49 protein-coding genes and 1 pseudogene (1 of these 50 only partly in view) are annotated in these 57,671 nt (G+C 62.3%); 29 read left to right on the top strand and 21 right to left on the bottom strand.

Going from position 1 to position 57,671, the window contains the following annotated elements; translation table 11 throughout:
* Positions 1–139: 139 nt before the first annotated feature.
* The 8 genes and pseudogenes from ACTJK9_RS04025 to ACTJK9_RS04060 all read left to right on the top strand — a co-directional run.
* Positions 140–886 carry a GntR family transcriptional regulator gene (locus ACTJK9_RS04025; RefSeq protein ID WP_440812303.1) on the top strand — a complete coding sequence of 249 codons (747 nt, stop codon included), beginning with the start codon at positions 140–142 and terminating at the stop codon, positions 884–886.
* Between the two features lie 2 nt (positions 887–888).
* Positions 889–2,619, top strand: coding sequence for a fumarate reductase/succinate dehydrogenase flavoprotein subunit (locus ACTJK9_RS04030; RefSeq protein ID WP_440812306.1), 1,731 nt, complete (start codon positions 889–891; stop codon positions 2,617–2,619).
* A gap of 25 nt (positions 2,620–2,644) precedes the next feature.
* On the top strand, positions 2,645–2,890 hold the full coding sequence (locus tag ACTJK9_RS04035) for a 4Fe-4S dicluster domain-containing protein (protein WP_041062341.1): 246 nt from the start codon (positions 2,645–2,647) through the stop codon (positions 2,888–2,890).
* 234 nt (positions 2,891–3,124) lie between these two features.
* Positions 3,125–4,528 (top strand): ABC transporter substrate-binding protein, encoded by a 1,404-nt coding sequence (locus ACTJK9_RS04040; RefSeq protein ID WP_440812309.1) that lies wholly within the window; start codon positions 3,125–3,127, stop codon positions 4,526–4,528.
* 52 nt (positions 4,529–4,580) lie between these two features.
* Positions 4,581–5,354 (top strand): ABC transporter permease, encoded by a 774-nt coding sequence (locus ACTJK9_RS04045; RefSeq protein ID WP_039768884.1) that lies wholly within the window; start codon positions 4,581–4,583, stop codon positions 5,352–5,354.
* A complete protein-coding gene (locus ACTJK9_RS04050; protein ID WP_440812311.1) occupies positions 5,354–6,202 on the top strand; it encodes an ABC transporter ATP-binding protein in 849 nt (282 codons plus the stop codon). The genes ACTJK9_RS04045 and ACTJK9_RS04050 overlap by 1 nt, the downstream gene beginning before the upstream one ends.
* The gene (locus ACTJK9_RS04055; RefSeq protein ID WP_440812314.1) at positions 6,199–7,161 is read left to right on the top strand and encodes a HEAT repeat domain-containing protein; all 963 of its coding nucleotides are present in this window, start codon (positions 6,199–6,201) and stop codon (positions 7,159–7,161) included. The genes ACTJK9_RS04050 and ACTJK9_RS04055 overlap by 4 nt, the downstream gene beginning before the upstream one ends.
* A pseudogene (locus ACTJK9_RS04060) lies at positions 7,158–7,427 on the top strand (DUF971 domain-containing protein); the annotation flags it as partial. The gene ACTJK9_RS04055 and the pseudogene ACTJK9_RS04060, both read left to right, overlap by 4 nt.
* 7 nt (positions 7,428–7,434) lie before the next feature.
* Here ACTJK9_RS04060 and ACTJK9_RS04065 read toward each other — a convergent pair.
* Positions 7,435–9,093: a phosphoethanolamine transferase gene (locus tag ACTJK9_RS04065; protein WP_440812317.1), complete on the bottom strand. Its 1,659-nt coding sequence runs from the start codon at positions 9,091–9,093 to the stop codon at positions 7,435–7,437.
* 200 nt (positions 9,094–9,293) lie between these two features.
* Here ACTJK9_RS04065 and lexA point away from each other — a divergent pair, with 200 nt between their 5' ends.
* Genes lexA through ACTJK9_RS04085 form a run of 4 tightly spaced genes read left to right on the top strand, consistent with a single transcriptional unit; the run spans position 9,294 to position 15,025 of the window.
* The gene (gene lexA / locus ACTJK9_RS04070; protein ID WP_039768874.1) at positions 9,294–9,911 is read left to right on the top strand and encodes a transcriptional repressor LexA; all 618 of its coding nucleotides are present in this window, start codon (positions 9,294–9,296) and stop codon (positions 9,909–9,911) included.
* The gene (gene imuA / locus ACTJK9_RS04075; protein ID WP_007959433.1) at positions 9,911–10,528 is read left to right on the top strand and encodes a translesion DNA synthesis-associated protein ImuA; all 618 of its coding nucleotides are present in this window, start codon (positions 9,911–9,913) and stop codon (positions 10,526–10,528) included. Before lexA ends, imuA begins: the two co-directional genes overlap by 1 nt.
* Before the next feature lie 7 nt (positions 10,529–10,535).
* Positions 10,536–11,951: a Y-family DNA polymerase gene (locus ACTJK9_RS04080; protein ID WP_440812321.1), complete on the top strand. Its 1,416-nt coding sequence runs from the start codon at positions 10,536–10,538 to the stop codon at positions 11,949–11,951.
* Positions 11,927–15,025 carry an error-prone DNA polymerase gene (locus ACTJK9_RS04085; protein WP_440812324.1) on the top strand — a complete coding sequence of 1,033 codons (3,099 nt, stop codon included), beginning with the start codon at positions 11,927–11,929 and terminating at the stop codon, positions 15,023–15,025. The genes ACTJK9_RS04080 and ACTJK9_RS04085 overlap by 25 nt, the downstream gene beginning before the upstream one ends.
* Here the strand turns inward: ACTJK9_RS04085 and ACTJK9_RS04090 are convergent, their stop codons facing one another.
* The 7 genes from ACTJK9_RS04090 to ACTJK9_RS04120 form a co-directional block, all read right to left on the bottom strand.
* Positions 15,026–15,685, bottom strand: coding sequence for a flavin reductase family protein (locus ACTJK9_RS04090; RefSeq protein ID WP_085610484.1), 660 nt, complete (start codon positions 15,683–15,685; stop codon positions 15,026–15,028).
* 11 nt (positions 15,686–15,696) lie between these two features.
* Positions 15,697–17,184: an amidohydrolase family protein gene (locus ACTJK9_RS04095; protein ID WP_440812327.1), complete on the bottom strand. Its 1,488-nt coding sequence runs from the start codon at positions 17,182–17,184 to the stop codon at positions 15,697–15,699.
* Positions 17,181–18,377: an amidohydrolase family protein gene (locus ACTJK9_RS04100; RefSeq protein ID WP_440812330.1), complete on the bottom strand. Its 1,197-nt coding sequence runs from the start codon at positions 18,375–18,377 to the stop codon at positions 17,181–17,183. The genes ACTJK9_RS04095 and ACTJK9_RS04100 overlap by 4 nt, the downstream gene beginning before the upstream one ends.
* 219 nt (positions 18,378–18,596) lie before the next feature.
* Positions 18,597–19,649 carry an extracellular solute-binding protein gene (locus ACTJK9_RS04105; RefSeq protein WP_064597104.1) on the bottom strand — a complete coding sequence of 351 codons (1,053 nt, stop codon included), beginning with the start codon at positions 19,647–19,649 and terminating at the stop codon, positions 18,597–18,599.
* A gap of 15 nt (positions 19,650–19,664) precedes the next feature.
* Positions 19,665–20,453: an ABC transporter permease gene (locus ACTJK9_RS04110; RefSeq protein WP_064597101.1), complete on the bottom strand. Its 789-nt coding sequence runs from the start codon at positions 20,451–20,453 to the stop codon at positions 19,665–19,667.
* Positions 20,450–21,367: an ABC transporter permease gene (locus ACTJK9_RS04115; protein ID WP_085710121.1), complete on the bottom strand. Its 918-nt coding sequence runs from the start codon at positions 21,365–21,367 to the stop codon at positions 20,450–20,452. Before ACTJK9_RS04115 ends, ACTJK9_RS04110 begins: the two co-directional genes overlap by 4 nt.
* A 1-nt stretch (position 21,368) precedes the next feature.
* Complete coding sequence (locus ACTJK9_RS04120; protein WP_440812334.1) at positions 21,369–22,454, bottom strand: ABC transporter ATP-binding protein; 1,086 nt, start codon at positions 22,452–22,454, stop codon at positions 21,369–21,371.
* A 140-nt stretch (positions 22,455–22,594) separates the two neighbouring features.
* Here ACTJK9_RS04120 and ACTJK9_RS04125 point away from each other — a divergent pair, with 140 nt between their 5' ends.
* From ACTJK9_RS04125 to ACTJK9_RS04135, 3 genes are all read left to right on the top strand, one after another.
* Positions 22,595–23,284, top strand: a complete 690-nt coding sequence (locus ACTJK9_RS04125; protein ID WP_440812337.1) for a GntR family transcriptional regulator — start codon at positions 22,595–22,597, stop codon at positions 23,282–23,284.
* Positions 23,285–23,416: 132 nt separating this feature from the next.
* Positions 23,417–25,528 (top strand): hybrid sensor histidine kinase/response regulator, encoded by a 2,112-nt coding sequence (locus tag ACTJK9_RS04130; protein WP_221397478.1) that lies wholly within the window; start codon positions 23,417–23,419, stop codon positions 25,526–25,528.
* Between the two features lie 28 nt (positions 25,529–25,556).
* Positions 25,557–28,190: an excinuclease ABC subunit A gene (locus ACTJK9_RS04135; protein ID WP_440812340.1), complete on the top strand. Its 2,634-nt coding sequence runs from the start codon at positions 25,557–25,559 to the stop codon at positions 28,188–28,190.
* 51 nt (positions 28,191–28,241) lie between these two features.
* Here the strand turns inward: ACTJK9_RS04135 and ACTJK9_RS04140 are convergent, their stop codons facing one another.
* From ACTJK9_RS04140 to ACTJK9_RS04170, 7 genes are all read right to left on the bottom strand, one after another.
* Positions 28,242–30,185 carry a response regulator gene (locus ACTJK9_RS04140; RefSeq protein WP_440812343.1) on the bottom strand — a complete coding sequence of 648 codons (1,944 nt, stop codon included), beginning with the start codon at positions 30,183–30,185 and terminating at the stop codon, positions 28,242–28,244.
* Positions 30,175–31,050 (bottom strand): sensor histidine kinase, encoded by an 876-nt coding sequence (locus ACTJK9_RS04145; RefSeq protein ID WP_440812346.1) that lies wholly within the window; start codon positions 31,048–31,050, stop codon positions 30,175–30,177. Before ACTJK9_RS04145 ends, ACTJK9_RS04140 begins: the two co-directional genes overlap by 11 nt.
* Entirely contained in the window at positions 31,043–32,053 is a 1,011-nt protein-coding gene (locus ACTJK9_RS04150) for an ATP-binding protein (protein WP_440812412.1), read from the bottom strand. The genes ACTJK9_RS04145 and ACTJK9_RS04150 overlap by 8 nt, the downstream gene beginning before the upstream one ends.
* Positions 32,050–32,454 (bottom strand): anti-sigma regulatory factor, encoded by a 405-nt coding sequence (locus ACTJK9_RS04155; protein WP_039768856.1) that lies wholly within the window; start codon positions 32,452–32,454, stop codon positions 32,050–32,052. Before ACTJK9_RS04155 ends, ACTJK9_RS04150 begins: the two co-directional genes overlap by 4 nt.
* Positions 32,451–32,813, bottom strand: a complete 363-nt coding sequence (locus ACTJK9_RS04160) for an STAS domain-containing protein (RefSeq protein ID WP_011334518.1) — start codon at positions 32,811–32,813, stop codon at positions 32,451–32,453. The genes ACTJK9_RS04155 and ACTJK9_RS04160 overlap by 4 nt, the downstream gene beginning before the upstream one ends.
* 3 nt (positions 32,814–32,816) lie before the next feature.
* Positions 32,817–33,668, bottom strand: coding sequence for an STAS domain-containing protein (locus tag ACTJK9_RS04165; RefSeq protein ID WP_085610477.1), 852 nt, complete (start codon positions 33,666–33,668; stop codon positions 32,817–32,819).
* 239 nt (positions 33,669–33,907) lie between these two features.
* The gene (locus ACTJK9_RS04170; protein WP_039768854.1) at positions 33,908–34,429 is read right to left on the bottom strand and encodes a DUF4142 domain-containing protein; all 522 of its coding nucleotides are present in this window, start codon (positions 34,427–34,429) and stop codon (positions 33,908–33,910) included.
* 205 nt (positions 34,430–34,634) lie between these two features.
* Here ACTJK9_RS04170 and ACTJK9_RS04175 point away from each other — a divergent pair, with 205 nt between their 5' ends.
* Positions 34,635–34,877: a YdcH family protein gene (locus tag ACTJK9_RS04175; RefSeq protein WP_085610476.1), complete on the top strand. Its 243-nt coding sequence runs from the start codon at positions 34,635–34,637 to the stop codon at positions 34,875–34,877.
* Positions 34,878–34,986: 109 nt separating this feature from the next.
* On the top strand, positions 34,987–35,157 hold the full coding sequence (locus ACTJK9_RS04180) for a hypothetical protein (protein WP_007959467.1): 171 nt from the start codon (positions 34,987–34,989) through the stop codon (positions 35,155–35,157).
* A 15-nt stretch (positions 35,158–35,172) separates the two neighbouring features.
* On the opposite strand, the gene ACTJK9_RS04185 is transcribed toward ACTJK9_RS04180, so the two are convergent.
* The 4 genes from ACTJK9_RS04185 to ACTJK9_RS04200 form a co-directional block, all read right to left on the bottom strand.
* Entirely contained in the window at positions 35,173–36,189 is a 1,017-nt protein-coding gene (locus tag ACTJK9_RS04185; RefSeq protein WP_409348354.1) for an SMP-30/gluconolactonase/LRE family protein, read from the bottom strand.
* A 56-nt stretch (positions 36,190–36,245) separates the two neighbouring features.
* Positions 36,246–37,391 (bottom strand): SRPBCC family protein, encoded by a 1,146-nt coding sequence (locus tag ACTJK9_RS04190; RefSeq protein ID WP_085610474.1) that lies wholly within the window; start codon positions 37,389–37,391, stop codon positions 36,246–36,248.
* Positions 37,392–37,500: 109 nt separating this feature from the next.
* On the bottom strand, positions 37,501–38,364 hold the full coding sequence (locus tag ACTJK9_RS04195) for a LysR family transcriptional regulator (RefSeq protein WP_085610473.1): 864 nt from the start codon (positions 38,362–38,364) through the stop codon (positions 37,501–37,503).
* A 60-nt stretch (positions 38,365–38,424) separates the two neighbouring features.
* On the bottom strand, positions 38,425–40,143 hold the full coding sequence (locus ACTJK9_RS04200) for a hydrogenase maturation protein (protein ID WP_440812353.1): 1,719 nt from the start codon (positions 40,141–40,143) through the stop codon (positions 38,425–38,427).
* 298 nt (positions 40,144–40,441) lie between these two features.
* Here ACTJK9_RS04200 and ACTJK9_RS04205 point away from each other — a divergent pair, with 298 nt between their 5' ends.
* The 10 genes from ACTJK9_RS04205 (at position 40,442) to ACTJK9_RS04250 (ending at position 54,663) form a co-directional block, all read left to right on the top strand.
* Complete coding sequence (locus ACTJK9_RS04205; protein ID WP_064597063.1) at positions 40,442–40,948, top strand: sigma-70 family RNA polymerase sigma factor; 507 nt, start codon at positions 40,442–40,444, stop codon at positions 40,946–40,948.
* Positions 40,945–41,892: a FecR domain-containing protein gene (locus ACTJK9_RS04210; protein ID WP_440812356.1), complete on the top strand. Its 948-nt coding sequence runs from the start codon at positions 40,945–40,947 to the stop codon at positions 41,890–41,892. Before ACTJK9_RS04205 ends, ACTJK9_RS04210 begins: the two co-directional genes overlap by 4 nt.
* Positions 41,893–41,983: 91 nt before the next feature.
* A complete protein-coding gene (locus ACTJK9_RS04215; protein WP_440812359.1) occupies positions 41,984–44,908 on the top strand; it encodes a TonB-dependent receptor domain-containing protein in 2,925 nt (974 codons plus the stop codon).
* Positions 44,909–45,177: 269 nt separating this feature from the next.
* A complete protein-coding gene (locus ACTJK9_RS04220) occupies positions 45,178–45,654 on the top strand; it encodes an antitoxin Xre/MbcA/ParS toxin-binding domain-containing protein (protein ID WP_172829488.1) in 477 nt (158 codons plus the stop codon).
* A complete protein-coding gene (locus ACTJK9_RS04225) occupies positions 45,651–46,154 on the top strand; it encodes an RES family NAD+ phosphorylase (protein WP_440812363.1) in 504 nt (167 codons plus the stop codon). The genes ACTJK9_RS04220 and ACTJK9_RS04225 overlap by 4 nt, the downstream gene beginning before the upstream one ends.
* 117 nt (positions 46,155–46,271) lie before the next feature.
* Positions 46,272–48,926 (top strand): TonB-dependent receptor, encoded by a 2,655-nt coding sequence (locus ACTJK9_RS04230; protein ID WP_440812366.1) that lies wholly within the window; start codon positions 46,272–46,274, stop codon positions 48,924–48,926.
* Positions 48,927–49,154: 228 nt separating this feature from the next.
* Positions 49,155–51,005, top strand: a complete 1,851-nt coding sequence (locus ACTJK9_RS04235; protein WP_440812369.1) for an extracellular solute-binding protein — start codon at positions 49,155–49,157, stop codon at positions 51,003–51,005.
* Positions 50,992–52,056: a microcin C ABC transporter permease YejB gene (locus tag ACTJK9_RS04240; RefSeq protein ID WP_440812371.1), complete on the top strand. Its 1,065-nt coding sequence runs from the start codon at positions 50,992–50,994 to the stop codon at positions 52,054–52,056. Before ACTJK9_RS04235 ends, ACTJK9_RS04240 begins: the two co-directional genes overlap by 14 nt.
* A complete protein-coding gene (locus ACTJK9_RS04245) occupies positions 52,056–53,078 on the top strand; it encodes an ABC transporter permease (RefSeq protein ID WP_440812373.1) in 1,023 nt (340 codons plus the stop codon). The genes ACTJK9_RS04240 and ACTJK9_RS04245 overlap by 1 nt, the downstream gene beginning before the upstream one ends.
* 1 nt (position 53,079) lies before the next feature.
* Positions 53,080–54,663: an ABC transporter ATP-binding protein gene (locus ACTJK9_RS04250; RefSeq protein ID WP_440812375.1), complete on the top strand. Its 1,584-nt coding sequence runs from the start codon at positions 53,080–53,082 to the stop codon at positions 54,661–54,663.
* Positions 54,664–54,715: 52 nt separating this feature from the next.
* On the opposite strand, the gene ACTJK9_RS04255 is transcribed toward ACTJK9_RS04250, so the two are convergent.
* Together ACTJK9_RS04255 and ACTJK9_RS04260 are read right to left on the bottom strand one after the other, a co-directional pair.
* A complete protein-coding gene (locus ACTJK9_RS04255; RefSeq protein ID WP_007959502.1) occupies positions 54,716–55,033 on the bottom strand; it encodes an SCP2 sterol-binding domain-containing protein in 318 nt (105 codons plus the stop codon).
* A 48-nt stretch (positions 55,034–55,081) separates the two neighbouring features.
* Positions 55,082–55,792, bottom strand: coding sequence for a histidine phosphatase family protein (locus tag ACTJK9_RS04260; RefSeq protein ID WP_085610463.1), 711 nt, complete (start codon positions 55,790–55,792; stop codon positions 55,082–55,084).
* A 207-nt stretch (positions 55,793–55,999) separates the two neighbouring features.
* On the opposite strand from ACTJK9_RS04260, the gene sohB reads away from it, so the two are divergent.
* Positions 56,000–57,022: a protease SohB gene (gene sohB, locus ACTJK9_RS04265; protein ID WP_085610462.1), complete on the top strand. Its 1,023-nt coding sequence runs from the start codon at positions 56,000–56,002 to the stop codon at positions 57,020–57,022.
* 193 nt (positions 57,023–57,215) lie between these two features.
* On the top strand, positions 57,216–57,671 hold the 5' end (the start) of the coding sequence (locus ACTJK9_RS04270) for a dermonecrotic toxin domain-containing protein (protein WP_440812380.1). The gene runs 4,401 nt beyond the window's last position; only the first 456 of its 4,857 coding nucleotides appear in the window; the start codon lies at positions 57,216–57,218; the stop codon falls past the right edge of the window.

The raw sequence follows: 57,671 nt of genomic DNA on the forward strand, positions 1-57,671 counted from the left end.
CGACGCATTCGCGAGCAAGCCCGCTCCCACATTAAGAAATTGCGCCACCTGTCTAACCTTATGCTCATTCGGTATTTCTCAAGCTTGTCATAACGTCTCTAAGATCACGTCATAACTCGTTATAACAAGTGATCCCGTGATGACCGATAACGTTCTCTCCTTAAGCAGCGTTCCTCTGCACACCCAACTGCGCGACGTGCTGCGAGCCAGGATTCTCGACGGTGAATACCCGCAAGACAGCCAGATGCCGTCCGAAAGCGAGCTCGGCGCACTGTTCAAGGTCAGCCGCATCACCGTGCGCCAGGCCCTGGGCGATCTGCAGAAGGAAGGGCTGATCTTCAAGATCCACGGCAAAGGCACCTTCGTCGCCAAGCCCAAGACCTTTCAAAACGTCAGCACCCTGCAAGGCCTCGCCGAATCCATGACCGGCCGTGGCTACGAGGTGATCAACCGCCTGCGCAGCTTCAAATTCATCGCCGCCGACAAATTGGTCGCCGAGCGTTTGCAGGTCGCCGAAGGCGAAACTGTTGCGCAGATCAAACGCGTACGCCTGATCAATCGCGAGCCGATTTCGCTGGAAATCACCTACCTGCCCAAAGCCGTCGGCGAGCGGCTGGAGAAGGCTGATCTGGTGACCCGCGACATCTTCCTGATCCTCGAAAACGACTGCGGCATCGCCCTCGGCCACGCCGATCTGGCCATCGACGCGGTGCTGGCCGACAGCGACCTGACCCAGGCCCTGAACGTCGAGGCCGGCTCGCCGATCATGCGTATTGAGCGTCTGACTCACGACGCCGACGGCCAGCCGCTGGACTTCGAACACCTTTACTACCGTGGCGATGCGTTCCAGTACCGCCTGCGGATCGACCGGCAAAAAGGGGCGTGACCATGACCCGCAATACCTTAGAGCAGGAATACGACATCGTCGTGATCGGTGGCGGCACTGCCGGCCCGATGGCCGCGATCAAGGCCAAGGAAAAGAACAAGGAGCTGCGCGTGCTGCTGGTCGACAAGGCCAACGTCAAGCGCAGCGGCGCGATCAGCATGGGCATGGACGGCCTGAACAACGCGATCATCCCCGGCCACTCGACGCCCGAGCAGTACACCAAGGAAATCACCATCGCCAACGACGGCATCGTCAATCAGGCGGCGGTGTACGCCTATGCCACTCACAGCTTTGAAACCATCGAGCAGCTCGACCGCTGGGGCGTGAAGTTCGAGAAGGACGAAACCGGCGATTACGCGGTGAAGAAAGTCCACCACATGGGCGCCTACGTGCTGCCGATGCCGGAAGGGCACGACATCAAGAAAGTCCTGTATCGCCAGTTGAAACGCGCAAGGGTCAACATCACCAATCGCCTGGTCTGCACCCGTCTGCTGACTGACGAGGAGGGCGCCGTCAACGGTGTGATGGGGTTTGACTGCCGCACCGCCGACTTCCATGTGATCAAAGCCAAGGCAGTAATCCTCGCTTGTGGCGCGGCCGGCCGGTTAGGTCTGCCGTCCTCGGGTTACCTGATGGGCACCTACGAAAACCCGACCAACGCTGGCGACGGTTACGCGATGGCGTACCACGCCGGGGCCGAACTGGCGAACCTCGAGTGCTTCCAGATCAATCCGCTGATCAAGGATTACAACGGCCCGGCCTGCGCCTACGTCACGGGGCCGCTCGGCGGCTACACCGCCAACAACAAGGGCGAACGCTTCATCGAGTGCGACTACTGGAGCGGGCAGATGATGTGGGAGTTTCACCAGGAACTGGAGAGCGGCAACGGTCCGGTGTTCCTCAAACTCGATCACTTGGCCGAGGAAACCATCCAGAACATCGAGGAAATCCTCCACAGCAACGAGCGCCCGAGTCGCGGCCAGTTCCACTCCAATCGCGGCACCGATTACCGCACGCAGATGGTCGAGATGCACATCTCGGAAATCGGTTTTTGCAGCGGCCATTCGGCGTCCGGCGTGTGGGTCAACGAGCGCGCCGAAACCTCGGTGAAGGGTTTGTACTCGGCCGGCGACATGGCTGCCGTGCCGCACAACTACATGCTCGGCGCGTTCACCTACGGCTGGTTCGCAGGTAATAACGCGGCGGAATTTGTCGCCGGGCGCGAGTTCTCTGCGCTGGATACCGAGCAGATCGAGAAGGAAAAGGCCCGGGTCTACGCACCGCTGGATCGCGAACACGGTCTGCCGCCGGCGCAGGTCGAGTACAAGCTGCGGCGCTTCGTCAACGACTACCTGCAACCGCCGAAAGTGACGAAGAAGATGGAAATCGGCCTGCAACGCTTCAGCGACATCGAGCGCGATCTCAACCAGATGAAGGCCAACAACGCCCACGAACTGATGCGCGCCATGGAAACCAGCGTGATCCGCGACTGCGCCGAAATGGCCGCCCGCGCCTCACTGTTCCGCGCCGAAAGCCGCTGGGGCCTGTATCACTACCGCGTCGATCATCCGCAACGGGACGACCGCGAATGGTTCTGCCACTGCCATCTGAAGAAGGGCGAAGACGGGCGCATGACCAGTTTCAAGAAAGCCGTCGAGCCTTACATCATCCCCCTCGATGCCGAGGAAATGCAGGCCTACGACCGTTTGCGGGTCGGCGCTTTCGCCGCTTGATGCATCACTAGAGAGAGTCCGAACCATGGCCTATCAAGCCCAGGAAATCTTCTTCCGCTCCAATGCCCCCGTCACCGTGGACGAGGACAAATGCATCGCCGACAAGGGCTGCACCGTGTGCGTTGACGTCTGTCCGATGGACCTGCTGGCGATCAACCCGGCCACGCAAAAGGCCTACATGGCCTTCGATGAGTGCTGGTACTGCATGCCGTGCGAAAAGGACTGCCCGACCGGTGCCGTCAAAGTCGAAATCCCTTATCTCCTGCGGTGACCCCAAATCCACTGTGGGAGGGGGCTTGCTCCCGAAGAGGCCGGCATTGCTGGCATCACTATTGACTGAAACACCGCTTTCGCGAGCAAGCCCGCTCCCACAGGGGATTTGTAGCGAGCCGATAGCCATCCGGAAAACCCCGGACGCTGGATTCACCAAACACCCCTCGTTTCCCACCGCGCCCTGATCGCGGCGGAGACGAACATCCTATAAATGATTCGAGGGGATTCAACCATGTTGCGTGCAGCAATCGCCGGTCTGGTACTGGCTTCGTTCACCCTGTCGGCCTCGGCCGAAACCATCCGCATTGCCATCGGCACCCAGGACACCACCATCAACTGCGCCGCCGGCGGCCTGTTGATTCGTGAGCTGGGCCTGCTCGACAAATACCTGCCTCACGAGGGCGCCTATAAAGACGCCAAATATGACGTGCAGTGGAAAAACTTCACCAGCGGTGCGCCGCTGACCAACGAGATGGTCGCCGGCAAACTCGACTTCGGCGCCATGGCCGATTTCCCCGGTGCGTTCAACGGCGTGGCGTTCGAAACCGCCGGCAAACACAGCCTGTTCATCAGCGTGCTGTCGGGCAGCATCAAGGGCAGCGGCAACGGCATCGTGGTGCCGAGCGCGTCGGGCGTGCAGTCGCTGAGCGAGCTCAAGGGCAAGACCATTTCCGTACCGTTCGCGTCCACCGCCCACGGCATGCTGCTGCGCGCGGTGGCGGAGCAGGGCTGGGATCCGCTCAAGGACGTGAACATCATCGCCCAGCCGCCAGAAGTCGCAGGCTCGGCGTTGCAGGCCGGCAAGATCGACGCCCACGCCGACTTCGTACCGTTCGCCGAGCTGTTCCCGAGCCGTGGCTTCGCCCGCAAGATCTACGACGGCGCCCAGGCCAATGCACCGACCTTCCACGGTGCGCTGGTGGATCAGGCCTACGCGAAAAAATACCCGGAAATCGTCGTTGCTTACCTGCGCGCCAGCATCGAGGCCAATCAACTGTTGGCCGCCGAACCGGAGAAATACAGCGAGCTGATCGCCAAGGTCACCGGCGTTGATGCTGAGGTCAATTACCTGTTCCACGGCCCGCTCGGCGTGCAGACCCGCGACCTGAGCTGGAAACCGGAATATCGCCAGGCTGTGGGCACGGCCATCGACACGCTGAAGCTGCTGAAGAAGGCCGATCGTGGGCTCGATCTGAATACCTTTATTGACGATCAGTACATCCGTGCGGCGTTCAAGGCTTCGAATCTGGATTACACCGCGCAACTGGCCAACTACGCGCAGACGCCGTTGAAGTCTGTCGATGCGGTGACTGGAAAAGCTATCAGCGATTTCAGCCATGTCGCGGAAATCTGGGTGCGCGGTGAGGACAAGGTCCGGCGCTATGCCTCGGCTGAAGAGGCGTTCACCGCGCTGGCCGGCCTGAAGTCGGAAGGCAAGAACATCCGGGCGGTGTATGCCCAGGCGAGTGACAGCGGAATCAAGTTGCTGGCGGAGCAGGCGTGGTTTGCCAGCGATGCGAAGGGGCGCCTCAGCGCGTTTCTGCTCAAAGGCCAAGCCCAGCAATACGCGTCGGCGCAGGGCGGGAAGGTTCTCGACTTCACCGACGCCACGACCCAGGCCGTGGCCACCCGTTGACTCAAACGTAGATCGTTCCCACGCGGAGCGTGGGAACGATCAGAGGTGATATATGTTTTCACGCTGGATCCCCCGAGCCGCCTCATTGCTGCTCTGCCTGCTCTTCTGGCAACTCGCTGCCAGCCACCACTGGAACCTCGGCCTCGTCACCTTCGCCAACGTTCCAACCCCGTTGGCTGTGATCGAAGCCGCCCTTGGCCTGGGCGACTCCGGCAAGCTCATCCAGCACCTGAGCGCCAGCCTCGGCCGGGTCTTTGCCGGTTACCTCGCGGCGCTGGTGATCGGCATCGCCCTGGGCCTGGCCATCGGCCGCTCAAAGTGGGCCGAAGACCTGCTGCTGCCACCGTTGGAAGTGCTGCGCCCAATCCCCGCCGTCGCCTGGATTCCACTGGCCATCCTGATGTTCCCATCCTCCGAACTGTCGATGGTCTTCATCACCTTCACCGGCGCGCTATTCCCGATCCTGCTCAACACCGTGCACGGCGTCGAAGGCGTCGACCCGCGCCTGATCGCCTCGGCCAAAAGCCTCGGGGCCGGGCGTCGGGCGATTCTGCTGGAAGTGATCCTGCCGGGTGCCGCGCCCAGCATCATCACCGGCCTCGCCATCGGCATGGGCACCTCATGGTTCTGTCTGGTGACCGCCGAAATGATCTCCGGCCAGTTCGGCATCGGTTACTACACCTGGGAGTCCTACACCATCCAGAACTATGCGGACATCGTGGTCGGCATGTTGCTGATCGGCGTGTTGGGCATGGGCAGCAGCCTGCTGATCAAACGCCTGGGCGGGCTGTTCACGCCCTGGCATCGACCACGAGGAAAAGCCTGATGAGCGTGATGCAAACCCCGGAAGGGCGGATCGATATCCGTCAGCTATCCATCGTCCTCGGCGAAGGCCGGCAAGCGTTTGAAGCGGTGCAGGGGCTGGACTGCCAGATCGAACCGGGCCAGTTCGTGTGTATTCTCGGCCCGTCCGGTTGCGGCAAATCGACCTTGCTCGGCGCGCTGGCCGGGCATCTGCAGCCCCATGGCGGACAGTTGAAAGTCGACGGCACCGACGTGTCCGGCCCGTCACCACAACGCGGCATGGTGTTCCAGCATCACACGTTGTTTCCGTGGCGCACGGTGCGCGACAACGTCGCCTTCGGCCTGAAGATGCGCGGAATCGGCAAGGCCGAACGCCATCGCGCCGCCGACGACATCCTCAAACTGGTCGGCCTCGAAGGCTTCGCCGAACGCTGGCCGGATCAACTTTCCGGCGGCATGCAGCAACGGGTGGAGATCGCCCGGGTGCTGGTCAATCGCCCCCGGCTGTTGCTGATGGACGAACCCTTCGGCGCACTGGACGCGCTGACCCGGCTGAACATGCAGGAACTGCTGCTGGACATCTGGACGCGGATTCGCACCACCGTGGTGTTCGTCACCCATGACATCGACGAAGCGCTATTCCTCGCCGATCGCTTGCTGGTGATGAGCGCACGACCGGGGCGAATCATCGAAGACCTGCGCTTGGATTTCCCCCGGCCACGCACCACCGAACTGGTGACCAGCCACGAGTTCTCGCGCCTCAAGCGCCACTGCCTCGACCTGCTGCGCCACGACAACGACCGACCGCTGCCGCGCCTCAACCCGCTCGGCCTGCCTCCCGAAAACGCCTTGCCGAGATTTGCCCTGTGACTTCATTTTTTGCTGTGACCGATAACGACGACATTCTCGCCCTGCAACCACGCCTGACCGCCGATGATGCCGGGGTGCGGCGGATTGCCCTGATCGACCTGGCCGACCTCGAAGAGCCGGACGGTCTGCTCTGGCTGGTCGAGCGCCTGGCCGCAGACCCCGCCGAAGAAGTGCGTGCCGAAGCGGCGCGCCTGTTGGAAGCCTGGGAAGACCAACCGGTGGTTGAAGCGCTGTGCCAGTCGCTGACGGATCCGTCGCCGGCGGTGCAAGCCGCTGCGGCGCAGAGCCTGAGCCTGCTCAAGACCGAAGCGGCGGGCAGGGTGATTCTGCCGTGGACCGCCCATGCCGAAACCGGCGTGCGGATTGCCGCGTTCCGGGCCTTGCGTGAATTGCGCTTCCCCGGCGCTGCGCCGGCCGCGATTCAGGCGCTGAACGATGCCGACGCCAGCGTGCGCCGTGAAGCCGTCGGCGTGCTTGGCTGGCTCAAGCTACTCGACGCGCTGCCAGCCCTGGCCCGCTTGGCCAGCAATGATCCGGACACCGAAGTGCGCCGCGCCGCCACCGGCGCCCTGGGCCTGGCCAGTGATGCCGAGGTGCTGCCCGCGTTGCGTCAGGCCTTGCAGGATCAGGCCTGGCAAGTGCGCGAAGAAGCCGCGACCACCCTCGGCAAGGTCGGCCACACCGACGCCGGGCCGGCGCTGATCGAAGCCTTGGCCGACGACTACTGGCAGGTTCGCCTGCGCGCGACCCGCAGCCTCGGCCGTTTGCGTTACGTGCCAGCCCTCGACGCGCTGATCGACACCCTCGGCCACCGCATCAGCAACCTGCGCAAGGAAGCCGCGCTGGCTCTCGGCGAACTGAACGATCGCGGGGCCGTGGCCGCATTGCAGGCCGCGCAGGACGACGGCGATCCGGAAGTGCGCAAAGCCGTGCGGATTGCCTTGAGTCAGCTGCAATGAATCCGCTGTCGGTCGGCAATTCTCAAACTGAGCACCGGTTGCGGCTGAGCTGGCCGGATGGCCGCGAGCAGTTGCTTGACCATGCCGAACTGCGCCGCCAATGCCCGTGCTCGCAATGCCGGGCGTTTCGCCTGCGGGGCTCGCCGCCCATGGTTGACCCGCGTGTGCGGGTCCTCGAATTGAACGCTCAGGGCTACGGTCTGCAACTGGTGTTCAGCGACGGCCATCAGCGCGGGATTTACCCGTGGGCCTATCTGGCGCAGCTGGAGGGGATCACTGTCCCGCCTTCATCGCCGGCCGACAGCCATGGAAAATATCCAGCCCCGGCTGATACAGCGACGTCCTGACCTCGAACAACCCCAGCACCGAGTGGAACAGGTTGTCATGGCTCAGATCCGGCTGGCTGCTCTTGCCTTGCAGGCAGCCACGGTCGATGCCCAGTTGCGCCAGGGTGTTGTTGCCGAACCACATCACCATCGGCACATGGGTCTGGGCTTCCGGCGCCAGCGCATAGGGCGCGGCGTGCAGGTACAGGCCGTTCTCGCCCAATGATTCGCCATGGTCGGACACGTACAGCATCGATGTATCGAGGTGGTCCTGATTGCGCTTGAGCAGCTCGATCACCTTGGCCAGGAAATGGTCGGTGTAGAGGATCGTGTTGTCGTAGACGTTGACCAGTTCGTCACGGCTGCAACTGCCCAGTTGATTGGTGTGGCAGATCGGTTTGAAGCGCTCCATGTCCTTGGGATAGCGCTCGTAGTATTCCGGGCCGTGACTGCCGTCGGCGTGGAGGACGATGATCGCGTTGCCCTTGAGGCGGTCGATGTAGCCTTGCAGGTCAGCCAGCAGCGCTTCGTCGAGGCAGTTGTTGCCGTCGCAGAACGGCCCCGGCTGGTTCTTCGCGATGTCGCGGTTCGGCACCCGCAGGCAGGTGCCCTTGCAGTCGCTGTTGTTGTCCAGCCACAGCACCTGTACGCCGGCCCGTTGCAGGATATCCAGCAGGCCTTCGTAGGTTTTGCCTTTCTTGTCGCTGTAGTCCTCGCGCGGGAACATCGAGAACATGCACGGCACCGACACCGCCGTCGAGGTGCCGCAGGAATGCACGTTGGTGAAGTTGATGATGTCGAGTTTGCTCAGCTCGGGATTGGTCTCGCGCTCATAACCGTTGAGCGAGAAATGGTCGGCCCGGGCGGTTTCGCCGACCACGAACACCATCAGCGATTTCTTCTCGCGACCGGCCGCCTTGGCGCTCATCACCGCGTCTTCGCCGATGGCCTGCACCACGAAATGCTTTTTGATCCCCAGCCGTTGCTTGGTGTATTTGCTGATCGCGTAGATGTAGTTGGTCGGGTTGATGAAGTGGGTGAGCTTGTCTTCCTCACGAAAGATCGGCGCGTAGGTCGAATAGAACGCGCCCACCGAAGCGCCGATCACCAGCACACAGGCCACGATCACCAGCACCTTGTTCAGCAAGCCTCGAAAGAACGACCGATAAACCACCGGCCAGCGCCAGATCAGCACGGCCGGCAACACACCGAGCACCAGCACGTAAGCCAGAAGTTTGCCGCTGAACAGCGCCGTGGCTTCCCCGGGGTTGGTTTCGAACACGTTCTGGATCATCACCGTGTCGATGGTGATGCCGTATTCGTTCATGAAATACGCCGCGCAAGACGAAAGCACAGCCACCAGCGTCAATGCCGGTTTCAGCGTCCAGCGAAACGACACCAGGGTCAGCAGCAGGGTGAGCGCCGCCCACAGAAACAGCCCGAAGGAGGCGAAAAACGCCAGTTTCTGTGCGCCTTGCAGGGTAATCAGCGTTCCCAGCGCCTTCCAGGTCGCCAGGTTGTACAGCGCCACCAGTGCCAGCGAAAACAGCAGCACCAGGCGGGTCGGAGTGATGACTGGCAAGCGCAGTCCTTTGCCCAAAGCCATTTGAATCTTTCCTCTACCGATAGAAAACTCATACGAATGTGCTCCTGACTGTAGAAGATGATGGGTAAAAATTTTGTAAACATCCGGTAACAGTTTTTCAGCGATGGCTGACGTAACTCAGGTGGCCGTTGAGCGCCGCGCGATGAAGTCGGACCGAGCTGACTGGCGGTGCTTGTCAGGAAATTCCCACAAGAGTACAAATGTACTCCATGACGACTCTGACTCCCCGCCGTACCGCCATCCTGACCTTCATCCGCGAACGCATCGCCGAACACGGTCAGCCCCCAAGCCTCGCTGAAATCAGCGAGGCTTTTGGTTTTGCCTCCCGCAGCGTGGCGCGCAAGCATGTGCTGGCGCTCACCGAAGCCGGGTTCATCGAGGTCAACCCGCATCAGGCCCGGGGCATTCGTTTGCTCGGGCAACCGGCGCGACCGGAACTGCTCGAAGTGCCGGTGCTCGGCCGGGTGGCCGCCGGTGCGCCCATCGGTGCCGATGCCGACCTGCACAATCGGCTGATGCTCGACCCGGCGTTGTTCTCCCGCACGCCCGACTACATGCTGCGGGTGCAGGGCGATTCGATGATCGAGGACGGCATTCTCGACGGCGATCTGGTCGGCGTGCGGCGCAACCCCGAGGCGCTCAACGGCCAGATCGTGGTGGCGCGGCTCGACGGTGAAGTCACCATCAAACGCTTCGAGCGCATCGGTGATGAGGTTCGCCTGTTGCCGCGCAACCCGGCGTACCAGCCGATTGTGGTGCGGGCCGATCAAGACCTGGCCATCGAAGGGGTGTTCTGCGGTCTGGTGAGGCAAGGCTGATGGGGGCCGTCGTTGCGCTGGATACGCTGTTCAATGGCGGCCAGGTCTGGAAGGGCCGGCCTGCGCCACCGGCCGCCAGCCCGCAACCCACCGGGCACGCGGCGCTGGACGCAGCGTTGCCCAGTGGCGGCTGGCCGGAAGCGGCGCTGAGCGAAATCCTCCTGGCCGGGCCCGGTGTCGGTGAGCTGCAACTGGTGTGGCCGACGTTGGCGCGGCTGTCGGCGGCGGGCGAGCGCATCGTGCTGGTGGCGCCGCCGTTTGTGCCGTACCCGCAGGCCTGGGCCAATGCCGGAGTCGATCTGCGGCAGTTGTCGGTGATCCAGGCCAGCGAGCGCGATGCGTTGTGGGCGGCGGAACAATGCCTGCGCTCGGGCAGCTGCGGTGCGGTGCTGTGCTGGCCGCACAAGGCCGATGATCGCGCCTTGCGCCGTTTGCAGGTGGCGGCGGAAACCGGCCAGACCCTGGCGTTCGCGTGGCGGCCATTGAGCGAAGCGGTCAACCCGTCGCCGGCCGCATTGCGCATTGCCATCGATGCACGACCCGCGCAATTGCGCGTGCTCAAGTGCCGGGGTGGTCTGGCGCGCAGCGCACCGATTGCCTTCGCCGTGGGGCATTGAGGTCGCCATGCGCTGGGTTTGCATTCTGTTCCCGCAATTGGCTCTCGACGCCGTGCTGCGTCAGCGCCCCGATCCCGAGCAACCCTTGGCGCTGCTCAGCGGCCCGGCCCAGCGCCGGGTGCTGCAAGCGGTCAACCCGGCGGCGCGGGCACTGGGCTTGCGTCCGGGGCAGTCGATGACCGCCGCGCAGGCCATGAGCAAAGGGTTCGCCACCGTCGATTACGATTCGGCCGAGGTTGAGCACTGGCAGCAGTTTCTCGCCGCCTGGGCCTATCGCTTCAGCGCGCAGGTCAGCGTGCATTACCCGCGCACCGTGGTGTTCGAGATCGAATCGAGCCTCGGGCTTTTCGGTTCCTGGGCGCAGTTCGAGGCGCGGTTGCGCACGGAGCTGACCGAGCTGGGTTTTCGGCACCGCATCGTTGCCGCGCCCAACCCGGTGGCGGCACGGGTGTTGGCCAACGCCTACGACGGATTGGTGGTGCCCGACGGTGAAGCCCTGCGCCATCACCTCGGGCAATTGCCGGTCGACCGCATCGGCCTTGAACCGAGCGTGGCCACGGCGTTGTCGCGCATGGGCCTGCGCAACCTTCATCAGGTGCAGAACCTGCCGCGTCAGGCCCTGGCCCGGCGTTTCGAGGCGCCGATGCTCAAGCATCTGGACACGCTGTTCGGCGCACGGCCGCTGGCGCTGGCGTTCTACCTGCCGCCGGATCGCTTCGATGTGCGCATCGAACTCAATTTCGACGTGCAGTCCCATCAGGCGCTGCTGTTTCCATTGCGCCGCCTGACGTCCGATCTGGCGGCGTTTTTGTGCGGGCGCGACAGCGGCGTGCAGCGCTTCGACCTGCATCTGGAACACGCCGGGTTGCCGGACACGCTGATCAAGGTCGGCCTGCTCAGCGCCGAGCGCGATCCGGCGATGCTCTTTGAACTGGCCCGTGGCCGACTGGAGCAGGTGCAGGTCGAAGCCCCGGTGCGCGGTTTTCGTTTGCGCGCCGAGGATCTGCCGAGTTTCGTGCCGCAGTTTCAGGAGCTGTTCGACGACCGTCCGCAGCAGACCTTGCCCTGGGAGCAATTGCGCGAACGCCTGCGCGCGCGGCTGGGGGATGAGGCGGTGCAGGGCCTGCGCTTTCAGGCCGATCATCGCCCGGAGTGCGCGTGGCAGAACGCCGATGACAAACAGCGTTGCCCTGCATTGTCGGGCGTGCAGCGTCCGGGCTGGTTGCTGGGCGAGCCGCAGTCCGTGCCCGAAGGTTCGGCGCGCATCCTCATGGGCCCGGAACGGATCGAGTCCGGCTGGTGGGACGGTGACGACGTGCGCCGCGACTATTACCTGATCCAGAACCGCGCCGGCCAGCAAGGCTGGGCGTACCGGGCGGTGGGTGAGGGCGGCCCGTTGTGGCTGCAGGGCTGGTTCGCGTGAGCCAGGGTTACGCCGAACTGCACTGCCTGTCGAACTTCAGTTTCCAGCGTGGTGCGTCCAGTGCGCTGGAGCTGTTTCAGCGGGCGAAAAAACACGGCTATCAGGCACTGGCGATCACCGATGAATGCACCCTGGCCGGGATCGTTCGTGCCTGGCAGGCGGCCAAATCCGTGGAGCTGCCGCTGATCATCGGCAGCGAGATGCGCATCGAGAACGGCCCGAAACTGGTGTTGCTGGTCGAGAACATCGAGGGTTATCAAACGCTGTGCGGCTTGATTACCCAAGCCCGACGGCGTACCCGGAAAGGCCAGTATCAAATACTGCGCGAGGACTTCAGCGAACCGCTGCCGGGGCTATTGGTGCTGTGGGTGCCGGATTCGGTCGATGAGGTGGAAGAGGGCCGCTGGCTGAAGCAGACCTTCGGCGAGCGGCTGTGGCTGGCGGTGCAGTTGCACCGCGGGCAGGACGATCAGCGGCGACTGGCTGCACTGCTGAGTCTGGCGGATGAACTGCAGATTCGGGCAGTGGCCAGTGGCGATGTGCACATGCACGCCCGTGGCCGGAGGGCCTTGCAGGACACCATGACCGCGATCCGCCATCACGTCCCGGTAGCGGAAGCCGGATTGCGCCTGCACCCCAATGGCGAGCGGCATTTGCGCAGCCTCGATGTGTTGCGCGAGTTGTATCCGCAGACCTTGCTGGACGAGTCGGTGAATCTGGCTCGCCGCTGCACCTTCGATCTGGGCGAGTTGCGCTATCAATACCCCAAAGAACTGGTGCCCGAGGAACACAGCGCCAGTTCCTGGCTGCGCCACCTGACCGAACAAGGCATCGCCTGGCGCTGGCCGAAAGGCGCACAGCCCAAGGTGCTCAAGCAGATCGACGATGAGCTGGAGCTGATCGCCGAACTCGGCTACGAAAGCTACTTCCTCACCGTGCACGACGTGGTGCGCTTCGCCCGTGAGCAGAAAATCCTCTGCCAGGGCCGAGGTTCGGCGGCCAATTCGGCGGTGTGTTTTGCCTTGGGCATCACCGAGATCGACCCGGATCGCACCACGCTGCTGTTCGAGCGTTTCATGTCGAGGGAGCGCAACGAGCCGCCGGACATCGACGTGGATTTCGAGCACGAACGCCGGGAAGAAGTCCTGCAATACGTGTTTCGTCGTTATGGTCGCCGTCGTGCGGCGCTGACGGCGGTGGTCAGCACTTACCACGCTTCCGGCGCGATCCGCGATGTGGCCAAGGCGCTGGGTTTGCCGGCGGACCAGATCAATGCGCTGGCCGACTGCTGCGGCCACTGGAGCGATGAAACCCCTCCCGTGGAGCGCCTGCGTGAAGGCGGTTTCGATCCCGAAAGCCCGCTGCTGCACCGGGTGCTGAGCCTGACCGGGCAACTGATCGGCTTCCCCCGGCACCTGTCGCAACACCCCGGTGGTTTCGTGATTTCCGAGCAACCGCTGGACACTTTGGTGCCGGTGGAAAACGCCGCCATGGCCGACCGCACGATTATCCAGTGGGACAAGGATGACCTCGACGCCGTCGGGCTGCTCAAGGTGGATATCCTCGCCCTTGGCATGCTCAGCGCGATCCGCCGCTGTTTCGACCTGCTGCGCCGTCATCGTCATCAGGATCTGAGCCTGGCCACGATCCCGCCTGAGGATCGTCCGACCTACGACATGATCAGCCGCGCCGACACCATCGGTGTGTTCCAGATCGAGTCCCGGGCGCAGATGTCGATGCTGCCGCGCCTGCGCCCGCAAACCTTCTACGACCTGGTGATCGAGGTGGCCATCGTCCGGCCGGGGCCGATCCAGGGCGGCATGGTCCATCCGTACCTGCGCCGCCGGAACAAGGAGGAAGAGGAAACCTATCCGTCCCCGGAACTGGAAGTGGTGCTCAAGCGCACCCTTGGCGTGCCGCTGTTTCAGGAACAGGTGATGCAGATCGCCATTGTCGCCGCCGACTACAGCCCCGGTGAGGCCGATCAGTTGCGCCGCTCCATGGCCGCGTGGAAACGCCACGGCGGGCTGGAGCCGCACAAGGAACGACTGGCCGCCGGCATGAAGAAAAACGGCTACTCCCCGGAATTCGCCGCGCAGATCTTCGAGCAGATCAAGGGCTTCGGCAGTTACGGTTTCCCTGAATCCCACGCTGCCAGTTTTGCCTTGCTGACCTATGCCAGTTGCTGGCTCAAGTGCCACGAACCGGCGGCGTTCGCCTGCGCGCTGATCAACAGTTGGCCGATGGGGTTCTACAGCCCGGATCAGATTCTTCAGGACGCGCGCCGGCATCATTTGCAGATCCGCCCGGTGGACGTGCGCGCCAGTGACTGGGATTGCAGCCTGGAGCCGATCACCGGCGAGCAACCGGCCATCCGCATGGGCCTGCGGATGATCAAGGGCTTTCGCGAGGAGGATGCGCGCAGCATTGAAAGCGCGCGGGCGAGGGGGGCGTTTGCCGATGTCGCCGATCTGGGCGAACGGGCCGGGCTCGACAGTCGCGCCCAGGCGCTGCTGGCCGATGCCGGGGCATTGCGCGGTCTGGCCGGTCATCGTCATCGGGCACGCTGGGAAGTGGCCGGGGTGCAGAAACAGCTCGGGTTGTTTGCCGGGTTGCCGAGTCAGGAAGAGCCGGATGTGCTGCTGCCGACGCCGAGTGTCAGCGAAGACCTGTTCACCGACTACGCCACACTGGGCACTACGCTGGGGCCGCACCCGCTGACGTTGTTGCGCAACGAGTTGCGGGCACGGCGCTGCCGCAGTTCCCGGGAGTTGCTGGAAGTCGAGCATGGTCGGCCGGTCAGCGTGGCGGGGCTGGTGACCGGTCGCCAGCGGCCGGGCACCGCCAGCGGCGTGACCTTCGTGACCCTGGAAGACGAGTTCGGCAACGTCAACGTGGTGGTCTGGCGCGATCTGGCCGAGCGTCAGCGGCAGGTGCTGGTGGGCTCGCAATTGCTCAAGGTCGATGGCCGCTGGGAGCGGGAAGGCGAGGTGCGGCACTTGATTGCCGGACGCCTGAGCGATCTGACTCCGCTGCTCAACGGCATCCGCGTACAGAGCCGCGACTTCCACTGATCAGCGCTGTGGCCAGAACCGTTCGCCACCCCCCGGCGCTTCCGTCCACGCTTGCAACGAGCGGGTCGGCAAATCGAAGTAATCCCGGGTCCGCGCATAACCATGCCCGCCCATGCGCCCGATCGCATCCAGCCCCAATTGATCGATGTACAGGGTTTTCGGGTCAATCAACTCGTCGCGCACATGGGCCATCAACACCTCGCCAAAAATGATCTCCCGGGACTGACCGATGTTCAGCGCCATCATCCGTCGGCATTCCAGCGCCACGGGGGCTTCGCCGATTCGCGGGCATTTGACCGCGGTGCCGGGAATCGCTGTCAGGCCGGCAGCGGTCAATTCATCGAAGCCCGGCGCAAACGGCACGGCGCAGACGTTCATGGCCTCCACCAGTGCATCGCTGACGATGTTGACCGTGAACTCCTGATTCATCTGGATATTGCGCGTGGTGTCCTTCGGGCTCTGATCGCCGTAGTTCTCCACGCCGAGCGCGAGAATGGGCGGATCTGCCGACAGGGCATTGAAAAAACTGAACGGCGCGGCATTGACCCGGCCTTCGCCGTCGATGGTGGTGACCAGAGCAATCGGGCGCGGCACCACGCTGCCGATCAGAATCTTGTATTTTTCCCGTGGGCTCAGTTGGCTGAAGTCGAAGCTGTGCATGGCAGTGTTCTCTAAAGAAGGGGATCGATGGCGCTCAACGGCGCTTCGGCGCTGTAGTCGTCGGCGAACGCAATGGCCGGCTGGAACAGGGTTTTCCAGTCCGGTCGGCCAAAGGCCCGGTCGCTGTGGCTGCGCATCAGTTTTTCGTATTGGCGCTGGGCCTGGCGTTGCAGAGAGGGGTAGTCGACGCCGATGACCTGACCGTTCTGCATCACGCAGCGACCGTCGATGTAACTGGCGATGCAGTCGTCGCCGCGTCCGGCCAGCAACAGGTTTTTCAGTGGATCGAACAGCGGGCCCAGATGCAGGCCGCGCAGATTGAACACGGTGATATCCGCTTTGGCGCCGGGCGCCAGGCGACCGAGGTCGTCACGGCCCAGCGCCTTGGCGCCGCCGAGAGTGGCGGCGTTGTACAGGTCGAGGCTGCTGGTCAGCGATGGACTACCTTCCATGAGCCGGGCGATGTTCAGGCCGTGGCGCATATTCTCCAGCAGGTCTGCCGGCCAGGTGTCGGTGCCGAGGGCGAAGTTGATGCCTTTGGCACGATAGCGGCCGAACGAATTCAGCGCCTCGCCGTCACGGGCGAACACCAGCGGGCAGTGCACCAGACTCGCGCCGCCGTCGATGATCCGTTGCAGATCGTCATCGCCCGAGGTGTAGAGGCCGTGGGGCAGCAGGCTGCGCGGGGTGAGCAGGTCGAGTTGCTGCAACCAGCCCAGCGGCGATGTACCGCGCAGCTGTTCGACCATCGCCACTTCACCCGGCGCCTGACAGCAATGCAGGCGCATCGGTGCATTCAGTTCACGACTCAATGCGGACGTACGCTCAAGCAGCGCCGGGGTGCAGGTCTGGATGCGATCCGGCAGCAGCGCGCCGCGAATCAACCCGGCGTGGGCGCCATCGAAATCCTTGAAAAACCGTTCGGCCGCGTCCAGCCCGGCCAGGCCCCGAGCCTCATCCCAGTGATGGGCGAGGGTGCCGTCGGCGCGCCAGTAACTCATGCCGCTCATGTAGCAGGGGCCGAGATAGGTACGCAGGCCCAACTCGCCCGCCACGCCGGCGACAGCGGCGAACTCGTCGTAGGTCTCCGCCCATTCGCGGTAGTACATCGAGGTGATCGGCATGGCCGTGGTAATGCCGTTGCGGATCAACTGAGTGAAGGCGTAGCGGTATTTGAAGACCTCTTCCTCGGGGCTGAATGACTCACGCGGGCCGGCCGCCAGATACTCCGCCGACCACATGCGGCCCATGGTGCGCTCGTCGCCGTTGTCCAGAGTCAGCACCGTGGAATCGAGATCGCCGAGGGCGTCCAGGTCGATAAAACCGGGACCGATCAGTGCGTTGCCGTAGTCGATCCACTGATCCACCGGCCCTTGATAACCGCGCCCGACAAACTCGATGCGCGACCCGGCGAACACCACTTCGCCGTCGCGCCACAGCACATGTTGCGTGCCGTCGAAACCGACCACGCAACCGGCCTTCAGGCCGATGCGTTTCACAGACGGCTGCCCAGCAAACGACCGCCGCTGGCGATCAGTTCGCCGCCGCGATAGACCTGACGCACCGGCCGCGCGACCACCGCTTCACCGAGGGTTTCCACCGGCATCAGCAGAAAGTCCGCCGGCCGGCCGACGGCGAAGCCGTAATCCTCGATCCCCAATGCGCGCGCACCGTTGACCGTCGCCGCGTCGAACGCCGCCGCCAGTTCATCGTCCTTGCCCAGATCAAAACGGAAGGCCAGCAGCATCGCCCGTTCCAGCATGTCGCCATTGCCCATCGGCGACCACGCATCACGAATGCCGTCGGAACCCAGACACACGTTAACGCCGGTCTCGCGCAGCGCCAGGAAGGGTGGAACGGCGCAATCGGCCGGCGCCGAACTCATCAGCGAAATGCCCAGTGCAGCAAGGCGTTCGGCGACCGGTTTGACCTGACTCCACGGCAGCATGCCCAGGCAATAGGCGTGGCTGATCATCACCCGGTTGTGCAGGTTGAAACGCTCGGTGTAATCGGCGATCCGGGCGATCTGCCACAGGCCCAGTTCACCTTTGTCATGCAGGTGAATGTCGACGCCACGCTGGAATTCGCTGGCCAGTTTGAACACGAAATCCAGTTGCGCGATCGGGTCATTGTCGATGCCGCAGGGGTCAAGCCCGCCGACGTTTTCCACGCCCAGGGCCATGGCTTCACGCATCAGCTCGGCAGTGCCGGGGCGGCTGATCAGGCCGGTTTGCGGGAAGACCACCAGCTGCAGGTCGATCAGGTCGTTGTAGGTTTCGCGCAGTTGTTGCATGGCCTCGACGTGGCGCAGGCCGAATTCCGGGTCGATGTCGACATGGCAGCGCATGGTCAGCGAACCCCGGGCGATGCAGTTCTCCAGCAGGGCGCCGGCGCGTTCGGCGATTGGCGCTTTGACTTCGCGCAGCACGCGGCGCTCGTTGCTGATGTAGTCCTTGAGCGTCGGGCCGGCACTGTTCGGGCGCCAGGGCTGGCCGTACAGGGTCTTGTCGAGGTGGACGTGGCTTTCCACCAGCGGGGCGGTCAGGAGCTGGTTCTGGCCGTCGATGTCGGTGGCGGCCAATGGAGCAGTGGAGGCCGCGCGGCGTTGGCTGAACTTGCCGTTTTCGATCAGCAGGTCTTCGGCGGGGGCGCCGTAGGGGCGGATGTTTCTGAGCCAGCGGGGGGCAGTCATTGGAACCTCATTTGTTCTTTGGATTTTTTCCCCTCACCCTAGCCCTCTCCCGGAGGGAGAGGGGACCGACCGAGTCGTCTCAGGTACTACGCCGACCTGAGAGACCGAGTCGATTATGGATTCAGAGCAAAACGTTCAGGTCGGTGTATTTCTTGAATATTCCCCAATCGGTTCCCTCTCCCTTTGGGAGAGGGCTAGGGTGAGGGCTGCGGTTTCGGATCAACCCTTAAGCTTCGACCAGATCCGATCCTGCAGCTCCCGCGCCTTGTTGCTGCATTCCTTCTCCGGGCGCAGGCGCGAGGCGTACTCCTCGGGCATGTTGATCGCGTCCATGACCTTCCATTTCGCATCCAGCAACTGATCGCTCTGAATCCCGTTGGCATAGGCAATCGCGTTGGACACGGCCGCCGCGTTCTCGGGCTTCATCATCCAGTCGATGAAGATCTTGGCGTTGCCCGGATGCGGCGCGCTTTTCGGTACGGCGAAGTTGTCCTGGAACATCGCCAGGCCCTCTTTCGGGTACACGTATTTGATCGTGCTCTTCTGCAACGTGGCGCGGGCCGTCGAGCCGTTCCAGTTCTGCATCATGATCACTTCGCCCGAGGCCATGCGGTCGACGGTGTTGTCGGAGCTGTACATCTTCAAAAACGGTTTCTGCTTTTGCAGCAGCTCGAGGATGCGCTTGGCGTCCTGCGGGTTTTCCGTGCATTCGTCGACGTTCAGGTAATGACTGGCGGCGTTGATCACGCTGCTGGAGGTGTCGAGGGCGGCGAGCTGGCCTTGCAGTTCCTTGCGCGGCTCGAAGAATTCTTTCCACGAGTCGTCGAGCTTGCCGCCGGGTACGCGGGCGCTGTCATAGGAAAACCCGGTGGTGCCCCACAGATAAGGCGCCGAAAACTTGCGGCCGGGGTCAAAGCTCGGGTCGCGGAACGGGCCTTTGACGTACTGGAAGTTGCTCAGGGTCGGGGCGTCGATTTCCAACAGCAGGTCCTGCTTGATCAGCGTCTGCATGATCGACTGCGACGGTACGATCACGTCATACGCGGCGCCGCCGGCCTGCAACTTGGCGAGCAGGGTTTCGTTGCTGTCGTAGCCGTCCATGGTGACCTTGATCCCGGTCTCCTTTTCGAACTTGGCCAGCAGGTCCACCGGGTAGTAATCGGTCCAGTTGTAGAAGAACAACTGTTTGGGCTCGGCGGCGTGGGCGCCGAACGCGGTGAAACAACTCAGGGCCAGACCGGATACTGCCAGACGCATGTTTTTCACTTTCATGAGCGCGCTCCAGGTTTATTGTTGTTTGCCGCGTTGGCCGAGCCAGAAGGCCAGCACCACCAGCACGATGGAAATCACCAGCATCAGGGTTGAAATCGCGTTGATTTCAGGTGTTACGCCAGCCTTGATCGCCGAGAAGATGTACACCGGCAACGTGGTCGAACCGGGCCCGGCGACGAAGAAGGTCATGATGAAATCGTCGAGGCTGACCACGAACGCCAGCACCGAACCGGACAGCACCGCCGGCCACAGCAGCGGCAAGGTCACGCGGCGAAACACCTGCCACGGATTGGCATACAGGTCGTTGGCGGCCTCCAGCAGGCTCTTGTCCAGATCGTTCAGGCGTGCGCGGATCGGCAGGTAGGCGAACGGGATGCAGAAGCCGATGTGCGCGACGATCACCGTCATCAGCCCGAGCTTGATGCCCAGCGCCATGAACAGCAGCAGGGTGGCCACGGCGGTGACGATCTCCGGCAGGATCAGCGGCAGGTTGATCCCGCCCTCGACCATTTTCTGCCCGTAGAACGGCCGGTAGGTCGCCAGCGCCGCCAGCAGCGCAATCGCCGTGGCGCACACGGTGGCGATGGTCGCGACGATGATCGAGTTCAGCGCCGCGGTCTGGATCGACGGGTTGGCCAGGATCCGCCCGTACCAGGCGAACGAGAACTCGGTCCACACCGTCGCCGAGCGGTTGGCGTTGAAGCTGTAGGCGATCAACACCAGGATCGGCACGTACAGATAGGCGAGGATCAGCAGGCTGATTTCCCGGGTCGCCGGGAGTTTTTTCAGGTGCAGAGAGATCATGCTTTCGCTCCCCGGTTCAGGGTTTTCGCCGCGCTGCGGCTGTACAGGGCGTAGAGCACCAGTGACAACAGCAGAATCCCCAGCAGCAGGAACGACAGCGAACTGCCCAGCGGCCAGTTGCGTGCGGTGCCGAATTGCTGCTGGATCAGGTTGCCGATCATCAGGGTCTTGCCGCCGCCGAGGATCGCCGGGGTGATGAAGGCGCCGAGGCTCGGCACGAACACCAGCAACGCACCGGCGATCACGCCGGGCATCGACAGCGGCAGGATGATCCGCCGCAGCGCATGCCAGCGGTTGGCGCCCAGGTCATAGGCGGCTTCCACCAGACGCCAGTCGAGTTTTTCCAGGGTCGAGTAGATCGGCAAAATCATGAACGGCAGGAAGCTGTAGACCAGACCGACGCTGACCGCGAAGTCGTTGTACAGCAGGGTGATGCCGCCGGCACTCGGGAACAGCGCGTTGAGGCTTTGGGCGACCCAGCCCTGCTCGCGCAGGATGATCAGCCACGCGTAATTGCGGATCAGCAGGTTGGTCCAGAACGGAATGGTGATGAGCAACACCATCAGGTTGCGCCGGCGTGGGGTCAGGCTCGACATCCACAACGCCACCGGAAAGCCGAACAGGAAACACAACAGTGTGGTGCCACCGGCCTGGAACACCGAGCGCAACAGCGCCTGGGCGTAGACCCAGTTCAGCTCCAGCTCGCCGTCAAAACCTTCCTGGAAAAACAGCTGCACGTAACTCTGCAACTGCCATTGGGCCTGCCAGTCGACGCCGCCGTAGGTGTTGCGCGGCAGCAGGCTGATGTAGCCCATGATGCCCAGCGGAATGGCGATCAGGGCGAGCAGGGTCAACACCACCGGGCTGAGCAACAGCGCGCGGTTGAGAGAGGGGGAAGTGCTGCTGACGCTCATCTCAGGCCTCCATCAACAGACAGGCCTGGGGCGGCAGGTGCACCGCCACGTGCTCGCCGACTGCACGACCACGGTTCAGGCCTTCGTTGTTTTCCCGCAGCATGACTTTGATGTCGTTGTTCAAACGGCACTGGTACAGCGTCGCGGTGCCGACATACAGCACCGCCTCGATTACCCCGCGCAGGTGATGCGGTTGATCCGCTGCGACCAGTTGCGAACGTTCGGGACGAAACGCCAGCTGCACGCTGCTGCCATTGACGCCTTGCGGCGGGCAGGGGATTTCCACCGGCATGCCGTTGGGCACGAAGAGGTTTTCGTTGTGTTCGCCGCGCTTGAGTTCGCCGGGGAGGAAATTGATGTCGCCGATGAACTGGGCGACGAAACGGTGCTGCGGGCGTTCATAGATGTCGGTCGGGGTGCCGATCTGCAGGATCTTGCCGGCGGACATCACCGCGATCCGGTCGGACAGGGTCAAGGCCTCTTCCTGATCGTGGGTGACGAAGATGAAAGTGATGCCGGCTTCCTGCTGCACGCGCTTGAGTTCGACCTGCATTTCCTTGCGCAGCTTCAGGTCCAGCGCCGACAGCGGCTCGTCGAGCAACAGCACTTTGGGCTTCGGCGCCAGGGCCCGGGCCAGAGCCACGCGTTGCTGCTGGCCGCCGGATAATTCCGCCGGCTTGCGCCCGGCCAGGTGTTCCATCTGCACCAGCGCGAGCATTTCGTCGACCCGTCCGGGAATCGTCTTGCGATCAAGACCCTGCATCTCGAGGCCGAAGGCGATATTCTGCGCGACACTCATGTGCGGAAACAGCGCGTAACTCTGGAACACCGTGTTCACCCGACGCTTGAACGGCGGCAGGTGATTGACCGTTTCCCCCGCCAGACGGATCTCGCCGTCGCTGACGTGTTCGAAACCGGCGATGGTGCGCAGCAGGGTGGTCTTGCCGCAGCCCGAGGGGCCGAGGAGGGTGAAAAACTCGTTGTCGGCGATGTTCACCGACACGTTGTCGAGGGCTGGCGCCAGGCCTGGATCATCAGAATACCGCTTGGATACGTTACGCACTTCAATGGCTATTTGTTGACCCATAATGGTGCAATCCTCTAATTATTGTATGCAATATCTGAATGCAATTTAGAAATACCCGGATTAATCTGCTGGCGCAACCCCCCATTTCCCTGACTGAGTCGTTCGTCGGGCAGCGTCGCCAGCGTTGAAGGAGCTTTCAAATGACCGAGAAAAAAACGGAAACCACGGTCGACCGCGTCTACCAAGGGGTTTACGAGGCGATCAGCAAGCGTTCGCTGCGTCCGGGGATGAAGCTGGGCGAGGCGTCGCTGGCGGAATTGTTCAATGTCAGCCGCACGTCGGTTCGCGCGGCGCTCAAGCAATTGGAGGCCGACGGACTGGTCACCACCGAGCCCAATAAAGGTGCGTCGGTGTCGCTGCCCAGCGATGAGGAAATCCGTTCGCTGTTCGAAACCCGGCGTCTGATCGAGATCGGCATCGTCACCGAACTGTGCCGGCGCAAGGATTCGGCGGTGATGCAGGACCTGCGTGATCATTTGCTGCTTGAAGACGAAGCCCACCAAGCCGGCGACCACGAGCGACTGATTCACCTGCTCGGCGAGTTCCACATCAAACTCGCACGCAGCCTGAACAACCCGGTACTGCTCGACTGGTTCCAGAAGCTGATTTCCCGCGCCTCGCTGTACGCCGCCGCGCTGGATGACGACAGCCACGAAGCCTGCCGTGATGACGAGCACCTGCGCCTGATCGAGTACATCGAGGCCGGCAATCAGAGCGCCGCGATCGAGCTGACCTGCATGCACCTGGACGGCATCCAGAAGGCGATCCTCGACGTCGCTGCGAAAATGAAGACTGGCTACCACCCGCTCAAACACCTGATCGGAGTGTGAGCGTCGAGTGCAGGTGAAATCGGCTATACCTCTAATGAAACCATCGCTGCCCGACACGCTCGAAACAGACGGGCGTGGCGTTTGAACGCGCGGCGATAGAACCGGACCCACTACAAGGCGTTGAAGCAGCTGATGCAGTTTTTATCCGATAGCCATGGGTGTGACGGCTGGCAAGGCGAGATGGCCGGGCGCATTCGTGCGTTTGACTGGAGCAGGACTGATCTGGGCCCCCTCGAAACCTGGCCGGCCAGCCTGTGCAGCACTGTCCAGCTGATGCTGGCCTCGCCGCTGCCGATGGTCATGCTCTGGGGGCATGCCGGTTACATGATCTACAACGACGCTTATTCACGATTCGCCGGCGGACGACATCCCTACCTGCTCGGATCGCCGGTGGAACTGGGCTGGCCGGAGGTGGCCGATTTCAACCGGCATGTGGTCGACACCTGTCTGGCCGGCGGCACCCTGGAATATCGCAACAAGGTATTGGTGTTGCTGCGCGACGGCGTGCCCGAGGATGTCTGGCTCGATTTGTATTACAGCCCGGTGGCCAACGATGCCGGTGTGCCTTCGGGCGTGATGGCGATGGTGGTGGAGACCACTGAACTGGTGTTGTCCGAGCGTCTGCGCCAGGCCGCTGAAGATGCCTATCGCGCCGACAACGAGCGGGTGCGCCTGGCACTCAATGCCGGGGCATTGCTCGGCTCGTTTGTCTGGGACGTCAGGAACAACGTGCTGTCGGCCGACGAGCGTTTTGCCCGGACATTTTCCTACCCGCCTGATCAAGACCTGAGCAACCTGCCGCAGCATATCGCCGAGACGCACATTCATCCGGACGACCGTAATTGGGTACAGGAGTGCGTGGAGAATTCGGTGCGTACCGGCGAGCCCTACAACGCCGAGTACCGGGTGGTGCGTGCCGATGGCAGTTGTCTGTGGGTGCTCGCCAGCGGTGCTTGCGAATTCGACGAGCAGGGCCGGCCGTTCCGTTTCCCCGGTGTGCTGATCGATATTCACGAGCGCAAGACCGCCGAGGAATCGCTGCTCAAGTTCACCCGCAACCTCGAACAGCGGGTAGCGGATGAAGTCGAGGCGCGCCTCGCCGCGGAAGAGCAATTGCGTCAGTCGCAGAAGCTCGAAGCCATCGGCGGCCTTACGGGCGGCGTGGCCCATGACTTCAACAACCTGCTGCAAGTGATCGCCGGCAACCTGCACCTGCTGGCTCGCCATGAACCGGACAATGCCAACGTCCAGCGTCGGGTCAGCGCCTCGCTGGCGGCGGTGGAGCGCGGCGCCAAGCTGTCTTCGCAACTGCTCGCGTTTGCCCGGCGTCAGCCGCTGTCGCCGGCGGTGTGCAACCCCCGCCAGATCTTCGAAGGCGTGGGCGAGTTGCTGCAACGGGCGCTGGGCGAAACCATTCAGATCGATGTGCAACTGCCTGTTGAGCCTTGGCACATCAACGTTGACCGCAATCAACTGGAAAACGCCATTCTCAATCTGGCGATCAATGCCCGGGATGCCATGAAGGGCGAGGGCACGATTGTGCTCGGCGCCTCCAACCTCTCGCTGGACCGGGCGTTCTGTTCGGGCAAGGGCATCGTGCCGGGGGATTTCGTGCGGGTCTCGGTCAGTGACAGCGGCGTGGGCATTGCCCCGCACATGCTCGAGCAGGTGTTCGAACCGTTCTTCACCACCAAGGCCGACGGCCAGGGCACGGGCCTGGGCTTGAGCATGGTGTTCGGCTTCGTCAAGCAGAGCGGCGGGCATGTGGAGATCGACAGTCGGATCGGCGAAGGCACGCGGGTGCAGTTGTACTTTCCACGCAGCCTGCGCCCCGTGCTCGATGACTCGCCGAGCGTCAATCATCAGCAGGCGGGCGGTCACGAAACGATCCTGGTGGTCGAGGACAACGAAGCGGTGCGCACCTCGGCGGTCGAACTGTTGCGCGAAGAAGGCTACCGCGTGCTGATCGCCGGCAACGGCGATGCGGCCATGCAGATGTTGATGGAAGGCGCGCGGGTCGACCTGATCTTCACCGACGTGGTCATGCCCGGTCTTATCAAAAGCTCCGATCTGGCGGCGTGGGCCAAGGTGCAAATGCCGCCGGTGGCCGTGCTGTTCACCTCGGGCCACACCCGCGACATCATCTCGCGCAACCACCAGCTCAGCCCCGACACCCATTTGCTCGGCAAGCCCTATGGCCCCGAAGCACTGCTGCAGATGATCCGTTCCGTGCTCAGCACCTGAGCTCCAATCCCCTGACCAAGGCTGGCCGATGACTTCCAGACGCAATTCCAGTTCTGCCGCCGGCATGGTTCGCGTGCGCGGTGCCCGTGAACACAATCTGAAGAACGTGGACGTCGACATTCCTCGCGATGCACTGGTGGTGTTCACCGGGGTGTCGGGTTCGGGCAAGTCGTCGCTGGCGTTTTCGACGCTGTATGCCGAAGCCCAGCGGCGCTATTTCGAATCGGTGGCGCCCTATGCGCGGCGGCTGATCGATCAGGTCGGCGTGCCGGACGTCGATTCCATCGAAGGCCTGCCTCCGGCCGTGGCCCTGCAGCAACAGCGCGGCACGCCGAGCACGCGCTCGTCGGTGGGCAGCGTCACCACGTTGTCGAGCCTGATCCGTATGCTGTACTCGCGCGCCGGCAGCTATCCGCCGGGTCAGCCGATGCTGTATGCCGAGGATTTTTCACCGAACACGCCGCAAGGCGCGTGCCCGGAGTGCCATGGACTGGGCCGGGTTTACGAGGTCACCGAGGCGTTGATGGTGCCGGATCCGAATCTGACCATCCGCCAGCGTGCCGTGGCGTCCTGGCCGCTGGCCTGGCAGGGGCAGAACCTGCGCGACATCCTGGTGACCATGGGCATCGATGTCGATATCCCGTGGCGCAAGCTGCCGAAAAAACAGCGTGACTGGATCCTCTTCACCGAGGAAACACCGACCGTTCCGGTGTACGCCGGGCTGACGCCGGAAGAGACCCGCGTCGCCCTCAAGCGCAACATGGAGCCGAGCTATCAAGGCACCTTCACTGGCGCCCGGCGCTACATCCTGCACACGTTCACCCATTCGCAAAGTGCGCTGATGAAGAAGCGCGTGTCGCAGTTCATGATCGGCAGCCTTTGCCCGCTGTGCGATGGCAAGCGCCTCAAGCGCGAGGCGCTGTCGGTGACGTTTGCCGGGCATGACATTGGCGAGTTGTCGCGCATGCCGCTGCTGCAAGTCGCCGAAGTCTTGAAGCCGGTGGCGGACGCGAGCTGGCTGGAACACGCCGATGAAAGCGGTGAAACCCTGACCCACAGCCAGACTCGCGAAGCCCGCCAGCAGCGCGTGGCTCATGGCGCCAGCGGCCACGCCAACGCGCCGGACGTGCGCCATACGCCGAACCTGTCGCTGGAAAAACGCCTGGCCGCGCAGCGCATTGCCGAGGACTTGCTGGAGCGGGTCAGCACCCTGACCGATCTCGGGCTCGGATATCTGGCGCTGGAGCGCAGCACGCCGACCCTGTCGTCCGGCGAATTGCAACGCCTGCGACTGGCCACTCAATTGGGCTCGCAATTGTTCGGCGTGATCTACGTGCTCGACGAACCCTCCGCCGGCCTGCACCCGGCTGACGGCGAGGCGCTGTTCGAAGCCTTGCAGCGCCTGAAGGCCGACGGCAACAGCGTGTTTGTGGTCGAGCACGATCTGGACACCATGCGCCGGGCCGACTGGCTGATCGACGTCGGCCCGGCGGCCGGTGAAAAGGGCGGGCAGATTCTCTACAGCGGCCCGCCACCGGGGCTGGCCGCGATCGAGGACTCGCAGACCCGCGCCTATCTGTTCGCCGAACAGCAACGGTCGACCCGTACGGCGCGCAAACCGTCGGGCTGGCTGAAGCTCGACGGTGTCACCCGCAACAACCTGAATAACCTCAGCGCCGAATTTCCCCTGGGCTGTTTCACCTCGGTCACCGGTGTTTCCGGTTCGGGCAAATCCAGTCTGGTCAGCCAGGCGCTGCTGGAACTGGTCGGCGCGCAGCTCGGGCGCAGCGTCAGTGACGCCGAGCCGGAAGAACTCAATCTGGAAGACGATACCCCGTCTGCCAGCACCGGCCAGGTCAGCGCCGGGCTGGAGTCGATCAAGCGTCTGGTGCAGGTCGATCAGAAACCCATCGGCCGCACGCCGCGTTCGAATCTGGCGACCTACACCGGGCTGTTCGACAACGTGCGCAAGCTGTTTGCCGCGACCGATGAGGCGAAAGCGGCGGGTTACGACGCCGGGCAGTTTTCCTTCAACGTCGCCAAGGGTCGCTGCCCGACCTGCGAAGGCGAGGGCTTTGTCAGTGTCGAATTGCTGTTCATGCCCAGCGTTTATGCGCCTTGCCCGACCTGTCACGGCGCGCGTTACAACCCCGAAACCCTGGCCATCCTTTGGCAGGGCTTGAGCATCGCGCAGGTGCTGCAGCTGACGGTGGACGAAGCAGTGATGGTGTTTGCCGAGCAACCGGCGATCCGCCGTTCGCTGGAGGTACTGCGCGACATCGGTCTCGGTTACCTGCGCCTCGGGCAGCCGGCGACCGAGTTGTCCGGCGGCGAAGCCCAGCGCATCAAACTGGCCACCGAACTGCAGCGCAACCAGCGCGGGGCGACGTTGTATGTGCTGGATGAACCGACCACCGGCCTGCACCCGCGCGATGTCGACCGCTTGCTGGAGCAACTGGATACGCTGGTGACGGCGGGGCACACGGTGATCGTGGTCGAGCATGAAATGCGCGTGGTGGCGCAGAGCGACTGGGTGATCGACATCGGCCCGGGCGCGGGGGATCAGGGCGGCAAGATCGTCGTGGCCGGTACGCCGCAGAAAGTGGCGGCGAGCAAGAAGAGCCGGACTGCGCCGTTTCTAGCCCGTGCCTTGAACCGATAACTGCGTCGCCTAGGCGGGCCTCATCACGGGCTTGCACGCAATGGCGGTGTATCAGGCGCCGTCGAGCGTGCGGCGAACCTTGTCCAGCAACTCGCGGATCTGGAACGGTTTGACCAGCATCTCCATGCCGGCCCCGAGGAACACCTGGCGATTGATCGCCGTTTCGGCGTAACCGGTCATGAACAGGATCGGCAGGGCTTCACGCCAGCCCCGCGCAACGTCCGCCAGTTCACGACCGCTCATGCGCGGCAGGCCGACGTCGGTCAGCAGCAGGTTGATCGACGGGTCATTCTGCAGGCGCTCCAGCGCGGTCTCGATGTCGCCGACCTGGGTGCAGCGGTAACCAGCGTCTTCCAGCACTTCGGTGACGAACAGGCGCACCGCCGGCATGTCTTCGACGATCAACACATGTTCGCCCGAGCCTTGCGGATCGATGGTCACAGGGGCCACATCGACAGCGGTCGGATCACTGGTGGCCGGCAGCATGATCGTCACTTCGGTGCCGCGTCGCGCCACGCTGCGGATGTGCGCATCGCCACCGGATTGACGAGCGAAACCGTAGATCGTCGACAGCCCCAACCCGGTGCCCTGGCCCAGCGGTTTGGTGGTGAAAAACGGCTCGAACACCTTATCGATGACGCTGTGCTCGATGCCGGTACCGTCATCGCGCACCGATAGCGCCACATAGGAACCATCGGCGAGGTTCGGGTCGCCGTGGGAATACGCCGCGTAAGTGCTGACCCAGATATTGCCGCCCCGTGGCAATGCGTCCCGGGCGTTGATCACCAGGTTGAGCACTGCGCTTTCGAGCTGGATCGGATCGACCAGCGCGATGGCAGGTTTGGTGGTCATTTCCAGTTTGAGGGCGATGCGTTCGCCGATGGTGCGCACCAGCAACTCTTCCAGCGAGCGGACGTGCTTGTTGATGTCCACCGGACGGGTGTCGAGCGGTTGCTGGCGGGCAAAAGCCAGCAGGCGATGGGTGAGCGAGGCCGCGCTCATCGCCGAACTCAGGGCCGCTTCGGCATAGAACTGGACCTTGTCCGGGCGCGCATCGGCGACGCGTTTCTGGATCAGTTCGAGGCTGGTGATGATCCCGGTCAGGAGGTTGTTGAAGTCGTGGGCGATGCCGCCGGTGAGTTTGCCCAGCGCATCCATTTTCTGTACTTGCAGCAGTTGCGATTCGGCGCGTACCCGGTCGGCGACTTCCTTGGCCAGTTGCGTGGTGGTGTCGTCCAGCCGCGCCAGGTGCGAACGTTCGCGGTGACGGTGTTCGGTGACGTCTTCGACGAACACCAGGCTCAGTTTCGGGGTGCGGTAGGGGGAAATTTGCCACTCGGTCTCACGGATCTCGCCCTGCACGCGCATGTTCAGCGTGCCTTTCCAGCGTTCGCCATCCACCAGCCGCAGGCGCAGTTCGTCGAGGATCGCGCTCTGATCCTCGGCGAAGCATTCGCTGAGGGTCTGCGGGTCGCGGTTGTCCTGGATCAGTTGGGAGAAAGCGTGGTTGCACTCGTGGACTTTCAGGTCGGCATCCAGCACCGCGATGGGCGCGGAGATGTTGACGAAGATCTCGCGGAAACGCGCCTCGCTTTCGCGCAACGCGTTCTCCGTGTCGCGCACCCGAAGCAGGGTGCGCAATGTTGCCAGCAGCACATCGGGATCGACCGGGTGAATCAGATACGCATCGGCCCCGGCATCGAGGCCGGTGATGATGTCGCCGGTCTGGATCGACGCGGCCGACACGTGGATCACCGGGAGCAGGGCGGTGCGGGCGTCGGCGCGCAGTTCGCGGACAATATCGAAGCCGCTCATGTCCGGCAGGTTGACGTCGAGAATCAACGCGTCGAGCTTTTCACTGGCGATCAACGCCAGGCCTTCGCCACCGGTGCCGGCCTCTGACACCTCATAGCCGTGGCGTTCCAGCCGCCGGCGCAAGGCGTAACGGGTGGCGACGTTGTCGTCGACAATCAACAGACGGATGTCATGTTTCATCGACGCTCTCCTGGGCGATCGCCAGCGGGATGATCACGAAAAAGCACGAACCCACGCTCGGGGTACTCTGGACGCCGACCTCGCCACCGAGCAATTCGGCGAAGCGTTTGCACAGGGACAATCCGAGCCCGGTGCCGCGCAGGCGTTTTTGCAGCGGTGAGTCGACCTGAGAAAAGTCTTCAAACAAGGTGCCGTGCAGCTCCGAAGCGATACCGATACCGGTGTCGCTGACGGCGAACCGTACCTTGTCCTCACCTTCAAGGCGCGCCGAGATCCGGACTTCACCACGGGTGGTGAATTTCAGCGAGTTGGAAATGAAGTTGCGCAGAATCTGCGCGAGCTTCTTGTCGTCGGTATAGAGACGCGGCAGGCCTACCGGCTCCTCGAAAATCAGGTCGACGGCGGTGGCGTCGACAATCGGCCGGAACATTCCGCGCAACGCCGCGAACAGGTCGAACATGTCGAACCACGCCGCAGAAATGCTGATGCGTCCGGCCTCGATCTTCGCCAGGTCGAGCAAGTCGTCGACCATGTCGCTGAGTTCCCGGGCGGCGCTGCTGACGAAGGCCACCTGCTTGTGTTGCTCGGGACTCAGCGGGCCGTCGAGTTCGTCGGCCAGTAAGCTGTTGATGCTCAGGATCGAGCCCAGCGGTGTGCGGAACTCGTGGCTCATGTACGACAGAAAGCGGCTTTTCAGATCGGACGCCTGGCGCAGTTGTTCGGCCTGAGTGTCGAGTTCGGCGTACAGCGCGAGCACGCCCTGATTGGTTTCGTCGAGCTCTTCGCGCAACGCAGCGGTTTCGCTCTGCAACTGGGCGATCAATGCAGCCTGTTCGGTATTGCTCAGTGTCGGGGACTCAGCCATGGGCGGCCTCCAGGGCAACGACCAGCACCGTTACATCGTCGCGCCCGCGACAGAAATCGCGGTGCAGGACGGTGGCTATCACGGCGGGATGGCGATGCACCAGACCGGGGTAGTCTTGAAGGTTCCATCGGGACTGCAAGCCATCGCTGTACATGATCAATAGATGTCCGTTCACGTGAGCATAGTCAAAGGGCTGGGCTTTTCGGTATTGGCCGCCGACTATCCCTGGATGCGAGGCCAGTCCGCGCGACTTGTCGGAGGCGATCAGGCTGGCACCGATGTTACCGACACCGGTGAACGACAGACTGGCACGCCCTGCGTGAAACTGCGCGAATGCCACTGCGCCACCCCGGCTCCCGATCATCTCGCGGTGCATGTCTTCCATCAGCAGCGTCGGCGCACTGAACGGGCTCAGGGCAAAGGCTTTCTCACCTGCACGGGCCGCACGCTCGGCGTCCTCGCCATGGCCCAGACCGTCGACGATCAGGGCACTGATGTCACGGCCATGAATCGCCAGATGCCAGACGTCACCGCAGGCTGGATCGTTGTGCAGCGAGTGCTGGCTGACACCATACGGCAGATCCGCCTGACGGTCGCTGCGCGGGTACAGACGAGCCAGCAGCACGGCGCCGCGATGATCGGCAAATACGTCGAAGATATCCGCCTGTCGAGCCACTGCACCGAGACCGATGCCCTGAGTACCACCGGTGGAAAAGCCGTCCGCCAGACACGCGTCCAGATCAAACCCCTGGGCACGGTCGACCGCAATCATCTCGATGCCGTCGTCACCCTGACGCGGCAACAGACGCAGGTGCAATTCCCCGCGCCCGGCGTGCTTGAGCACATTGCTCGCCAGCTCCGTGGCCACCAGCGCGACGCGGCCGGCATCGCTTTCGCCAAAACCGTGTTGCTCGGCCAGACGCTGGGCCGTACGCCGGGCATGGCCGATCTGGCTGCTGTCCTCGATCACCAACACCTGGGTCAATGTCCCGCTGATGTTCATGTCCATCGGGTGATCGTTATGCGAGTGCCTTTGCCGGGCTCGGTGTCCAGTTCGAATTCGTCCACCAGCCGCTTGGCCCCGGTCAGGCCCAGGCCCAGGCCGCTGCCGGAGGTCCAGCCGTCGGTCATCGCCAGTTTGATGTCGGGAATGCCCGGGCCTTCATCGCGAAAGGTCAGGCGCAGGCCGACCTTGTGGTTGTCGTCGAGGATCTGCCAGTCCATGTCTCCGCCACCGCCATACACCATGGTGTTGCGCGCCAGTTCACTGACGGCGGTCACCAGTTTGGTCAGGTCGATCAGGCGCATGCCGCATTCGGTGGCCAGCTTGCGCGCCTGTTGCCGGGCCAGCACCACGTCCTGCTCGATGTTGATCGGTTGGGTACCGCTGCTGCGCACGGTCATTGCTGGCGTACTCGTTCCTGCAGCAGTTTCATGCCGCGCTCGACGTTCAGCGCGGTACTGACGCCCGGCAGGTACAGACCGAGCTCGACCAGGGTAATGGCGACCGCCGGCTGCATGCCGACGAGCATGGTTTCGGCGTCCATGATTTTCGACAGGCCGGAAATGGTGCCGATCATCCGGCCAATGAACGAATCGACCATGTCCAGCGCCGAGATGTCGATCAGCACCCCGCGCGCGGAGGTCTTGCTGATGCGCTCGGACAGGTCGTCCTGCAAGGTGAGGGCGAGCTGGTCGTGCATGTCGACCTGGATGGTCACCAGCAGGAAGTCACCCATCTGAAGAATCGGGATACGTTCCATTGTTCAGACCGTCTTGGTGAGGGTGATGCCCAGACGGGTCAGGGCCAGCTTCAGTGCGTCGGCCAGATTGGCTTTGGTGACCACGCCTTGCAGGTCGAGGCCCAGGTGGACGATGGTCTGGGCAATCTGCGGTCGCACGCCGCTGATGATGCAGTCGGCGCCCATCAGGCGGATCGCGGTCACGGTCTTGAGCAGGTGTTGGGCGACCAGCGTGTCGACGGTCGGCACGCCGGTGATGTCGATGATGGCGATTTCCGAGCCGGTGTCGACAATGCGTTGCAGCAGCGATTCCATCACCACTTGGGTACGTTGCGAGTCGAGGGTGCCGATCATCGGCAGCGCGAGCACGCCGTCCCACAGCTTGACCACCGGGGTCGATAGTTCGAGCAGTTCTTCCTGCTGGCGCTTGATCACCGCTTCACGGGATTTTTGGAAGGTACGGATGGTGTACAGACCGAAGGCATCGAACAATTCGGAAATTTCCCAAAGCTGTTCGGCGAGCAGGGCGGGCTGATCCTGATAATGGTTTTGCAGCAGGGCGAACAGCGGGCCCTTGAGCGAGAAAATGAAGCTGGCGGTCTGCTGGGAATCCTGACCGAGCTGGGCACGACTGTGGGAGAGTTTTTCGAGGAAGTGGCGCATGCCTTCCCAGCCCGGCGCGGTGATGTTGGTGCCGCTGTCGTTTTCCAGGCCGCTGACCACCAGTTGCAGGAATTCGCCGGTCTGTTGCTGTATGTCGTGTTCTTTGAGGTTGCGCGTAGCGCCGGTGGTTTGAAGCCCGTTGATCCATTCGCCCAGCAGTTGAACCTGATTGTTTTTAATCGCATTAAGTGTGCTGTTCTGCAGTGCTGCCATGTGCCTGTTGCTCCATTGCGAATAGGGGGCCGGTTCTTCGGGAAATGACCGGCGCGAAGTGAATGACCTTGGCCGTTCGAAATAGTTGTTCGTTCCCCCGAGGATATTTTTGATCTGCCGCAAGGAACGCACCGGTAACTCTAGTCGGCGCGGCCAGGAATGCTGATCTTTTGCCAGCAACAAAGCCCAACGCAAAGAGGCCGCGTCCAATGGAGGCGGCCTCTTTGTATACCTGGCGATTACTTGCTGGGGTGTTTGGCCTGCAGCTCTTTGGCATGGGCCAGGTGTTTCTCCAATGCCGGCAGCATTTTCTGCGCAAAGGCTTTGAGTTCGGTGGCGCCTTTGACTTTGTCGTCGGTCACGGTATTGGCTTGTTTCTTGAACAGCTCGATGGTTTCTTCGTGAGCCTTCACCTGATTGTTGGCATAGGCGGCGTCGAACGACTCATCACGGACTTCGAGTATTTTTTCCTTGGCCTGTTTGACCAGAGTCGTGGTGTCCGGCACTTCGATGTCGTTGGCCTTGGCAATCGTCGCCAGTTCATCGTTGGCCTTGCCGTGGTCGGTGATCATCATGTTGGCAAACGCTTTGATGTCGGCAGATTGGCTCTTTTCCAGTGCCAGACGGCTGGTTTCGATTTCGGCGATGCCGCCGGCCGCTGCGTTATCGACGAAATCGTTGTCGGTGGCGGCAAAGGCCGAGCCCATGCCGGTGCTCAGGGCGACAGCCAGAAAAAGGTGACGCAGTTTGAATCCGTCCATTGGTGCTTCTCCACGCAGGTTTTTGTGAGCGTTATTCAATGGAGGGAGTTCGCCGACCAAAGGTTTTATCGCATTTGCGAAAGGGCGACGAACGGACACCGCTGGTCTGACAGGTGGTCGACAGAAGTGGCCAACCGAGGCCATTCTGATACCTGGCCAGCGCAATCGGTCGCGTTGGCTGCCGATCAACTGACGGAGGTGTTCCATGCCGGTGACCCATGATCTGTTACAGGACTTGAAACTTACAAAGGAAGAGATCCAGCAACGACGCACCGCGGATCCACATCTGGATGCACTGATCAACAGGTATTCCCAGGCGGACGCCGAAGTCGTCAAGGCCGAGACGGCGACCTCGGATGCGCCGAGCGACGACACCCTGAAGAAACTGAAAGAGAAACGCCTGCAGGTCAAAGACAAGATCGTCGAGCAGTTGCAGGCTCGATCCTGACCGTCAGTCGCACCACCGGCCTGCGGTGGTGAATTGACTGGAACGACAGCCCCGACCGGCACCTCGAATGTTCAGAGTCTTCACATTGCGACTCTCAACGAGGTGCCTTATGAAAGATCCAAAATTCCCCAGTGAAGAACAGGGTGCATTCGACCCGGTTCCCACCCATCCCGAGCCCAATAGTCCGGCGCATACCGTCCGTAATCCTGAAGAGGAACGCAAGAGCGAGGAAGTGCCGGAGGATGAAGACCCGGACAAGTTCGATCGGTCCAGTAACTGACCGGCTGCCATCGCCTCACTTCAAGGCTGCTTCCAACGGCATCCGCGCCATGTGCGTCGCCTTCAGCGAGCCGAAATACAACCAGTCGCCATACTCGCGCACCGTGGTGATCGGCGAGTAATTGCCGGCGCTGGCATCCTGCAGATTGGCGATCACCTTGCCGTCCAGATCCAGCCCCAGCACGAACCCGCGCTTTTCCACCGGTTTGGGCAGCACGGTCATCGCCCGCACCAGCATCTTGCGCACGAAAGGATGGGCGGCGGTGCGGTCGAGCAACGGATTGCGAGGCGTGTACAACGCCACCCAGAAACGATCCCGACCATTAAACGCCAGGTTGTCCGGCAGCCCCGGCAGGTTGTCGATGAACAGATCGTGGGTGCCGGCCTTGGGCCCGGTCAGCCAATAACGGCTGATGCGGTAGGCGCCGGTTTCGTTGACCAGCACATAGGCGTCTTCCGGGCCGAGGGTCACGCCGTTGGCGAACTCCAGCCTGTCCAGCAATACGCTGGTTTTTCCGGTCTGGAAGTCGTAACGCAGCAGGCGCCCGTCGCCGCCATGCTCGATGATCGCTTCGCCATCGTGGCCGTAACCCCAGCGACTGGAGGCATCGCTGAAGTAGGCGTAATGCCCGGACTTGTCGATGGCCACGTCATCGGTAAACCCGAACGGCAGGCCATTGGCTTCGGTGGTCAGCGCCACCAGTTGCCCCTGTGCATCAAGGGACAGCAAACCCTTGACCCCGTCGGCGATCACCAGCAAACCGTTGGGATGCCGCGCCAGCCCCAGCGGCCGGCCGCCCGTATCGGCCAGCACCTTGCGCTGCTGGCCATCGAGACTGGTGCGCAGAAGGCGTCCGTCGTGCAGTCCGGTGATCAGAAAGTCGTTTTCCAGCAGCAGCGCTTCCGGGCCTTCGATGTTACTCGGGCCGACTTGCGCCGCGCCCTTGAGCCGCTGATTGTCAGCGTACTGGCCCTCGGTCAGCGAGGGCGCCGGTTGCGGCGTCCAGGCCACGGGCTCGACCCTGGTCGGCATCAACAGCAAAAAGCCCAGAACCCCGACAACCAGCAGCAACACCAGATAACGCCATCTCACACGTGGGCTCCCGCGAGTGCGAGATGCCGGGTGGCCATGTCGCGCAGGGCCAGCATCGACGTTGCCGACTCGCGTTCGATGCGCCGCTTGAGCAGCAGATGGTTGGCGATGCGCAGGCCGATCCCTTCGAACTGGTAATCGAGGGTGCGTACGAACCGCGTGGCAGCGTCGTGCGCCGAGCATTCATAGGTCAGCCGCAACGACAGCCCCTGATCACCCTGGGCCCGGGCGCACCAGCGTCGGCCGGGCAGGTACTCGGTGACCTCCCAGCGCAAATGCCCCTCGCGACCGCCGGCATGGATGTCCTCGTCGAATCGTGCGCCGGCATGCAACGCACCGCTCGGGCCGTCGATTTTCAGCGAAGACGGGTGCCACTCCGGCCAGCGACTGACGGTGGCGGCGTAGGCGAGGACGGCAATCGGATCACCGGCGATATCGACTGTGTGCTGCATGCGGGTCATGGGCGTTCTCGAATCGGTCAGAGGGGCGGTTTCCGGCTCCCGGTAGAGGGTGCCGAACAGGTAGTCCATCAGCGGAAAAACGATATTGAAATTGCGTTCCTGCATGTGCTCGCGACGGTGATGCAGCTCGTGCAGACGGCGCATCTGGCGGATCCACGGCAGGCGGGTCAGCGGGTTCTGCGGCGGCAGATGCTCGCAGGCGTGAAACACTTCATAGGTCAGGTAACCGAACACCATGCAGCCACCGAACAGCCCGGCGACGTTGCTGTTGACCTGCGCGAACAGCCACCACAGGGGCAGGGTGATCGCCAGCGTGTGCAGCACGATCAGCCAGGCCGGGAACAGGATCACCCGCCAGTCGCGGGCGCCGTCGTAGGTCATGTGGCCGGGGGTGAAAAAGCTGTGATGATCGCCGGCATGCCGGGCGTAGAACATCCGCGCGAAGCGCTTTTTGTGGTGGCCGAGGTGGCGGTGCACCATGTACACGCCGAAATTGAAGAACAGCAAGGTCAGCGGCACGGTCAGCCATTCCAGCGACCGCATCTGGTGCACGCTGCTCCAGAACGCGCCGATGGCCAGCACACCGAACAGCAGCACGAACGCGCCATGCAGCCACGGGTTGTAGCGGGGATGGATCGCCGCCCGGTAGCGGCTGCGAAATGCCTCGGTGGTCTGCCTCACTGCGCTCACCCGCGGATATTGTCGTTATCCCGGCAGCGTAGCCGATCCGGCCGTTTGTGCAGTGCCAACCTTCAGGTCACAAGTGCCATGCTCCGGTGCATAGCGGCCGTCAGCTCAACGGGTTCCAGCGCTGCGACCAGTCGTCATCGGCCCTGATCACCTCGCGCAGCAGGTCGAACGCCTGTTGCAGGATCGCCGAGTCACGGTCGCGGGAGTAGACGAGGTAGGTCGGATAACCGAATTCCGGGGCTTTGGTCACCGGCTCCAGCGCGCCGCTTTCCAGATAAGTGCGCACGACCCGGGTCCGGAAATAGCCGCTGCCGCCGTTCTCGAGAATGTATTGCAGGGCCAGCGGGCCGAGGTTGAAGCTCAGGGCAGCCTTGGCTTTTTCCGGCAGGGCGGCGTCGTGCTGGCGGCGGAAGTCCGGGCCCCAGTCGATGTACACGTAAGGGGCCGGGCGGCCGGGCGTGGTCACCAGAATCAGTTTCTCTTCCAGCACCTGCTCGACCTGCAGCCCCGGCCAGTATTCCGGCTGATAGACCAGCGCCGCATCGAGCACCCCCAGTTCGAGCTGGCGCAGCAGGTTTTCGCCGTCGCGAATGTCCATGCGCAGGGCGTGACCGGGGATTTTCTCGCGCAATTCGGCGGCCCAACTGAGCATCAACGGGTTGCACAGGCTGACCTCGCCACCGATGTGCAGCACGTTGTGATAGCCCTCGGGCAAGGGCAGGTCGCGGCGTGCGGCTTCCCAGGTCTGCACCAGCTGATTGGCGTAGACCACGAAGGCCTCGCCGTTGGCGGTCAGCCGCGCACCGGCACGATTGCGCACGAACAACGTGCTGCCCAACTGGCTTTCGAGTTTCTGGACCCGGGCGGTGATTGCCGTTTGCGTGACGAACAGTTTCTCCGCCGCCGCGGCAAGGCTGCCGTGGCGGACGATTTCCAGAAAGGTGCGGGCGAGGTCAATGTCCATGGGCGGGCCGGTGGTTGAAGTGCGCGCATTGTACGGGCAGCCCCGGGACCGCGTCATTGTTCAGTCAGCCATTTCGACTTCTCGCACCCGAGCCCAATCCTCCACCAACCGCGCCGGTGTGCAGCAGGTCTTGCGCTTGTAGACGAAGTTGCGGCACTTCTCGGCAAACTGATTGCGGTTGTACAGCATGTCTTCCTGCATCTCCTTCAACTCAGCCTCGCGACACTGACGGATCAACACATGATCGACCCGCAGCTTGCGTTCGCGCACCGGCGCATAAGTCGGATCGCTCAGCACGCTGTTGGCCCGTTGCAGCAGCCACAGCGAGAACTCGTCCGGGCAGTGCGGGCCGATTTCCTGAACCATGCCCAGTTGCAGCGCCTGAGCCGCGCTGACCGGCAGACAGGCCTGGGTCAGTTGTTCTGCCATGGCCGGGCCGACGGCGCGGGGCAGGCTGTAGGTCCAGTATTCCGAGCCATACAGGCCCATGCTCTTGTAATGCGGGTTAAGCACGATGTCGGCGCGGGCAAACACGATATCGGCGGCCAGTGCGAGCATCACACCGCCTGCGCCGGCATTGCCGGTGACCCCGCTGACCACCAGTTGCCGTGCGCTGAGCAATTCTTCGCACACATCATCGATGGCCTGGATGTTGGCCCAGGCTTCGGCACCCGGATCTTCGGCGGCCTGGATCACGTTCAGATGCACGCCATTGGAAAAACTGCCGCGTCCACCCTTGATCAGCAGCACCTGAGTGTCGCGGGACTTGGCCCAGCGCAGCGCTTCCACCATGCGCCGGCATTGCTCGGTGCTCATGGCGCCGTTGTAGAACTCCAGCGTCAGTTCGCCGACCTGACCGGACTCGCGATAACGGATCGGTTGATACGGCTCGTCGCTGAACGGCGCGTTGGCAATCGACCAGTCCAGCACCGGCACGCCAGACAACTGACCGGCCAGCACATGCCGGGCCGGACGCTTGAAGGTTTCCTCGCCCGGTTGCGGTTTGCGCCGCAGCGAGCCGATCCACAAGCTGTGATCACCGGTCGCCACCAGCACTGCGTCGTCGTGCACCGCGAGAATTTCACCGGGCATGCCGGTGCGCTGATCGAGGTGTGCGTCGTACACGTAATACTGCCCGCCAGCGAGGCTGGCGAGTACGCCGGGCTGGCCGTCCGCCGCGTCGATGCAGCGCTTGATGAAGCGCGAGCAGTCGTGCCAGCTGAAGGTGCGATCGTCCTGTTTCATGTTCGGCTGCAAGCGTCCACGAACCTTGGGATCGTTGTAGTCCAGCGCCACCGGCACGAAGCCGTCGATGAATTTTTCCACCACCTCACGGATGCAACGGATCGCCGCGTCGCTGACTCGCCCGTTGTACAGCTCGGATTTGCGCAGGCCGGTCGGCAGGTTGAATTCGCAGGTGGCCCAGACCGGGCCGGCGTCCATTTCTTCCACCGCTTGCAGGGCGGTCACGCCCCAGGACGGCAGCTCGCGCATGATCGCCCAATCCAGTGCGCTGGCGCCGCGATCGCCGACGATGCCCGGGTGAATGATGACTACCGGACGCTGCGGGTTGCTCCACAGCGCGTGGGGAACGCGGTCCTTGAGGAAAGGGCAGATCACCAGGTCAGCGCCGCTGTTTTCGATCTGTTCGCACACGGCGGCTTCATCGGTGAACAGCACCACGCTGGGCGAATGTCCGGCCTGGCGCAGTTCCAGCCACGCGCGCTGGGTCAAGCCGTTGAACGCCGACGACAGAAGAATGATGTTGAGTGATCGCATGATTGCTCTTCCTTGAAAGGTCAGCCGCAGGCTCCCGGTGAGCCGTCCGTGGCTATCGATGGAGGCGCAAGGTTAGAGACTGGCGTGGCCGGCGCCACTGATCGAGATCAACGTTGTGTCAGCCAATGCTGCCGCGGCGACGACGTGCCTTATTCTCGAATGTTTGATGATCCTGATTTTTTATTACTTCAAATGTATCCGGCGCTATTGCACAGTCGCACCCTTGATCACCGCCGGAAGATCCCGGCGTATCCATGGATTTTCGCAGCGGGTGGAGCCCGTTTTCAGGGAGTAAGGCATGGGGAGTCACAACCCGCATTACCAGGTCATCGGGCAAATGTTCCAAAAGGACTACCGATGGTTGTGCGCGGCGGTCAGTCGTACCCTCGGCTGCCCGCACAGCGCACAGGACATTGCTTCGGAAACCTTTCTTCGGGTGTTGGCACTGCCCGATCCGCTGGCGATTCGCGAACCCCGCGCGCTGTTGACCACGATTGCGCGGCGGCTGGTCTATGAAGGCTGGCGCCGGCAGGATCTGGAGCGCGCTTATCTGCAAAGCCTTGCCTTGGCGCCGGAACCGGTGCACCCGTCGCCCGAGGAACGGGAATTGGTGATCGAAACGCTGCTGGCGGTGGATCGCTTGCTCAACGGCCTGTCGGCCAAGGCCAAGGCTGCATTTCTCTATCACCAGCTCGATGGCCTGACCTACAGCGAAATCGGCGAACGCCTCGGCGTGTCCACCAGCCGAGTGCAGCAATACATGGTCGAGGCATTCAAACGTTGCTATCAGGCGATGCAGACATGAGGCCGGACGACACGCTGATCGACGAAGCCGCGCAATGGATGGCGCTGCTGCAATCGGGGCACGTCAGCTTGCAGGAGCGCGCGGCCTTCGACGCCTGGCGCACGGCGGATCCACGGCATCAGCAAATCATCGAGCAAATGGGTGGCGGGTTGAACCTGCTGCGCCATGCGAACCTGCGCGGCTTGCCGCGTGAAAGTGTCCTGCATAGCCTGAATGCGCCGTCCAGTCGCCGTCGATTCCTCAGCGGCAGTTTGAGTGTGCTCGGGATCGCGGTGCTGGCGGGTCTGCTCGGACGACGCTATGGCTGGCTGCCGGAGGCCGGCGAGTTGTCGGCCGGAACGGGCGAGCGTCGGGCGTTCACGCTGGAGGATGGCAGCGCCCTGACCCTCAATGCCCGCAGCCGCGTGGTGCCGCGCTTCAACAATCTTGAGCGTCTGCTGGACTTGCGCAGCGGTGAACTGCTGATCGATGTGGCGAAAAATCTGGCCCGGCCGTTTGTGGTCGAAACCGAGCATGGGCGGATGCGCGCGCTCGGGACCAAATTCCTGGTGCAGCGCGGTGAGGATTCGACGCGGCTGGTGATGCTGCATTCACAGGTCGAAGTGGTCACCGCCAGCGGCGCGCGGCAAGTGGTGGAGGCGGGCGAAAGTCTGCTGTTCAACGGGCAGGAAATCCTCGCGCTGGAACACAGCAAAGGGCAGGAAAGTGCCTGGGTGCAAGGGCGGCTTGAAGTGCGTGATCGCCCCTTGAGCGAAGTCATCGACAGCCTGCGCAGCTACCGTCGCGGCATCCTGCACCTGAGTCCCGAGGTCGCCGGTTTGCGCCTCAGCGGTCTCTATCCGCTGGACGACAGCGACCGCACCCTGCAACTGCTGGAGCGTTCGCTGCCGATCCGTGTCACCTGGCACAACCCGTACTGGGTCAGCATCGAAGCACGGTTATAAATCCATAACTTCCCGGTCTATCCGCGACCCTATAAAAAGCGCCGGCCCGCTGCTCATTCCCTGCAGACGCCTTCAACAGGGAAGCCCCTCGATGTTCTCATTCAAACAACAACAATTGTCCCGCCTGACGCTGGCCATCGTGCTGGCGACGGGCATGGTTCCGGTCGCCGTTCAGGCACAAGACGCCGCCGCTCAGGTCTTTACCTTCGACATTGCCGCCGGGGCCCTCGACGAGGTGCTGCTGGACATCTCGCGCCAGACCGGCGTGCCGATTTCCTTCAGTCAGAATCTGGTTCAGGGCAAGCGCAGCAGTGCGGTGCGCGGCGCATTGGGTGGCCGCCAGGCGGTAGAGAAAGCCTTGCTCGGCAGTGGTCTGCAAGTCGAGCAGGGGGCGCAGGGCCTGAGCATTCGCCCGGCCGATACGCCGAGTGCCGCGCCGGCCAAGGCCGCTGCCGTGGCACCCGCCAGCACTGCCGATTACCGCATGGAAAAAGTCACCGTCACCGGCTCGCGCATTGCCCGCGCCCAGAGCGATGGTGCGACCCCGGTCAACGTCATCACCCACGAAGAGATGGAAGCGCGGGGCTACAAGAATGTCTACGACGCCCTCGCCACGCAAACGCAAAACACCGGCATGACCCAGGGCGAAGACTACGGCAACACCTGGCAACCGGCGGCCAGCGCCCTCAACCTGCGCGGCCTCGGCCCGAACCACACGCTGGTGCTGATCAACGGTCGACGGGTCGCCGATTACCCGACGCCGTACGACGGCAAGGTCAACTTCACCAACCTGGCGAACATTCCGTCGGCGATCATCGACCGCATCGAAGTGCTCAGCAGCGGCGCCTCGGCGATCTACGGTTCGGACGCGATTGCCGGGGTGGTGAACATCATCCTCAAGGACAAAATGAATGGCGTCGACGTCAACCTCAAGGGCGGCACCAGCGAGCGCGGCGGCGGTGACAACCAGCGTTTGCAGATCAGCGGCGGCGGCAGTTGGGGCGACTTCGACGGTTTGTTCGGACTTGAACTGACCAACCGCGATCCGATCTGGGCTGATGATCGCGGCTTCATGCAGAGCGGGCCTTTGGCGGATGTCGGCTACCGTCGCGACCTGACCAACAACCGCTATCTGGGGCCAGGTTGCGGCGCCTATCAGGGCACGTTCGACAACAAGCTGTTCAACAGCGGCGGACGTTGCCGCACCGATCAGATCTACAACGATTACTGGACGGTGCAGACGCAAAAGGAAAACTACGACGGCTACACCCGTGGCACCTGGCATTTCAGCGACAGCGGGCAGGTCTTCGCCGATTTGATGTACGGCCTCGATCACATCCAGAACAACACACGCGGCCCGAGCTTCACCTCGCCGGATTTCATCAACCAGAACAGCGGCAATCTGGAGCGTTGGTATCGACGCTTCGGCGAAGAGGAAATCGGTGGGCGCACCAGCAACAACAGCAAGTGGCGCGACACCTCCTGGACCGGCACCCTGGGCCTTTCGGACAAGATCGCCGACACCGGGTGGAACTATGAACTGGCGGCCAACCGGTCCGAGTACAAAAGCGTGCGCACCACCCGTTACACGCCGCTGTCGTCGATCCAGGATTTCTACCTCGGCCCGCAACTGGGCACCCGTGGCGGTTACCCGGTGTTCGCGCCGGATGCCTCGCGCCTCGACCGGCCACTGACAACCCAGGAATGGGAGCAGTTTCGCGGCAACCTGACCCAGAGCAGCAAGTCGGTTTCCACCAGTTACAACGCGTCGGTCAACGGCGAGTTGTTTGACCTGCCCGCCGGTCCGGTGGGATTCGCCGGGGTGCTGGAGGCGGGCAAGCAGGAATATCGCATCGACCCGGATGACAGCCTCAACGACGGCAGTTTCTACGGCGTGACGCCTGCGCAAAGCTCCGGCGGCTCGCGCAAGCGTTATGCGGCCGGTGGCGAGTTCAGCATTCCGGTCACCGACACGGTGCTGGCGACAGCGGCAGGGCGCTGGGACCAATACAAATTCAGCGGCCGCACCGAACAACAGAAAACCTACAACCTCGGCCTGGAGTGGCGGCCGGTAACCAGCCTGTTGGTGCGCGGCAGCTACGGCACCAGTTTCCGCGCCCCGGACCTGAACTACATCTATCAGTCCGACAGCAACGGGTACTACCCGGCGCAAATCGACTATTACGGCTGCAGCCAGGGCGTGGAGGGCGCCTGTGATCGCGGGCGGGTCGATTACACCCAGAGCGGCACGGCGGATCTGGAATCCGAACGCGGCAAATCCTGGACCTACGGTTTCGTCTGGTCGCCGTCGCGCAACTTCGATTTCTCCACGGATTTCTGGCGGGTGGAGATCGATGACCTGCTGACCACCGTCGACGAAAACCGTCTGCTGCAGCAAGAGAACGAATGTCGCAATGGCACCCAGGACATCAATTCGGCCAACTGCCAGTCGACCCTGGCACGCGTCGATCGCAATCCCGGCAATGCCGCCGTCGATCCCAATCAGTTGCAGCGGGTGCGGGTGAACGCGATCAACGCCGCCAGCGAACGGGTCAGCGGCCTGGACTTCAAGAGCAACATCCGCTGGGGCGCCGGGCAGTACGGCGCGTTCAGTTCGGCGCTGGGTTACACCCTGGTGCTCTCGCATTACTACAAAGAATCGGACGAGGCGCCGACCCAGGACTGGCGCACTTCGCGCACCAACTACGACTGGCGCAGCAAGGTCAACGCGAGCCTGACCTGGGATTACCAGAAAGCTACGGCGACGCTGATGGGGATTCGTTACGGCTCGGTCACCAACGGCGCGGGCGACGGGCGACTGTCGCCGTGGACGGTGTTCAACGCCAGCGCACGGTACAGGCTCAACGACCGGGCGAGTGTCGGGCTGACCGTGAACAATGTGCTCAATCAGGTCAAGCATGACGACTCGGCGGGATGGCCGTATTACCCGACCGGCAACTACGACCCGTACGGGCGCCAGTGGTGGCTGGATGTGAGTTATCACTTCGGCAGTTGAGGACGGAATAATGCCCGGCAGCGTCCTACGGAAGTTGCCGGGCTTTGGACGAAAACGGGGATATTTCCGACGACTTTTTAAGGTTGGCCGTCGGAAGCGGGGCCTATAGCATCGGTCGTGACATGAAGTCACTGACCGGCCTGGAGACTCGGGCCCCTGACATTGGATGGATTATGCGAATCCCACATCTCGAGCACGAAAACTCTACTTATTCCCCTCGTGATTCCTGGCGCCACGATCACGCCAGATGCCCTATGGAGGGTGTTCCGATGCCCCAAGCGAAAGCACCCCGGTTTACGGGGCTGAAGAAGGTCGAGGGGAAGCCTGTTGAGGTGTTGCTGAACGGCCGGATATGGGACAGAGACACCATGCACATTGTTGGTTACGCGCGGGAAGGTTTTGATCTGCGGGACGTTGTGAACATGATTTCAACATCCGAGCTCTACCGGGAAAGCGAGCTTGTGCAGCTCATCACCGGAAAGTCCGTCAGAACCGTGCGGCGCTTGCTGAACAGTGGCGAGCCAACGCGAATGAGCCGACAGCAGAGCATGATCGCTTTTCAGTATGCGCACGCTCTTGAGTCCGCTATCGAGGTGTTCCACGATCAGCCGAGCGCCGAGGAGTGGATGAGCAAGGCGACCAAATGGTTAAACGGTTACAGACCCGTTGCATTGATCGAAAGCTCACTGGGGTATCAATCGGTCATTGCTTATCTGCACCGGATTAAATACGGGGTTTATCAATGAACCCTCTGCCTTGGGACGACCGCTGGTATGCGTGGCGTTTGGACCCTGAGCTTTACCGGTGCACATGGGACAGCGGCATCGGTTCAGAACTGCAGGGCGGTCGATGGAACCGGCCCGGCCGCCGTGTCGTTTATGCTTCGATCGATCCATCTACAGCCATTCTGGAGGTGGCCGCTCACGGGAGTTTCAACGCACTTGATAGAAGTCCCTATGTGCTGACGTGCTTTGAGGTGGTCAGTGAGGCGCTTGTGAAAATCGTGCAACCCGAGGAGCTGCCCAACCCCTACTGGATGAGTCCCGCACAGGCCTCGCCCAACCAGCAGGATTTTGCCGACGCGTTGCTCGCCGAGCACCCGTTTGTACTGATTCCATCCGCAGCCACCCGGCACTCGTGGAATTTGCTGGTGAGCTGCGATTTGGCAGAGGGGCAATTCAGGATGATCTCGCAAGAGCGATTCGGGCTGGATACGCGATTGCTCAAGGACGCGGAACTGGTATGAGAAATCACGCGCGTCTTTTTGCATAACCTCAGCACCCAACGGTCTAAATCGCGCCCTATAAAACCCGGTCTGCCATCGCACATCCCTGCATAAACCAAAACGCAGGGATGGCTGTTCATGATCCATTTTTTACCCGTTAAATCCCCTTTGAGCCTGGCCTTGCTGCTGGTATTCAACACGTTCCCGGCCGTGGCTGCAGACAGCACGGCAATCGAGCCGACCACCCAACTGCAACGGGTCGAAGTCACCGGCACCGCGATCCGCCGGGTCGATGCCGAAACCGCCGTACCGGTCACCATTCTGCGGGTCGAGGAGTTGCAGAAGCAGGGCGTGACTACCACTGAAGAGCTGGTCAACCGCATCTCGGCCAACCAGTCTTCGGTGGGCTCCGGGCGCTCGGTGGGGTCGAGCAGCGGCGGGGCGTCCTATGCCGACCTGCGGGGCATTGGCCCGAACAAAACCCTGGTGCTGCTCAACGGTCGGCGCCTGAGCAACAACGCAACCAATGCGATCAACGGCTCCGGCGTCGACCTCAACACCATTCCGTTCGCCGCCATCGACCGGGTGGAAGTGCTGCGCGACGGCGCTTCGGCGCTGTACGGTACGGATGCCATCGGCGGGGTGATCAACTTCATCACCAAGACCAGCCTCACCGAAGGTCAGATCAGCACGAACTACGACACACCGACCCATTCTGGCGGCGGCGAAAGTCGCAATTTCAGCGGCAGTTGGGGTTTTGGCGATTTACAGGACGATCGCTTCAACGTTTTCGGCGTGGTGAGTTACGACAAGCAGAATCGCCTGGCCGCCGATGATCGTGGCTACACCTATAACTACCAGCCGGGGCGCGGTCTGGATTACACCTCCGGCACGGCATCGCCCGCCAACTGGAGCCAGGGCAGCAATGCCACCAACCCGCTGGCCGGTTCCGGTTGCAATGCGCCGGGGCTGTTGTCACGCAACGGCATCTGCCGCCAGAGCCTGTGGAACTACCTTGATCTGGTGCCGGAAACCGAGAAGACCTCGGCCTTCGCCAAGGCCACCGGCAAGCTGTCGGACGATCACAACGTCAGCCTCGAATACTTCTGGGCGCGCAACGAAAACCGTACCCAGATCGGGCCCGGCACTTTGATGGGCAATCAGGTTAATCCTGGTACGGCGTTCTATCCGGGTAACGGCATCACGCCCGGGCCGAGCGGTTTTGCTTTGGACCCGACGCAACCGGTGGACGTGAACTGGCGTGAGACGGCTGTCGATGCGCGTCAGCATGAGGACGACAACACCGGTCAGCGTCTGCTGTTGAGCTTCGACGGCACGCTGGTCGGGTGGGATTACAACCTCGGCGCGTCGTACAACCAGAACAAGGTGGTCAACACGATTCGCAGCGGTTATGTGAACGACCGTGCCGTCAGCCAGGGCATCGCCAACGGTGTGATCAACCCGTTCGGCCCGCAGACCGCCGCCGGTTCGGCACTACTGGCAGCCAACGAGGTAGACGGCGATTACGCGACCGCAGTGGGCCGGGTCAAGGCGATTGACGGGCGTGTCAGCCGCGAGATCGGCGACTGGTTCGGTGCAGGGCCTTCGGCACTGGCGCTGGGCGGCGAGTATCGCAAGGAAGATTTTCATCAGGATTTCGCTGCGTTTGCCGGCGACGTGCAGAGCCTGGGTGTTGATCCCAACGGCAGCGTACAAGGGGATCGCAGCGTCTCGGCGCAGTACGCCGAGGTCAACGTGCCGGTGCTCGACAGCCTGGAACTGTCCGCCGCCGTGCGCCACGACAAGTACAGCGACTTCGGCAGCACCACTAACCCGAAATACTCGTTCCGCTTCCAGCCGTTCAAGGAACTGGTGGTGCGCGGCGCCTACAGCGAAGGTTTCCGTGCGCCATCGCTGTACGAGTTGTACAACCCGACGTTTACTTCGTTCACCAACGCCAACTACAACGACCCGCGGCTGTGCGCTGGAGGCAACCCGAGCAACGGCGGCATTGCCAACCGCGACTGCGCCCAGCAGTTCAATCGCACCTCCGGCGGCAACACCGACCTGAGCCCGGAGACCGCGCGCAACGTCACCCTCGGTTTCGTATATCAGCCGTTTGATCGCCTGACCACCGGCCTGGATTTCTGGTGGATCGACATCGCCAACCAGATCGCCGAGTTCCCCGAATCGGCGGTGTTCGAGAATCCGGAGCTGTACCCGGAGCGCCTGATCCGCAAGCCCGACGGTTCCATCGACCACATCGTCACCGGGCTGGCCAACCTCGGCAAGATCAAGACCAACGGCGTCGACGTCAGTTTCGACTATCGCCTGCCGAGCACGCCGTACGGTGATTTCGGCATCGGTCTGCAAGGCACTTACGTGACCCGTTATGACTATCAGCAACAGCTCAAGGGCGATTACATCGACAAGCTCGGCGATTTTCGCGGCGGCGACTTTGCCTCGGCCGGCGCCGTGGCCCGCTGGCGTCACAGCCTGACCGGCAGCTGGAACTACGGCCCGCTCGGCGCAAGCCTGACCAACCGCTACACCAGTGGTTACCACGATTCGGATCGCGAGACTCACGATTACGTCGGTTCGTACAACGTCTGGGACGTGGCCGGCACCTACACCTGGCGCAAGACCCTGGCGGTGACCCTCGGGGTGAAAAACCTGTTCGACCGCGAGCCGCCGTTCAGCAACCAGACCTACACGTTCCAGAGCGGCTACGACCCCAAATACGGCGACCCGTTTGGCCGCACGCTGTACACGCGGGTCAATTACAAGTTCTGAAAATGATCGGTCAGGTCGGGTTTTAGTCACTTATCGTTCTAAACCCCGCCCTATAAAAAATGCCCGCCTGCTGCACATCACAGGTAGGCGGGAGGTGTGGTGACTGCTCTGACCTCTTCGCGAGCACGCTCGCTCCCCCAGGGGATTTGTGTTCACCACAAACCTGTGTGGGAGCGGGCTTGCTCGCGAAGAGGCCCTTGGCGTCGCCCAATCATCAGGACCTTGCCAATGCGCTTCAGACTCATGCTTTTTGCCGCCTTAGTGTGGTTGAGCCCGCTCAGTTTCGCCGCGCCCCAACACGCCCTCACGGTCTACGGCGAAGCCCCGAAATACGCCGCGGATTTCCAGCACCTGGCCTACGCCAATCCCGCTGCGCCCAAGGGTGGAACCTTGCGCCGCTCTTCGCTGGAGAGCGGCCCGTTCGATCACCTGATTCCCTACATCGACAAAGGCACCGGCGTTGCCGACATCGACGGCTGGCTCTATGCGCCGCTGGCCTATCGCAGCAAGGACGAGCCTTACAGCGTCTACGGCCTGGTGGCCCAACGCATGGAGTTGGACGCGGACCGGCGCTGGCTGCGTTTTTACTTGAACCCCAAGGCGCGGTTCGAGGATGGCACGCCGATCACCGCTGAAGACGTGCGCTACACCTTCGAACTGTTCACCACTCAGGGCAGCCTCAAGTATCGCCAGCAGTTTCGTGATGTCGCCGAGGTGCAGGTCGAGTCGCCGACTCAGGTGCGTTTCGTGTTCAAGAACAACGAGAGCCGTACCTTGCCGCTGGATCTGGCGACGTTGCCGGTGCTGCCCGAGCATTGGTGGCGCACGCGCAATTTCGCCGATGGCGCAGGTTTCGAGATTCCGCCGGGCAGCGGGCCGTACAAGGTCAGCGCGGTGGACGCCGGGCGCAGTGTGAAATTCCAGCGGATCAAGGACTGGTGGGCCAGGGATCTGCCGATCACTCGCGGGCTTTATAACTTCGATCAGTTGAGCGTGGAGTTTTTTGCCGACACCGACGTGTCGCGACAAGTGCTCAAGGCCGGCGGCTTCGATTACAACCGCGAGTTCTCCGCCACCAGTTACACCATCGGTTATGCGGGGGCGGCGCTGGAGCAGGGCAAGTTGCTGCGCGAACACCTCGCACCCGGCGCCGCGCAAGGTGCCCAAGGCTTTGTGTTCAATCTGCAGAAACCGATGTTTCAGGATCGTCGGGTCCGGCAGGCGATTGCCATGCTCTGGGATTTCGAATGGAGCAACCGGCAGATGATGCGCAGCATGTACCTGCGCCAGCGCAGCTTCTTTTCCCACAGTGCGTTGTCGGCCACTGAATTGCCGGATGTCGAAGAACTGAAAATCCTCGAACCGTGGCGCGGCAAGATTCCCGATGAAGTCTTCAGTCAAGTGTTCGAAGCGCCGCGCACCGACGGCAGCGGCAACATCCGCGCGCAACAGTTGCAGGCGCTGAAATTGCTGGAGGCCGCTGGTTGGAAACCCCGTGGCGATCAACTGGTGAATGCCGCCGGCGAGCCGTTGCAATTCACCTTCCTCAACGGCCAGAAGGGCTTCGAGCGCCTGCTGCTTCCCTTCAAGCGCAACCTGGCGCAGATCGGCATCGGTTTCGATATTCGCCAGGTCGACACCGCGCAATACACCAACCGCGTGCGCAGCCGCGACTACGACATGATCGTCGTCGGTTACCCGGTGAGTCAGGCGCCGGGGCGCGAGCTGTTCAACTATTTCGGCTCCGACGGCGCCGACGATCCCGGCTCCAACAACTACATGGTGCTGCGCGATCCGGCGGTGGATGCGCTGCTTGAAGGCGTGGTGCAGGCAAACAATCGCGAGAGTCTGCTGCGCCACGCCCATGCGCTGGATCGGGTGTTGCAGTGGGGTTACTACTGGATTCCCAACTATTACCCGCCGGGGATTTCCACGGTGTGGTGGAACCGTTTCGGTCGCCCGGCAATTGCGCCGCTGTACGACGCCGGCCTCGACACCTGGTGGGAAATCAGCCCGACCGCGCTGACCGCGACGCAAATGCAGCAACAGCACAAGGAGTTCGCCCATGTGGGGTTATAGCCTGCGGCGTCTGCTGCTGATCGTGCCGACCTTGCTGGCGATTCTGGTGGTGAACTTCGTGATTGTGCAGGCCGCACCCGGTGGCCCGGTCGAGCAGGCCATCGCCCGATTGCAGGGGATCGGTGTCGGTGCGGCGGTGGGTGCCAGCCATGTCGAAAGCATTGGCGGCGAGTCCCGCGCGACTCGGGGCCTGGACCCGAAACTGGTGGCCGATATCGAGCGCCAGTACGGCTTCGACAAAAGTGCCGGTGAGCGCTTGTGGCTGATGCTAAAGAGTTACGCGCAACTGGATTTCGGCAAGAGTTTCTTCCGGGGTGCGACGGTGACCGAGCTGATCTGGCAGAAGCTGCCGGTGACCTTGTCGCTGGGATTGTGGGCGACGCTGATCACTTATCTGGTATCGATTCCGCTGGGCATTCGCAAGGCGGTGCACAACGGCTCGGCGTTCGATGTCTGGAGCAGCGCGGCGATCATCATCGGCTACGCCATGCCGGGGTTTCTGTTTGCGTTGCTGCTGATCGTGTTGTTTGCCGGTGGTACGGCGCTGGACTGGTTTCCGGTGCGCGGGCTGGTCTCGGACAACTTCGCCGAGCTGTCGCTGTGGGGCAAGGTTGCCGATTACTTCTGGCATTTGGTGTTGCCCGTCAGCGCGCTGGTGATCGGCGGTTTCGCGACGCTGACGATCCTGACCAAGAACAGCTTTCTCAATGAAATCTCGCGGCTGTACGTGGTCACGGCCCGGGCCAAGGGCTTGAGTGAACGGCAGGTGTTGTACGGGCACGTGTTTCGCAACGCGATGTTGCTGGTGGTGGCCGGATTGCCTCAGGCATTGGTCACGGTGTTTTTCGGCGGCTCGCTCTTGATCGAAGTGATCTTCTCCCTCGACGGTCTCGGCCGCCTGAGCTACGAGGCGGCGGTGTCGCGGGATTACCCGGTGGTGTTCGGTTCGCTGTTCATCTTCACCCTGTTCGGGCTCTTGATAAAACTGCTGGGCGACCTGTGCTACACGCTGGTCGATCCGCGCATCGACTTCACCGCGAGGACTGCCTGATGCCGACGCTTTCTCCCATCGGACAGCGCCGCTGGGCGCGGTTCAAGGCTCATCGGCGCGGCTGGTGGTCGTTGTGGCTGTTTCTCGCGCTGTTCGGCCTGAGCCTGGGCGGCGAACTGGTCGCCAATGACAAACCGTTGCTGGTGACGTATCAGGGCGAATGGTTTTTCCCGGCGTTCAAGCGTTACACCGAGCAGGATTTCGGTGGTGAGCTGCCGTTCCAGCCTGATTACCGCAGCGCTCAGGTGCGTGAACTGATCGAGGGGCAGGGCGGGCGGATGTGGTTTGCGCCGATCCCGTTCGGTTTCGACACGGTCAACTACGACCTCAGCGAACCGGCCCCGAGCCCGCCCACCGCTGAAAACTGGCTGGGCACCGACGATCAGGCGCGGGATGTGCTGGCGCGGGTGATATTCGGCACACGGGTCTCGCTGTTATTTGCTCTGGGGTTGACAGCGGTGAGCGCGTTGATCGGCATCGCCGCCGGTGCCTTGCAGGGCTATTACGGCGGTTGGGTCGATTTGCTCGGCCAGCGTTTGCTGGAGGTCTGGTCGGGGCTGCCGGTGCTTTACCTGCTGATCATTCTGTCGGGCTTCGTCGAGCCGAACTTCTGGTGGTTGCTGGGGATCATGGCGCTGTTTTCCTGGCTGAGTCTGGTGGACGTGGTGCGCGCCGAGTTCCTGCGCAGCCGGGGGCTTGAGTACGTGAAAGCGGCGCGGGCGCTGGGTGTCGGCGATGCGCAGGTGATCGTACGGCACATTCTGCCCAATGCCATGAGTGCGACGTTGACGTACCTGCCGTTCATCCTGACCGGGGCGATCGCCACGTTGTCGGCGCTGGATTTTCTCGGCTTCGGCATGCCCGCTGGCAGTGCTTCGCTGGGCGAGCTGATCGGTCAGGGCAAGAACAATCTGCAAGCTCCGTGGCTGGGCCTGACGGCGTTCTTCGCCCTGGCGCTGATTCTTTCTTTACTCGTTTTCATCGGCGAAGCCTGCCGTGATGCCTTCGACCCCAGGACTTGATATGCGTGAACATCTGATCGAAATACGCGACCTGCGGGTGGCGTTCAAAGGGCAGGAAGTGGTGCACGGCATCGACCTCGACATTTGCCCGGGGGAATGCCTGGCGCTGGTGGGCGAATCGGGTTCCGGCAAGTCAGTGACGGCGCACAGCATTCTGCAACTGCTGGACCCGAACATCACGCAGATCGACGGCAGCATCCGTTATGGCGGCGAAGAGCTGCTGGGTGTGCACGAGCGCTATCTGCGCCAACTGCGCGGCAACCGCATCGCGATGATTTTTCAGGAACCGATGAGTTCGCTCAACCCGTTGCACAGCATCGAGCGGCAACTCGGCGAAAGCCTGGCGCTGCACAAGGGCCTGGCGGGCGCAGCGGCGCGCAAGCGGATTCTGGAGCTGTTGGAACTGGTCGGCATTCAACGTCCGCGCGAGCGGCTGAAAGCGTATCCGCATCAGCTCTCCGGCGGGCAGCGGCAGCGGGTGATGATCGCCATGGCGCTGGCGTGCGAACCGCAGTTGCTGATCGCCGATGAGCCGACCACAGCCCTCGATGTCACGGTGCAACGCAAGATTCTGTTGCTGCTCAAGGAGCTGCAACAGCGGCTGGGCATGGCGCTGCTGATCATCAGTCACGACCTGAATCTGGTGCGCACCATTGCCCAGCGGGTGGCGGTGATGCGCGCGGGCGAAATCGTCGAACAGGCGAGCTGCGAGCAGTTGTTCCGTGCGCCGCAGCATCCCTACAGCATCGAGTTGCTCAATGCCGAACCCGGCGGCGCGGCGCTGTGCCGTGATGCAGCAGAGGATTTGCTCGAGGTTCGTGATCTGAATGTGCGCTTTCCGCTGGGTGGCGGATGGCTGCGGGCCAAGACTTATCTGCACGCGGTCAATGGCATCGATCTGAACCTGCAACGGGGCAAGACCTTGGGCATTGTTGGTGAATCCGGATCGGGCAAGTCCACTTTAGGTCAGGCGATTTTGCGTCTGATCGACGCCGACGGCAGCATCCGCTTCAAGGGCGAGGCGCTCGAACAACTGAGCGGTAAACAATTGCGTCCGCTGCGCAAACGCCTGCAAGTGGTGTTTCAGGACCCGTTCGGCAGCCTGAGTCCGCGCTTGTGTGTGGAGCAGATCATTGCCGAAGGTCTGCAGGTGCATAGTGACTTGAGTGCGAAAGCGCGCGAACAGGCTGTGATCGAGGTATTGAGGGAAGTCGGACTCGACCCGGCGACGCGCCACCGCTATCCCCACGAGTTTTCCGGCGGGCAACGGCAACGCATCGCCATCGCCCGGGCGCTGGTGCTCAAGCCGGATCTGATCCTGCTGGATGAGCCGACGTCGGCGCTGGATCGCACGGTGCAGAAACAGATCGTTGCGCTGTTGCGTCGGTTGCAGGAGGAACACGGGCTGACTTATCTGTTCATCAGTCATGACCTGGCGGTGGTGCGGGCGCTGGCCCATGATCTGATCGTGATGAAGGATGGCGAGGTAGTGGAGCGTGGCGATACGGCCGGGTTGTTTCATTCAGCCCGGCACCCGTATACACGGGAATTGCTGGCGGCATCGTTTGCCGGTGTGAACGCCTGAAACGACAAATCCCGCCACAGGGGCGGGATTCGTTTGCAGACTGGCTGCGGTCTTACGCAGGGAACAGCTCGGACAGTTTCATCGACAGCATCATGTCGCCTTCAACGCGCAGCTTGCCGCCCATGAAAGCCTGCATGCCGTCGGTTTCGCCGCTGACGATACCTTTCAGGGTTTCGCTGTCCAGCACCAGCGTGCAGTTGGCGTCCGGGTTTTCGCCTTCCTGGATGTCGCAGGTGCCGTCTTTGACGATCAGGGCGTATTGCTTGTCTTCGTCAGTAATGTTGAAACCGAAGACCAGATCCAGACCGGCAGCGGCGGCTGGGTTGAACTTGGCTTGCATTGCTTTTACGGCATCAGCTACGGAGGTCATGGTTCGATCCTTTTTGGTTGATTGCAGCAGGGTCACAGTAATCCGGACTCAGCGAAAGGTGATGAGTTCCGGGGCCTTCAGCAGTTGCAGGTGTGCATGACTGTTGAAGGAAGCCAGAGCCACCTCGCGACCGCGGAACTTCAGCTGGTTGAGCGAGGTGTTGACGATTTGCCAGTTCAGTTCAAAGGCCTGCCGGGCAGGCATTTGAGTGATGAGGTGGAGCAGGGCGGTGATCGTGCCACCGGAGGTGAACACCGCGATTTTCTGGGTGTTGTCGGCCTGTTCGAGAATCCGCTGCAGCCCGGCCTGTACCCGCTCGACGAAAGCCAGCCAGCTTTCCAGGCCCGGTGTGTCGTAGGTGCCGGCGAGCCAGCGTTCGATGATCAAGGCGAAGATGCGCTGGAACTCGCCACGGTTTTGTGCGGCGTTGCGCAGAATCTCCAACGCTTCGGGCTCTTCCGGCAGCATGGCCGGGAGCAGGGCGCGGATCACGGCGTCGGCATCGAATTCGTTGAAGGCCGAGTCGATTTCCAGAGTCGGTACCGGCAGGCCGACGGCGGCGAACTGTTCAAGAGCGCTGTTGGCCGTGTGTTGCTGGCGGCGCAGATCGCCCGACAGGCAGCGGTCGAAGCTGATTCCGAGTTCGGCAAGGTGACGGCCGAGGATTTCTGCCTGGCGTACACCGGTCGGCGACAGGACGTCATAGTCGTCTGCACCGAAGGAGGCCTGGCCATGTCGAATCAAGTAGATGCTGCCCACGTCCGCGTCATCCCGGTACGTTGAAGGTTGTGGCGAGGTTATGGGGATGACGGTGAGCTGTCAATGAAAAAACATACGCTTGTTTGAAATGCCCGTTCCAGCCTTGTTGCCAGAGGTTTCACGGCTGGCCGACGGGCCGGTGCATGGGTATGCTGGAGCCAATTCCCGCGTGTGTTTTACGACCGCGCATCGTTTGAAGGAGTCTCTGTGGAGTTTTTGACTGAATACGCCAGTTTCCTGGCCAAGACCGTGACGCTGGTCATCGCCATTCTGGTGGTGCTGGCAAGTTTTGCTGCATTGCGCGGCAAGGGCCGGCGCAAATCGGCCGGCCAGTTGCAGGTCAGCAAGCTCAACGATTTCTATAAAGGCCTGCGTGAGCGCCTGGAGCAGACCCTGCTCGACAAGGATCAGCTCAAGGCCTTGCGCAAGGGCCAGGCCAAGTCCGAGAAGAAGCAGAAAAAGAAACCCGAGGCCAAACCTCGGGTGTTCGTGCTCGACTTCGACGGCGACATCAAGGCTTCGGCCACCGAAAGCCTGCGCCACGAGATCACCGCACTGCTGACCCTGGCCACACCGAAAGACGAAGTGGTCCTGCGCCTGGAAAGCGGCGGCGGCATGGTGCACAGCTACGGTCTGGCCTCGTCGCAACTGGCGCGCGTCCGTGAAGCCGGTGTGCCCTTGACCGTATGCATCGACAAGGTCGCGGCCAGCGGCGGTTACATGATGGCGTGCATCGGCGAGAAGATCATCAGTGCGCCGTTTGCCATCCTCGGTTCCATTGGCGTGGTGGCTCAGTTGCCCAACGTCAACCGCCTGCTGAAAAAGCATGACATCGATTTCGAAGTGCTGACCGCCGGTGAATACAAACGCACCCTGACCGTATTCGGCGAAAACACCGAGAAGGGCCGGGAGAAATTCCAGGAAGACTTGGACATCACCCATCAGCTGTTCAAGAACTTCGTTGCCCGTTATCGCCCACAGCTGGCGATCGACGAGGTCGCCACCGGTGAAGTCTGGCTCGGCATCGCGGCACTGGACAAGCAACTGGTCGACGAACTCAAGACCAGCGACGAATACCTGGCCGAGCGCGCCAAGCAGTCCGAGGTTTATCACCTGCACTACGCCGAACGCAAAAGCCTGCAGGAGCGTATCGGCATGGCGGCCAGCGGCTCGGTGGATCGCGTGTTGCTGAGCTGGTGGAGTCGCTTGACCCAGCAGCGTTTCTGGTAACAATTGCGCACGCTCGCGAGGTTTTCGCCCCGCGAGCGCGATGCATTTTCAACGCAAGACAGTGCGGTATATAGATATTTTAAAGTTTGATAATGTTGCTGTTTTCAGTGACGAACTCATCAAATAAGCGCGCTGTATCCAAGGGTTTTTCGCCTTTATTCTGAATGTCCACTTCAGAATAAAGTTGTTAAACATGGACGTTGAAAATAGTAAATCAAGTTTGCCTGCCATGACGCCTGATCAACAAGGTGTCTTTTTTGAGTTGTATAAAAAACAGATTCCTTCCTGGTTGCTGACGTCTGCGGAGACGGTTCGCAATGACCTCTACGAAAGTTTGAAAAAAAGTTTTAAGTCGCGACATGCTGCGCTGGAGCAACTGCGCGCACTGAAGTCTCCACAAAGCTTCTGTACGCCGCTGTTGGCCAAGGCGATGAGTGAAAAACTGGGTGAACCTTTCGAGGTCGAGGGAGCGATTTTTCAGCATGTGCGTTCCACCTCCAGCCTGTTGGGCCTGCGCAAGAAACTGGTATTACCCATCGAACGCGATTTACTGATGGCTGCCTGCGAAAATTTCGAATTATCGGAAACGCTGGCCAGCAACTATCACGAACATTCCTTGCTTTATATTCCGGAACAGGTAACAGGGCGA

It is taken from the genome of Pseudomonas sp. 22082, from assembly GCF_052046055.1.
Lineage (GTDB): Bacteria > Pseudomonadota > Gammaproteobacteria > Pseudomonadales > Pseudomonadaceae > Aquipseudomonas > Aquipseudomonas pharyngis.

What these genes read in the sequence shown, in the direction of transcription:
- ACTJK9_RS04185 (WP_409348354.1), bottom strand. Translation starts at nt 36,189, where the DNA reads ATGCCGACCAGGGTCGAGCCCGTGGCCTGGACGCCGCAACCGGCGCCC.
- ACTJK9_RS04080 (WP_440812321.1), top strand. Translation starts at nt 10,536, where the DNA reads ATGCGCTGGGTTTGCATTCTGTTCCCGCAATTGGCTCTCGACGCCGTG.
- ACTJK9_RS04250 (WP_440812375.1), top strand. Translation starts at nt 53,080, where the DNA reads ATGCGTGAACATCTGATCGAAATACGCGACCTGCGGGTGGCGTTCAAA.
- ACTJK9_RS04180 (WP_007959467.1), top strand. Translation starts at nt 34,987, where the DNA reads ATGAAAGATCCAAAATTCCCCAGTGAAGAACAGGGTGCATTCGACCCG.
- ACTJK9_RS04090 (WP_085610484.1), bottom strand. Translation starts at nt 15,685, where the DNA reads ATGCACAGCTTCGACTTCAGCCAACTGAGCCCACGGGAAAAATACAAG.
- ACTJK9_RS04100 (WP_440812330.1), bottom strand. Translation starts at nt 18,377, where the DNA reads ATGACTGCCCCCCGCTGGCTCAGAAACATCCGCCCCTACGGCGCCCCC.
- ACTJK9_RS04150 (WP_440812412.1), bottom strand. Translation starts at nt 32,053, where the DNA reads ATGAACATCAGCGGGACATTGACCCAGGTGTTGGTGATCGAGGACAGC.
- lexA (WP_039768874.1), top strand. Translation starts at nt 9,294, where the DNA reads ATGTACTCCATGACGACTCTGACTCCCCGCCGTACCGCCATCCTGACC.
- ACTJK9_RS04155 (WP_039768856.1), bottom strand. Translation starts at nt 32,454, where the DNA reads ATGACCGTGCGCAGCAGCGGTACCCAACCGATCAACATCGAGCAGGAC.
- ACTJK9_RS04175 (WP_085610476.1), top strand. Translation starts at nt 34,635, where the DNA reads ATGCCGGTGACCCATGATCTGTTACAGGACTTGAAACTTACAAAGGAA.
- ACTJK9_RS04025 (WP_440812303.1), top strand. Translation starts at nt 140, where the DNA reads ATGACCGATAACGTTCTCTCCTTAAGCAGCGTTCCTCTGCACACCCAA.
- ACTJK9_RS04140 (WP_440812343.1), bottom strand. Translation starts at nt 30,185, where the DNA reads ATGAAACATGACATCCGTCTGTTGATTGTCGACGACAACGTCGCCACC.
- ACTJK9_RS04050 (WP_440812311.1), top strand. Translation starts at nt 5,354, where the DNA reads ATGAGCGTGATGCAAACCCCGGAAGGGCGGATCGATATCCGTCAGCTA.
- ACTJK9_RS04030 (WP_440812306.1), top strand. Translation starts at nt 889, where the DNA reads ATGACCCGCAATACCTTAGAGCAGGAATACGACATCGTCGTGATCGGT.
- ACTJK9_RS04130 (WP_221397478.1), top strand. Translation starts at nt 23,417, where the DNA reads ATGCAGTTTTTATCCGATAGCCATGGGTGTGACGGCTGGCAAGGCGAG.
- ACTJK9_RS04120 (WP_440812334.1), bottom strand. Translation starts at nt 22,454, where the DNA reads ATGGGTCAACAAATAGCCATTGAAGTGCGTAACGTATCCAAGCGGTAT.
- ACTJK9_RS04105 (WP_064597104.1), bottom strand. Translation starts at nt 19,649, where the DNA reads ATGAAAGTGAAAAACATGCGTCTGGCAGTATCCGGTCTGGCCCTGAGT.
- ACTJK9_RS04170 (WP_039768854.1), bottom strand. Translation starts at nt 34,429, where the DNA reads ATGGACGGATTCAAACTGCGTCACCTTTTTCTGGCTGTCGCCCTGAGC.
- ACTJK9_RS04045 (WP_039768884.1), top strand. Translation starts at nt 4,581, where the DNA reads ATGTTTTCACGCTGGATCCCCCGAGCCGCCTCATTGCTGCTCTGCCTG.
- ACTJK9_RS04115 (WP_085710121.1), bottom strand. Translation starts at nt 21,367, where the DNA reads ATGAGCGTCAGCAGCACTTCCCCCTCTCTCAACCGCGCGCTGTTGCTC.
- ACTJK9_RS04040 (WP_440812309.1), top strand. Translation starts at nt 3,125, where the DNA reads ATGTTGCGTGCAGCAATCGCCGGTCTGGTACTGGCTTCGTTCACCCTG.
- ACTJK9_RS04065 (WP_440812317.1), bottom strand. Translation starts at nt 9,093, where the DNA reads ATGGCTTTGGGCAAAGGACTGCGCTTGCCAGTCATCACTCCGACCCGC.
- ACTJK9_RS04205 (WP_064597063.1), top strand. Translation starts at nt 40,442, where the DNA reads ATGGGGAGTCACAACCCGCATTACCAGGTCATCGGGCAAATGTTCCAA.
- ACTJK9_RS04225 (WP_440812363.1), top strand. Translation starts at nt 45,651, where the DNA reads ATGAACCCTCTGCCTTGGGACGACCGCTGGTATGCGTGGCGTTTGGAC.
- ACTJK9_RS04035 (WP_041062341.1), top strand. Translation starts at nt 2,645, where the DNA reads ATGGCCTATCAAGCCCAGGAAATCTTCTTCCGCTCCAATGCCCCCGTC.
- ACTJK9_RS04195 (WP_085610473.1), bottom strand. Translation starts at nt 38,364, where the DNA reads ATGGACATTGACCTCGCCCGCACCTTTCTGGAAATCGTCCGCCACGGC.
- ACTJK9_RS04230 (WP_440812366.1), top strand. Translation starts at nt 46,272, where the DNA reads ATGATCCATTTTTTACCCGTTAAATCCCCTTTGAGCCTGGCCTTGCTG.
- ACTJK9_RS04220 (WP_172829488.1), top strand. Translation starts at nt 45,178, where the DNA reads ATGCCCCAAGCGAAAGCACCCCGGTTTACGGGGCTGAAGAAGGTCGAG.
- ACTJK9_RS04255 (WP_007959502.1), bottom strand. Translation starts at nt 55,033, where the DNA reads ATGACCTCCGTAGCTGATGCCGTAAAAGCAATGCAAGCCAAGTTCAAC.
- ACTJK9_RS04210 (WP_440812356.1), top strand. Translation starts at nt 40,945, where the DNA reads ATGAGGCCGGACGACACGCTGATCGACGAAGCCGCGCAATGGATGGCG.
- ACTJK9_RS04245 (WP_440812373.1), top strand. Translation starts at nt 52,056, where the DNA reads ATGCCGACGCTTTCTCCCATCGGACAGCGCCGCTGGGCGCGGTTCAAG.
- ACTJK9_RS04125 (WP_440812337.1), top strand. Translation starts at nt 22,595, where the DNA reads ATGACCGAGAAAAAAACGGAAACCACGGTCGACCGCGTCTACCAAGGG.
- ACTJK9_RS04240 (WP_440812371.1), top strand. Translation starts at nt 50,992, where the DNA reads ATGTGGGGTTATAGCCTGCGGCGTCTGCTGCTGATCGTGCCGACCTTG.
- imuA (WP_007959433.1), top strand. Translation starts at nt 9,911, where the DNA reads ATGGGGGCCGTCGTTGCGCTGGATACGCTGTTCAATGGCGGCCAGGTC.
- ACTJK9_RS04215 (WP_440812359.1), top strand. Translation starts at nt 41,984, where the DNA reads ATGTTCTCATTCAAACAACAACAATTGTCCCGCCTGACGCTGGCCATC.
- ACTJK9_RS04200 (WP_440812353.1), bottom strand. Translation starts at nt 40,143, where the DNA reads ATGCGATCACTCAACATCATTCTTCTGTCGTCGGCGTTCAACGGCTTG.
- ACTJK9_RS04135 (WP_440812340.1), top strand. Translation starts at nt 25,557, where the DNA reads ATGACTTCCAGACGCAATTCCAGTTCTGCCGCCGGCATGGTTCGCGTG.
- ACTJK9_RS04160 (WP_011334518.1), bottom strand. Translation starts at nt 32,813, where the DNA reads ATGGAACGTATCCCGATTCTTCAGATGGGTGACTTCCTGCTGGTGACC.
- ACTJK9_RS04145 (WP_440812346.1), bottom strand. Translation starts at nt 31,050, where the DNA reads ATGGCTGAGTCCCCGACACTGAGCAATACCGAACAGGCTGCATTGATC.
- ACTJK9_RS04165 (WP_085610477.1), bottom strand. Translation starts at nt 33,668, where the DNA reads ATGGCAGCACTGCAGAACAGCACACTTAATGCGATTAAAAACAATCAG.
- ACTJK9_RS04110 (WP_064597101.1), bottom strand. Translation starts at nt 20,453, where the DNA reads ATGATCTCTCTGCACCTGAAAAAACTCCCGGCGACCCGGGAAATCAGC.
- ACTJK9_RS04235 (WP_440812369.1), top strand. Translation starts at nt 49,155, where the DNA reads ATGCGCTTCAGACTCATGCTTTTTGCCGCCTTAGTGTGGTTGAGCCCG.